The sequence below is a fragment of the Kribbella caucasensis genome (assembly GCF_004361855.1).
Classification (GTDB): domain Bacteria; phylum Actinomycetota; class Actinomycetes; order Propionibacteriales; family Kribbellaceae; genus Kribbella; species Kribbella caucasensis.
The window spans coordinates 113,405-170,489 of sequence record NZ_SNWQ01000003.1; the positions used below are offsets into that span (position 1 = coordinate 113,405).

A 57,085-nucleotide genomic window follows, 5' to 3' on the forward strand; every position below is an offset into this window, starting at 1 on the left:
TGCTGCCCATCACCCTCCCCGGCCTCCTACCTGCCGGCGCCCAGCAACTCGCCGCAACCGCATCCGGCGCGGACGTGCGAGTGGATGCGCTGCTGCTGATCCCCCTCATCAGCAGCCTCCGCCTAGGCGACACCACCCTGCTGGTCAACCTCGACTCCCACCCCCGCCACTCCCACGGAACCGTGATCCCACCCGGCGGCTTCACCGTCCTCCGCGACTGAGATCAGGCGAGCAGGATTCGGGGCGGTACGCCGGTGAGGGCTTTGATGTCTCGGGTGAAGTGGGCCTGGTCCGCGTACCCGGTGCGCGCGGCGACCTCGGCGAGCGGGAGACCCGCCCGGGCCCGGTCGAGTGCGAGGTTCATCCGGAGCACCCGATCGAGCATCTTCGGGCCGTATCCGAACGCGTCCAGGCATCGCCGATACAACTGCCGCTCACTCAACCCCACACTCCCCGCCAGCGCCGGTACGCCGATCCCACGCCGCACTCCGCGGACGACATGCCGAACCACGCCGTCGGGCGGCACGTCGTACAACGTCGCGACGGCTTCGTCCAACGCAAGGGCCGGATCGCCCGCCCTACTCACCCGATCGGCCAGCCGTCGAGCCTTCCCGGCCGACCACAGCTCCTGCAAATCCACCCGGCTGTCGACCAGTTCCTTCGCCGGAACACCGAGAAACCCCGGCGCGGTCCCCGGCGCAAACCGCACCGCGACGTACCGAGTGCCCGCCTCAGACGTCCCGTCATACGCCTTGGTATCCGGCCCGGCAACGATCAACTCACCTTCGACCCAGATCAGGTCCATACACCCGTCCGGCAAGATCCGCGCCGACTCCCCATCAGCCGTACGCGTCCACACGACGGCCCCAGGCACCCGTGCAACCCGCTCGCGATACGGCACACCACCACTCATACCCCCATCCTGCCCCTCACCATCGACAGTCTCCGCTGCCGTGGGTACCCAACCCCCTGATCTGGCCACCCCATGCGCCAACTCCCACCCCCGTAATCCAATAGACCCACTGGAGAGCGCCCGGGGGGCGGTCGCTCCTCAGCCCCCGAGTGGCCCCGGCCCACCCGCGCCGTGCACCCGCCTCGCACCCACCTGGACCACTCACCCCACCCGCGCCGCGGGTTCCCCGTGTCCTTGGCGGGACCTTGAACAACTTCGCGGGACTGTGAACTAGGTATGTCTTGTTCAAGCCCCCCGCTTCTTGACCGAGGTCCCCGCCTCCGCCGCCAATCCGCGCTCGGCGCCGGTGTGCGGGGCCGGGTCGATACCCGTGGACCCGCGCCCCGTTTGGCATGGGTTCACGGAGGAACGGGGGCGATCGGTGCCGCGTGCCGTCGTGTGGTGGGAGTGGGTGCGGGGTTTGGTGGGTGGGTGAGCGCGGAGGTGGTGGGTGGCGGTTAGGGGTTAGCCGAGTTCGAGGGCGGTGCAGATCCAGCGGCCTCGGTGGACTTCCAGGCGTAGGGCCATGGCACGTGAGCGGTTGCCGTATCGGACGTGTGCCGCGATCTCGGCGACTCGTTCAGCCGGCTGGGAGACGCGTACCGAGCGGATCGCGCTCCGCTCCTTCGCGCCCCGGTGTGTGGCGGTGGTCGTCAGTCCGAGGACTCGGACCCGGCGGTTCAGGTCCATGTAGACCACTGCGTCGGTCCACCGAACCAACTGGCTGAGCGGTCGATCCCCGGCCAGTACCTCCGCCACCGCCTGCGCCAACCGGCTACCCCAGGCCCGCGCATCCGGCAACCCCGCCGCACGACGGACCACACCCACACCTGATCGCCCGGACGATTCCGCCTCCGCACCGGTCGTCTGCAGGCCGGCGGTCTGCGCGGCGGGTTCGGCGGTGGCGGGGTTGGCGCTGGTGGGTTGGGGTGGCGGGTCTAGGAGGCGGACGGTTACCTCGATTGAGGTCACGTGGTCGGCGAGGCCGAGGGGTGGTGTGTCTGCCGGGGATGGTTCGGCTGGGGGTTGCGCGGGGTCGGTGGGGTCTTCGTGGACTTCCGGCAGTAGGCGCAGTGCGGGGCGCGTGGGTGGTTGTGATTCGTCCTGTTCCTCCGCTCCTTCGAGGGGTGGGGCCAGTTGGTTGCTGAGGGCAAGGGTGCCCTGGGTCAGGGTGGTTCGGGGGAGCTGATGCTTCGCCTGTTCCAGGAACGACTGGCTGATCGGGGTGCGGTGGGAGGTGGGTTCGGGCGGTTGTTGGGGAGACGCGTCCGTGGGCGCGAGGGACAGGTCGGGATGAGGGGCGTGCTCGGGGGCCCGGTCCGGGGTGTTGACAGCGGCCTGGTTCGGGTGGTTGGGCATGTCACTTCTCCTGGTGGGTCGGCGGCACGGGGTGGACGGCGGGCGCCGGGGTACGGAGCACCTGGCCGGGGCGGATCAGGTTGGGGTCTGGGCCGATGAGGGTGCGGTTGGCCGCGTACCAGTCGGGCCAGCGGGTGGCGATCTGGGTGTCGGTTGCGTTCGGGCCGAGTTCGGTGGCGGCTATGGACCAGAGCGATTCGCCGGGGCCGACTACCCGCGTGGTGGGTCGGATCGCCTGGCCGCTTCGGAGGTCCGTGTACCGCGTTGGCGCGCCGATGGTCGGGCGGTCTGGCACACCGACGCGACCCGGCGGACGCTCGTCCTCGTTGGTGCCTCGCTCACTGAGCCGAGTCGGGCGGGGTGGGGTTGGTACGGCGACCCGGGTGGTGCCGGCGGTCGGCGTACGGGGTGGGGTCTCGGTGAGGCGGAGGGTGGAGGCCCGCTCGGGGGATCGCCAGTCGGCGGGGGAATCGGGGTGCGGGGTGCCGAGGGAGACGGTTGAGGCGGGTTCGGTGGTTGGCCAGGGGTGGTGGGGGGCTTCGGGGGTTGCGTGGGCTACGCCGATGGTGAGGGGGGCGACGGCGGCTACGCCCAGGGCTGAGCGCAGGAGGGTGCGGGAGGTCTGGGAGGTGATACGGGTGGTGACGGCTGCGGCTGCGCGGCCGAGGGCGCCAGGGAGTTGCTCGAGGGCGGTGGCGAGGACGGCCAGGACCAGCCAGGTGTAGGCGACCCAGGCGACGGCGCCGACTGTGAGCGACGCCATCGAGGTGAGGTCGTGGGTCGACGCGGCCGCGATCGAGCCGGCGGTCACCCAGCGGAGTCCGAGGCCCAGCGCGACGAGTGCGCAGAGGGCCAGGAGTGCTTTCAGTGCCCGGATCATCGCGATCACCTGGTTTCGACTCTGATCTATGAGTTTGCTTTAGTTTGCGTTGGCTTGATTAATATAGACCTGCTTGGACTGAGGTTGGCAAGTCGAAATTGTCAGCGAGTCGCTACGGAGGGTTGAAGATGACCACGGGGAGTACAGGTGGACGGGACGCGGAGTATGTTCGCGGGCATGCGTCTGGAAGCTCTGTTCGAGGACCTGGAGTCGCAGTTCGCGGCGCTGCGGGACGGCGATCTGTACGGCGAGGTCGCGGAGCGGATCCGTGCCGAGGTCGGGAAGTTGACGCTGCTCGACCGGTTGCGCGGGGCGGTCGGGACGGTGATCCGGGTCGAGCTGACGCACGTCGAACCGGTCCAGGGCGAACTCACCCGGGTCGGCAAAGACTGCCTGCTACTGGAGGCCGAGCGGTTCGAGGAGTGGTTGATCCCGGCGGCTGCGGTGACCGCGGTGCATGGGCTCGGGCCGTGGGCCGAACCGGCCGAGGGGGCGGTCGCCGCCAAGCTCGGTCTCGCGCATCTGCTCCGGGGGATCGCTCGGGATCGCTCGCCGGTGACGCTGTTCTGCGCCGGTCCTGGTGGTCATCCGGTCACCGGGACCATCGATCGGGTGGGGGCCGACTTCATCGAGGTCGCCGAGCACGCGCTCGACGCGCCGCGCCGGCGGAGCGAGGTCCACAACGTCCGGCTGGTCCCCACCCAGGCTCTGTCTGCCCTCCGCCGCCGCTGACCCCGTACTGCGAACGCAGGCCGCGCGCCCGCCGACGAGGGGGCCTAGTGCTGGGCGTCTTCGGTCTGGTCGGCTTCCTCGCCGAAGGGGTGGGTGTCGATGAACTGCCGCGTCTCGGTGTAGAGCCGCTCGATGTATTTCTCCAGCTCCGTCGCCTCGACCCGCCACTGACCGCGACCGCCGATCTTGACCGCGGGGATGTCGCCGCGGCGGACGAGTGCGTAGACCTGGTTCGCGGAGATGTTCAGCACCTCGGCGACGTCCGAGAGCTGGAGGAAGCGCGGTGCCGGCATACCTTCTGACGCCTTTCATTCGTCCTGCGGGGTTGCTTCAGTTTGCCACGGTTGGCGTCCGGACGATTGAGTTTGTCCCCAAAGCGCGGGCCTGTGGACAACCGGCCCGCCGCGACCGCCCGAGCTGACACAATCGGAGCGCGATCAGTTCGTCACAGGGAGACAATGCACGTGGTGGAGAGTCCAGTCCGAAGCGGGTTCGCGGCGCCCTCGACGCCGACCAGGCGCAACAGCCGTGCGCGCTGGAAGGACGGGCGGCTGCTGCTCGGCGTGCTGCTGGTCGCGATCACCGCGCTGGCCGGCGCCAAGCTGCTCTCCTCCGCCGACGACACCACCGCGATCTGGGCCGCCGACCGCGACCTCCCGGCCGGCACGAAGCTGATCGCCGACGACCTGACCACCGTCCGGGTCCGCTTCACCAGCAGCGACGAGGCGAACCAGTACGTCGCCGCTGACGCGGACCTCAACGGCCTGGTGATGGTCCGGGCGGTCAAAGCCGGCGAGTTCGTCCCGCGCCAGGCGGCCGTGCCCCAGGCGGACAACGACCGCACCGAGCTCCCGCTGTCGATCGCGACCGGCCGCCTCCCCGCGGACACGGCGGCCGGTGATCAGGTCGACGTCTGGGTGATCCCCAAGACACCCGAGCAGCCGGCGAAGAAGTTGTGGGACACGGTCCGCGTAGTACAGGTCGACACGGTCAAAGGTGTGGCCGGTGGATCGGCGCGTCGGCAGGTGCTGATCGGCCTCGATCCCGCCGATCTGCCCCAGCTCCCGGCCGCGCTGGCCTCGATGAGCACGGGTGAGCCGGTGCTCGTCCGGCGGGGCCGCTGATGGCAGTACCAGTCCTGCTCGCGGTGACCGGCGCGCCGTGGGAGGCAGATGTCGTACGCCGCGCCGAGCGGGCGCCCGGGATCCGGATCGTCCGCAGATGCGTGGACATCGCCGACGTGATGGCCGCTTCGGCGACCGGTCAGGCGCGGGCGGTCCTGCTCGCCGAAGACCTGCCCAGACTCACCGCCGACGCCGTCGCGGCCCTGCACGCGCGAAGGATCGTCGTGCTCGCTCTCGTCGACCCGTCCGACAATGGTGAGCCCAGCGGTGGCGAGGATCGCCTGAGCCGGATGGGGATCGAGCGGATCCTCCCGGCCGACGTGAGCGGTGAGGATCTCGGCCGCGCGATCACCGACGCGGTGGATTCCGGCCCACCGGCCACGATCTCGCACTTCGCCGGCGGATTCGTGCCGCAACCCAGCGGATCCACGGCGCCACCGATCCGCCATTACGACCCATCAGGTGCCGGCCGAATCGTCGCGGTCTGGGGTCCCACGGGCGCACCGGGCCGCAGTACGGTCGCAGTAGGCCTGGCCAGCGAGCTCGCCGCGCGCGGCGTCTCCACGTTGCTTGCCGACGCAGACGTGTACGGCGGGTCGGTGGCTCAACTGCTCGGCATCCTCGACGAGACCTCGGGGCTGGCCGCGGCGGCGCGATCGGCGGGCGGTGGTTCGCTCGACGTGGAAGTGCTCGCCCGGCAGGCCCGGCAAGTCGTCCCGCACCTCCTCGTCCTCACCGGACTCAGCCGCGCGGATCGATGGACCGAGCTCCGCCCAACCGCGGTCGAGTCGGTCTGGGCCACGGCCAGGCTGCTCGCTCCGCTCACGGTCGTCGACGTCAGCTTCTGCATCGAGAGCGACGAGGAGATCTCCTTCGACACCCTCGCCCCGCGACGCAACGGCGCCACCCTGGCCACGCTTGAAGAGGCCGACGAGGTGCTCGTGGTCGGGACGGCCGACCCGGTCGGCCTCACCCGCCTGATCCGGGCGCTGCACGAGCTCCGCGCGATGGTCCCCTCGGCAACCACCCGCGTTGTCGTCAACCGAGTCCGCTCAGGGGCGCTCGGAAGTTCACCGGCCGATGCCGTGACCGAGGCACTGAGCCGGTACGCCGGGGTCGCGGACGCGGTGCTGCTCCCGTTCGACCAGGCGGCCTGTGATGCCGTGTTGACGCACGGCCGGAGTCTCACCGAGGTGGCCCGGTCGAGCAAGCTCCGGAAGGCGATGCAGCAGCTCGCGGCCGGGGTAATCAGGGATCTCCTCAGTTGATCTCCAGGGGAATACCCCACCGACAGCCACCCGGGGATGTGCCAGGGTTGACCCAACGTCACCCGTAGGAGCGCATCATGTCCGAGGTCCAGCGTCGGCCGGCCAGTTCGATCAGCCCCGAGCGGCGGTACGGCATCGCCATCTCAGTCGCGCTGATCCTGGGCGGCGGGTACTGGGCTCTGACCAGCCTGACCGAGGAGGCCAAGGCAACGCAGGGGACGTACCCGGTCCAGGGCACCAGCTTCACCATCGAATCCAGCTCGGCCGACCTCGAGGTGCGCTCGGGGGACGTCCGGGAGGTCACCGTCGATCGCAAGTTCGAGCGCAACGTGTTCGGCTCCGATCCGAAGGAGACGTACCAGGACGGCAGGCTGCAGGTCCAGGACACCAGCTGTGGGTTCCTGTCGTTCGGTTGTGACACCAGCTACGTGGTCACCGTGCCCAGGAATGTCAAGGTGACCGTCGAGAGCACCAGCGGCGACCTCAAGGCGTCGGACCTGCCGGCCGGCGCGAGCCTGAAGACCACCTCCGGGAACATCGACGCGTCGAACGTCGGCGGCCAGCTGTCCCTCGACTCGACCTCGGGTGATGTCGAAGCACGCGACCTGACCGCGTCGGAGGTGAGCGCGAACGCCACCTCGGGCGGGATCGAGCTGACCTTCCAGGATGCGCCCACCACCGTGTCCGCGGAGGCGAGCTCGGGTGACGTCACCGTGCTGCTGCCGGGCGGCACCCAGGCCTACAAGGTCGACGCCGACACCTCCTCGGGCGACGAGTCAATCAACGTCAAGATGGACCCGGCCGCTACCAATACGATCAAGGCCAACACCTCGTCGGGTGACGTCACCATCGAATACAGCAGCTGAACCCCGTCGCCCGAGCGCCGACCAGGTGCTGAGTAGGCTTGCGCGCATGTCGGACGACGAGCCCGTACTGCGCGGCCTGCTGGTGGACTGGGGCGGTGTGCTCACCTCCGGTCTCGAAGACGCCCTCGGGCGCTGGGCCGAACTGGACGGGATCGACTTCGAGACCTACTACACCGCGATCGTCGACTGGCTCGCCGCGACCCCGGCCGAGGTCGAGCTGAACCCGATCCACGCCCTCGAACGCGGCCAGATCGCGGTCCCCGACTTCGAGCGCAAGCTGGCCGCGATCCTGGTCCGCCGCGACGGTACGCCGGTCCCGGCCGAGGGCCTGATCGAGCGGATGTTCGCGCACTTCGAGCACCAGCCGCAGATGTCGGCCCTGATCCGCCGGGCCAAGTCGCACGGGATCAGGACCGCGCTGCTGTCCAACTCCTGGGGCAACGCCTACCCGCGCGACACCTGGGACGGCATGTTCGACGACCTGGTCATCTCCGGTGAGGTCGGGCTGCGCAAGCCGGAGCCGGAGATCTTCCTGCTCGCCGCCGAACGGCTGGACCTCAAACCGGTCGAGTGCGTCTTCGTCGACGACCTGGAGCTGAACGTGGAAGGCGCCCGCGCACTCGGGATGACGGCGATCCACCACGCCTCGTACGACGAGACCCGGCGCGAGCTGGAAACCCTGTTCGGGATCGATCTGACGTGAAAGCTGATCATCGCCGGCTCGTCCTCGTGATCGTCGGCTGTGCCGCCTTCGTCGCGCTCGGCGCCTGGGCGTACGGCCTGTTCGGCGGCATGATCGACCTGCGCGTCTACCGAATGGGCGGCTCGGTCCTGCTCGACCGCGCCGACCTGTACGACGCGCAGCTGCCGGGCTCGGGTCTGCCGTTCACCTACCCGCCGTTCGCCGCGATCGCGATGGTGCCGTTGGCCGCGGTGCCGTGGGGTGTCGCGCTGGTGGTGTGGACGACGATCTCGGTGCTCAGCATCGGCGCGATCTGGCGGAGCAGTCTCCCGGCGTCCGCGTGGAACCTGCTCCCGGTCGATTGGCGTGAGCGGCGGCTCGTCGTACTGGCTGCCCTTTCGCTGGCGTCGTTGCTGCTGGAACCGGTTTGGCAGACGATCCAGTTCGGCCAGATCAACCTGTTGCTGACAGCAATGATCCTGCTGGATCTGGTCCGGTCGAAGGATGCGCGGCTGCGGGGGTTCTGGCTGGGCGTCACGATCGGGGTGAAGCTGACGCCGTTGCCGTTCCTGGCGTTCCTGCTGATCACCAAGCAGTGGAAGGCGTTCCGCAACGCCGTACTCGGGTTGCTCACGACGATGGCGGTCGGGTTCGCCGTCGTTCCGAACCAGTCCTGGGAGTACTGGACGGTCGTGATCCGCAACGCCAACCGGGTCGGCGGGCTGGCGTACACCGCGAACCAGTCGTTCACGGGGTTCCTCCACCGGCTCGGCGACGAGGCGTCCTGGGTGCAGCCGGCGTGGTTCGTCCTGTCGGCGGTCTTCGGCATGCTGGTGCTCTGGCTGGCCCGCCGGTACTGGCTGGCCGACGAACGTGTCGCCGGGTTGTCCGTGATGGCGCTGGCCGTGCTCTACGCGTCGCCGGTGTCCTGGAGCCACCACTGGGTCTGGATCATCCCGCTCGGCGTCAGCCTGATCCGCGCGGTCGACCGCGAATGGGGCCGCCGCGCGGCCGCGATCACCGGCGCCGCCTGGTACTTCCTGTTCGTCCTCCGCTCGATCTGGTGGGTCCCGTACCGCGACGACCGCGAGCTGACCTGGACCTTCTGGCAGTCCATCCCCGGCAACTCCCACCTCATCCTCGGCCTACTGGCGTTCGCGATCCTCGCCTACACCTCCCGCTCCCTCCCCAAACCCCAGTCAGCTCCGAAGGAGTATGTGCGGGAAGGTTGATCGGGGGATCAGTTGAGACTGCGGAGTACGAGGTTCAGCAGATCGTTCGGTCGGTTGGTCGATCCCTGGGCGCCACGGCGGAATGCCTCCTGCCGATGTGCCTCGCTGTTCGATCCGGCATAGATGAAGAACGGTGTTGGGTTACCGGTCTCCCGCAAGGCCTTCAACAGCACGTACCCCTCGGTCGGTCCTTCCTTCCGTCCCATGTCGGAAATGATGGCACCGTACGTTTGGGTTGCATGCCGCGCCAGCGCCTCCTGCGTGCTCAGGGCGATTTCGACGTGGAAACCGAGGTTCTCAAAGGCTTCGCGGAGGTCGGTGTTGTTCTCCGGCCGATCATCTACCCACAGAATGCGTCGGTGGGCGGGCGATGTTCTCGGTATGACTTCCTGCGCCGCCCTGACCGTGGAAGCGGCGTCTTCGACACTGAACGTGCTCGACGGGTCGTTCTGCTCCGACGTTTGCTGAACCTTGAGCAGGGGCGACAGTGCGGAGAGAAAGCTCTTGTCGTCACGGTAGTCGCTCGGACCGTAGAGATGAGTCGGATGTTTGGCGACGAGCCAGGAGAACATCAGCAGAATCAGAACCGGAAAGCCGACGATGAAGATCACCAGAATCCGTCGGTCGCCGGGGCCGAGCCTCGTACCGACTGCCAGGGTCACCGAGGCCAGACAATCGACCAGGAGAACGAACAGGGCGATCAGCCCGAGTGGAGTGCGCGCCAAGCGGATAGCCGACGAATTGATACCTAATGTTCCGGACATGAGGTTCCCCCCTCAATTGAGTTGATTATGGAGGGGAGCCGGTGGTTAGTCCAGATCCGGTTGGTAGCCGCCCTGCCATCCGCCCGAGCCGCGGCAATCAACGCGTCCCGCAGCCGCCCCGCTGCTCAACCGTGAACATCCGCCCACCCTAGAGCCCCGACGTCCGAAGAACCGTGCGCTATAGGCCAGGCTTCTTCGGACGCAAGCGTCAGGTGGAGAAGAGGAGGACGAGGCCGCCGATTGTGTAGCCGACCATTACTACCAGGAGGGGGATCTGGCCTAGTAGGGCCTTGTTGCGGGGGAATAGGGCCACTGCGCGGTCGTGGGCGGAGACAACGCCCATCAGGTGACCCGAGACCACCGCGAGCACCTGGAGGACGGCGATTGTGGTGCTGTGGTTGGTGATGCCGGTGTTCACGGCGAGTAGGCCGGTGCCGAAGACGTTCGCGCCGTTGCTCAGTGGGTCGCTCAGGTAGATCAGCGTCCGCTGGCCTTCCAGGATGAGCAGCGTCAGGTAGTGCGCGACGACATAGCCGAACGCGATCGGGATGACCGAGTGTGCGAACAACCCGGGCAGCTTCGTCCGGGAGCTGTCCGACATCCGCCCCGCGAGCACCGTTGCGGCCGAGTACGTGACGAGCACGAAGACCACGAACGTGATCAGCGCACCCGTGCCGAGGAGGGTCATCGAGTAGTCCGTGTTCTGCGCCCAGCCGATCCAGGCCGACGAGTTGGAGAACCCGTCGTACGCCGTACTGCCGAGCAGGGCGGCCACCATCCCGACCAGGCCGGGTTGTGCCTTCAGACCGTCCAGGTTCTCCAGCGGCCGCCGGAGTACGAGTGATCCGTCGGTCCGCCGGCCCCACGGGGAGAGGCGGGCCATCAGCGTGGCGTAGACCTCGAACGGATCGGCGGTGGAGAACCACTTGTCGCCGAAGAGGATCGCCCCGAACATCGTGATCACGACGTACAGGGCCAGGTAAGCCTGCAGCACCGGAAGGGTGGCCCGGTCCGGGGCGACTAGTTCCAGCCAGGTGAACGCGAAGATGCCGAGCGCGGCCGGCCATAGACCCAGCCAGGACGGCAACTCCAGCACGCCCCTCGACGGCGGCTGACGCAGGAGCTTGCAGAGCAGCAGGTGGATCGTGCGCAGCGGGTTGAGGGTGCGCCAGACCGGGCCCAGGAGCAGCGAGATCGGCACCAGGCCGACCCAGACCAGGATGTAGATGAAGCCGAAGATCGGGTTCGTCAGCCGGTCCACGCCGAACAGCAGCGCGACCATGGCGTACAGGAAGATCGCCAGCCCGATCAGCCGGACCAGCCAGCGGAACCAGCCCGCGTCGACGGTCCGGGTGATTGCGGCCGGCAACGGCTTGCCGGAAGAGTCACCCTTGTACTTCGGGTTCCGCCAGGCCAGCCCCAGGACGACGAAGGACAACGCGATCGCGACCGCGGCGCCGCCGACGGCCAGGCCGAACGGGACGGGCAGGTCCTGCCGGCCGCCGATCCCGTGCAGCGGTAGGAGAAGAGCCGTCATGAGAGGTCAGGAAACGACGAGCTTGGCGACCAGCTTGCCGCTCTCGTGCGTCTCGATCTCGAAGGTGCCCTTCATGTTCGCGGTGAACTTCACCTGGGCCGTCTTGCCCGGCTGCAGCTCCAGCTCCTTGTCGTACCCGTGGATGTGCAGTTGGTCCGCCTCGTCGCTGATCGCGGTGATCAGCACGGTCTGACCGGCCTGCACCTTGATGCTGGTGCCGCTCGGGTTCACCTTGCCGTTGGCAACGGTGACGTTGATGGTCACGTCGGCCTGCTCGCCGGACGGGTCCGCGGTGTTCGACGGCGTGTTGGTCTTCGGCCCGGTCGGCGTCACCGTCGGGGTGGTCGGCAGGTCGGTGGGGGTGGCGGTCGGTACGTTCGACGGGGTCGTGCTGGGACTCGCGCCGCTGCCGGAATCACCGCCGCAGCCGGCCAGAACCAGCATGCCGAGAGTGGGCAGGATCGCGAGCGCGGTACCGCGCCTGAGCGTCGAACGCATGATCTTCGAGGGGCCTTTCACTGTGTCGAGGTACACCAGGGCGTAGGACCTGCCCACTTGCCCATACGAACGCCGGGCTCGCCGGGTTCCCGCGATGTGCCATCGGGCGTGTCAAGATCGCCTTGTGCCGCTGACAAGTGTCGCAGCTCACTGTCGGCGGTGACCGCTAGGGTGACCGGACAGGGAAATCACGGGGCCGAGGGAGGTCGGATGCGGGACCGGTTGTCGTCGTTGGACCTCACCTTCCTCAAGGTGGAGAGCCCGGCCACGCCGATGCACGTCGGCACCGTGGACATCTTCGAGCCGCCGGTGCACGGCGACGACGAGTTCGACTACGAGAGCCTGGTCGCGCTGATCCGGGACCGGATCGCCTTCGTGCCGCGGTACCGGCAGCGGGTCCAGCAGGTCCCGGGCCGGTTCGCCGGACCGGTCTGGGTGGACGACGAGGAATTCGACATCACCTTCCACGTACGCCGCTCGGCGCTGCCCCGGCCGGGGACGCACGCCCAGTTGCTGGAGCTGGTCGCCCGGATCATGTCGCGCCGGCTGGACCGGGCCCGGCCGCTGTGGGAGATGTACCTGGTCGAGGGGTTGCAGGGGGACCGGTTCGCGATCATCTCCAAGTCCCACCAGGCGCTGGTCGACGGCAGCGGCACGGTCGACATCGGCCAGGTGGTGCTCGACGCCACCGCGCATCCGCGGCCGACCCCGACCGACACCTGGCATCCCGCGCATCCGCCGTCCGCGCTGGAGTTGCTCGCCGGGGTGTTCACCGACGCAACCCGGCACCCGACCGCGGTGCTGGAGCTGGCCCGCGCGGAGATGGCCAGCCTGACCGGATCCACCTCGGTCCGGGAGGTGATCGGGGACGTGGTCGGCTCCCTGGTCGCGCAGCGGCACCAGGAGAGCTCGCTGCATGTGAAGACGTCCGGGCAGCGCCGGTTCACCACTGTGCAGACCGATCTGGAGGACTACAGGGCCGTTCGCGCGATGCACGGCGGCACGGTCAACGACGTGGTCCTGGCCGTCGTCGCCGGGGCGTTCCGGGCCTGGATGATGACCCGGGGTGAGGGGGTCGGGCCGACCCGGAGCGTGCGGGCGGTGGTTCCGGTGAGCATCCGCGACGACGAGGACGAGGAGCCCACGTCGCTCGGCAGCCGGGTGATCGCGTCGACCGTGAACCTGCCGGTCGGGGAGAACTCGCCGGTGATGCGGCTGCACCAGATCTCGTACCAGACCAAGGTGCACAAGGACACCGGGCGGGCGGTGAGCGCCCGGTCGCTGGTCGGGATCGCCGGGTTCGCGCCGACCACGCTGCACGCGCTGGCGGCCCGGGTGGCGACCGCGACCGTGCGGCCGATCGACGACGTGGTGATCACCAACGTGCCCGGTCCCCAGTTCCCGCTCTACGCTCAGGGTGCGCCGATGCTGGCGTCGTACCCGGTCGTCCCGTTGATGCCCGGACAGGGCCTCTCCGTCGGCGTCACGTCGTACGACGGGAAGGTGTCGTTCGGGCTGAACGCGGACCGGACGGCGATGCCGGACCTGGCCGTCTTCGCCCAATGCCTGACGGACGCGCTGGACGAGTTGCTGGACACCACCAAAGGCAGCCGGAACCGGGCCTCGCGCGGCCGGCGGAAGCCGCGGAGTACGAAGAAGGCGGGCTCATGAGGGTCTACATACCGTCCACGCTCCCGCTGCTCGACGCGGCCTGCCACACCGGTGAGTTCAGCCCGGCCCCGCTGACGGCGTATGCTGTGACCCCGGCGCTGCGGGAGTGGTACGCCGAGGGTGACGACGAAGAGCTCGAGTACGCCGCGATGTCGCAGGCGGCCCGTGCCTCGGTCGGGCTGCTCGCTGCCAATCCGGATGCCCCGCGCCGCCGGATCGTCGTAGCCTGCGAGGTGAGCGCGGTTCCGCCGCCCGACGGCACGGTCGAGCTCGGTGACGCCCGGCTGGAGTTGCGGGTGGTGGTCCCGTGGTCGGCGGTCGCCTCGGTCCACCTGGACGCGGCCGGCGCCGCCGAGGTGGTCGGCAAGGCGGCGGCGGCGTGGGACGCGGCGCTCGGCGGTGACGAGGACGCTGTTTTCGCGCTCGACTCGTGCGAGGGTGAAGATCTGCTGTGGTACGCGACCCAGGAGATCCCCGATCTGCTGGCCGCGGAGGGACCCCGTGGCGGGCTGAAGAGCTGACAGGGAGCTGATTGGCGATGCAGGCAATCTGGAAGGGCGCCATCTCGTTCGGGATGGTCACGATCCCGATCAAGGTGTACTCCGCGACCGAGGAGAAGGACATCTCCTTCCGGCAGGTGCACGTCGCCGACGGCGGCCGGATCAAGTACAAGCGGATCTGCTCGATCGACGGCGAGGAAGTGCCGTACTCGGACATCGGCAAGGGCTACGAGATGGCCGACGGGCGGATGGTGGTGCTGGAGCCGGACGACTTCGCCGACCTGCCGCTGTCCAGCAAGAAGGTCATCGACGTGTTGGAGTTCGTGCCGGCCGACACGGTCGACCCGCTCTACCTGGGCAAGTCCTACTACCTGGCCGCCGACGGCGGACCCGGCGGGAAGCCGTACGTGCTGCTCCGGGACGCGCTCGAAGGATCCGACCTGTACGCCCTGGTGAAGGTCGCGCTCCGGTCGCGGGAGAGTCTAGGGCTGCTCCGGACGTTCGACAACGTGCTGGTGCTGCAGGTGATGCTGTGGCCGGACGAGGTCCGGGACTCCTCGTTCGCGGCGCCGGCCGAGGACATCGAGATCCGCAAGCAGGAGAAGGCGATGGCGGAGTCGTACATCGACACCCTGCGTGGCGAGTTCGATCCGGACCAGTACCACGACGAGTACCGGCACGCGCTCGAACAGCTCGTCGAGGCGAAGGCGGCCGGGGTGCCGCTGCCCGAGTCGGACGAGGAAGAGACCGAGACCGCCGAGGTGGTCGACCTGGTCGCCGCGCTGAGAGCGTCGGTCGAGGCAGCGAAGGCCCGCCGGGCCGGTGGCGACTCGGCACCCGCCAAGAAGGCCGCGGCCAAGAAGGCAGCCCCCGCGAAGAAGGCGACCGCGGCCAAGAAGGCACCCGCCAAGAAGACAGCCAAGAAGGCCGCGAAGAAGTCGGCCTGACCAGAGCAGTCTGACCGGACCAGTCGGGTTCGTGGTCTGGGGTGGGGGCGTGGCAGCATGAAGGGCGCGCCAGTAAAACCAGAGTCGATGGAGGAGCAGCCCGAACATGGATGCCGTCACCGCCGTACCCACGCCTGCCAACGAGACGGTTCGCGGTTACGCGCCTGGCTCACCCGAGCGGGGCAGCCTGGAAGCCAAGCTCAAGGACTTCACCGCGGCCGGGGCGATCGACCTGACCTGCACGATCGGCGGCGAGCAGCGGATGGGTGGCGGCGCGCCGATCAAGGTGGTCCAGCCGCACAAGCACGCGCACGTGCTCGGCACCCTCGGCAACGCGACCGAGGCGGACGGCAAGGCGGCCGTGGACGCGGCCCTCGCGGCGGCCCCGGCCTGGCGCGCGCTGTCCTTCGACGACCGCGCGGCGATCTTCCTCAAGGCGGCCGACCTGCTGGCCGGCCCGTGGCGCGACACCCTGAACGCGGCCACCATGCTCGGCCAGTCGAAGACGGTCCAGCAGGCCGAGATCGACGCAGCGTGTGAGTTGATCGACTTCCTCCGGTTCAACGTGGCCTTCGCCCGCGGCATCGTCAGCGACCAGCCGATCTCGTCGCCGGGGATCTGGAACCGGGTCGACTACCGGCCGCTGGAGGGGTTCGTCTACGCGATCACCCCGTTCAACTTCACCGCGATCGCCGGCAACCTGCCGACCGCGCCCGCGCTGATGGGCAACACCGTGGTCTGGAAGCCGTCGCCGACGCAGCAATTCGCGGCGCACTGGACGATGCGGCTGTTCGAGGCCGCCGGACTGCCGGCCGGCGTGATCAACCTGGTCACCGGTGACGGCATCGACGTGAGCAAGGCCGCCCTGACCCACCCGGACCTGGCCGGTATCCACTTCACCGGTTCGACGAAGACGTTCCAGAGCCTGTGGTCGACGGTCGGCGCCAACATCGCGGCGTACAAGACCTACCCGCGGCTCGTCGGCGAGACTGGCGGCAAGGACTTCATCCTGGCTCACCCGTCGGCCGATCCCGCGGTGCTGAAGACGGCGATGGTGCGCGGCGCGTTCGAGTACCAGGGGCAGAAGTGTTCCGCCGCCAGCCGCTCGTACGTCGCTCGCTCGGTCTGGGACAAGATCCGTGACGACATCGCGGCCGAGACCGACTCGCTGACGATGGGCGACGTGACCGACCTGTCGAACTTCATCGGCGCGGTGATCGACGACCGTGCGTTCGGCAAGCACAAGGCCGCGCTCGACCGGGCCCGGCAGACCGACTCGATCGAGGTGCTTGCCGGCGGCACCTATGACGACAGCGAGGGGTACTTCGTCCGCCCGACCCTGCTGGTGTCCGCCGACCCGGCCGACGAGATCTTCACCACCGAGTACTTCGGCCCGATCCTCGGCGTCCACGTGTACGACGACGCGGACTATGACCAGGTGCTGCGGCAGATGGAGAGCGCCGCGCCGTACGGGCTGACCGGTGCGGTGATCGCGCAGGACCGGCACGCGATCGCGGCGGCGAGTGACTACCTGCGGTTCGCGGCGGGCAACTTCTACGTCAACGACAAGCCGACCGGTGCGGTGGTCGGCCAGCAGCCGTTCGGCGGTTCCCGGGCCAGCGGCACCAACGACAAGGCCGGCTCGATGTGGAACCTGATCCGCTGGGCCAGCCCGCGTTCGATGAAGGAGACCTTCGCCCCGCCGACCGACTACCGCTACCCGCACCAGGGCTGATCAGGACTTCGTGACCAGGCCGCGCCGGACGGTGATGTAGAAGCTGGTCAGATCGTCGATCAGGTTCTCCACCTGTCCGGCGTCGCCGAGGTCCGCGTCGAGCAGCCAGTCGGCCACCAGGTCGAACAGTCCGCCGACCAGTCCGATCGCCACCGCGCGCCGGGCCGGGTCGTCGGTCGTCTCGTCGAAGCGGTCCCAGAGGGATTCCAGGAAGGTCGCCGTCCAGCGCCGATTGGTCCGGCGCTGGCGCTCGATGACCTGCGAGATGCCGGATGCCTGACCGAAGGTGACCTTGACGACGCGCGGATCGTCGAGCAGCGCGTGAACAAAGGCCGCCAGCAGTTCCGGGGCGACCTGTCGTTCGCTGCCGGTCGCCTGCGTGGCCAGCTCGACCATCCGCGCCTCGAGCCGCTCGGAGACCCGTTGCAGCAGCCCGAGGTAGCAGGCCTCCCTGCTGTCGAAGATCTCGTAGAAACTCTTGGTCCCGACGTACGCCGTACTGCAGATCTGCTCGATCGACGTGGCCAGGTAGCCCTGCTTGGCGAAGAGGTCGAGAGCGGCGTCGAGGAGCTGTTCGCGGCGCTCGGCCCGTCGCTGGTCGGCGTCGAGCCCCCGGATCCGTCGTCCCATGGAACCGACACTACCCACGTCGACGGGTTGGTAACCAGAACCTCGGTCAGGAACACGAGGGCTTGTTCCTAACCCGAAGACGTGCTCAACTGACAGTCACCCGGTCGTCACCCCAAGTCCACGGGAGCCGTCATGCACACCTTAGCCCGGCGAGCCGCCGCAGCCCTCGCGGCCATTTTGCTGCTCACAACGACGGCCACAACAGCATCGGCCGCAACCTCGTCGGGCTTCGACGACTGGTCATGCAAGCCGTCGGCCGCCCACCCCAACCCGCTGGTCCTGCTGCACGGTCTGGGCGGGAACGGCCCCGGCAACTACTCGTACCTCGGCCCGTATCTGGCCGCGAAGGGCTACTGCGCCTTCACCCTCACCTACGGCCAGGCGAGCCCGGCCATCCCGGTCGGCGGGACGGTCTCGATCGCCCGGTCCGCCGCCGAGATCGAGGCTTTCGTCGACCGCGTCCGGACTGCGACCGGCGCCGCGAAGGTGGACCTCGTCGGCCACTCCGAGGGCGGGTTCCAGAGCATCTACGGCCCGAAGGTCCGCGGGTACGCCGCGAAAGTGGGCAAGGTGGTCGCGCTGGCGCCGCCGACGCACGGGACGACGTTCGGCGGGCTCGTGAGCGTCGGCGCCTTCCTGGGACTGGGGCCCTTGGTAGACCAGGTACTGCGCGAGTTCGGCTGCCCCGCGTGCGAGGAGATCATCGTCGGCGGCGCGGCTGTGGATCAGTTGACGGACGGGCCGATCGCCCAGGCCGGCGTGATGTACACGGTGATCGCCTCGAGGTTCGACGCCCTGGTGACACCGCACGAGACCTCGTTCATCCGCGAGCCCGGAGTACGGAACGAGTTCGTCCAGGACAGCTGCCCGATCGACCCGGTCGGTCATGTCGGGCTGGCCTTCGACCCCACGGTCGCGCAGCTGGTCGCGAACGCGCTCGACCCGGCCCACGCGACCCGGGTGAGCTGTGGCTTCGGCCCGCCGCTCTAAGCGGTTTCGAGGTGCTGGAGTGGTGGCCCGATCAGCAGGGCGGATCCGCAGGTGACGCAGATCCACTCGCCGGCCGGGTCGTCCACCGGGTGGTCCCCGGCTTCGACCCGTTCGAACACAGCCACGGTTTCACACACCACGCAGTACTGCGTGTCCTCGCCGCTCGCCAACACGATGTCCCGACGCTTGTTCCGCACGACAGACTCACCTCCGGGTGACTCGCCTGATTCAGCCTGCCATTGGAACGACCGACCCCGACGCAACGACACGGGTTTGCTCAGGGACGCTCGGGGTCTTCCCGGGAATCGGCGGTCACCGGGAGTAGAACCGCGCGTCCGGCCGTTACCCCGGTATGCACGAGACCGATCTCCACCTTGAGCCCAACGAAGCCTCCGATCTCTGCCGTGTGTTCGAACCCGACGTGCTCGCCCGCCACGGGTGGGACCGCGCGTTCATCACGGTGCTGGACGAGGCGGTGGCCGAGGACGCGCTCGCGATACTCGTCCATGCCGCCGGCGAACCGCTCGACGAGGCATGGGAGGCGATGCGGGTGCCCGCGGACGCCGGTGCGAGTGCGGGCAAGACGGAGGACGCCGAGGCCTGCGCCTCCCGCAACGGTTTCGTGTACGTCGTCGGCTCCCAGTTCGGGAAGAAGGCGGGTCCGCTCAACGCCAAGCGATCCTGGATCGCGCGGGTCAGTGAGGCGTCGATCGAGAGCGCACTGGCCGGTGGCCGGGCGGACCTGGAGGTCGTACGGTTCCGCTTCGTGCTGCACCGCGCCATCAACGATGCACTGGCCGACGTCGGCGTCCTGGCCCTGGGTCCGCTCGGACGTCAGGCTTACGTCGAGGCCACGATCGCGAAGGGCGCGCGTGACGCCAAGCGCTGGGCCGGCCGGATCCAGCCGACCGATCACCCGATCAACATCGAGGCGGCCGAGTTCCGTCCGGACGGCCGGTTGCTGCTCGGCCTGCGGTATCCGGTGACCGCCGACGGTCACCCGATCCTGGTCGAGCTCGAGAACGTCGACGAGTTGTTCGCCGACCCGAACGCCGTACCGAGGTGCGGCAACGTGTGGGTGTTAGGCGATGTGGGCAGCGTCGAGGCGCCGGCCGGGTTCCGGGCTCTCGACACCACGGGCGGCGACTCGTTCGACGCCGTGATCGGTGACCTCGATGCCTCCGGAAAGTCGGCCACCGTGCTGGCGGATCACCCGGAAGGCGCCCTGGCCGCCTCCGAACATGTGCGCTTCGAGCTACCGCAAGACAGCAACGGCGGCGTGGTCGGCAGCAAGGTCGTCCACCACTTCGGCGACATCCGCCGGGTAGAGGGCGTGTCCGTCGATCACGAGGGACACGCACACTACGTCATCGACGAGGAAGGCCACGTGGCTCTGCGCACCCTGGTCTCCGACTAGTTGGTGCCGTCGTGCCAGTCGCGGCCGAGTTCGTGCTCCTTGGTGAGCCCGGACCTGATCGCGTCGACCACGAACGGCTCGATCTTCTTGCCGATCAGCGGGACGCTGACCTTGACGTCGAGCTCGATCGCCTGAACGGTCTGCTTGCCGTCGGACTCGATCCTGGCGGTGCCCTTGAGCGTGACCGGCGTACCGGTGATCTCACCCTTCACATCCGCGTGCCGGGTGCCGTCCGCCCCGGCCGGGTGCCAGGTCTCGGTCTGCACCACGGTCAACGTCTGCCCGACGAACTTCCGCGCGATGTCGGGTACGTCGTTCGACGGCATCTCCCGCTGTACCCGGACGACGGTGTCGCCACCGGACTCGGTGACCTTGACGTCGTACGACAGCGCCTTGGTCTTCTCGCAGGCCTGCTCGCGGAAGGTGGCGTCGGTGACGATGGCGAAGACTTCCTCAGGGGTGGCGTCGTACGACGCCGACAGCTTCAGCTCCATGCCGCACATCATGGCAGTACTCGCCGGTCACCGGGATCCGAGGCGATCAACGCGACCTGTTCGAACCTGAACGGATCCGATCGTCCCCTGGCTACCGACCCGTGGATCGAGCAGAGTAGGCCGGTGTCACTCCTCCAGCGTTGGCAGGCGCTCGATCCGGCAACCCGTACTGCGGCGATCGGGGCGGCCCGCGACCGGGCGGGCATCCCCGATCTGCGGGACCGGGCCTGCTGGGAATCGCGGGATCGGGTCGCGACCGACTCGATCCTGGCCGAGGCGTCGGCCGATCTGGAGCGGCCCTGGCCGCACACGTTGCTGTCCGATTTTGCCCGCTATTGGCGGGACGGCGTGCGGACGGCGTACGAGGACGAGGCCCGCAAGCTCACCCGGCGTACCAGCGCGGCGGTCCTCGCGGCAGCGCTGACCGGCGACGAGATCTACGTCGATGCGGCCGCGGACGGACTGCTGCTGTTGTGTGAGCAGACAACTTGGTGTTGGGCGGCCCACGAGTCCTTCGCGACGGCCAAGGGTGAGGTCCTCGCGGATCCGGCTCAGCCGTATCTCGATCTAGGTGCGGCCGAGACGGTCGCGGTTCTGGCCTGGGCCGACCTCGTCCTTGCGCCGGCACTGGACGAACGCGTGCCCGGCCTGCGCCGCCGGCTGCGCGAGGAGACCCGCCGCCGCGTACTCCGTCCGTTCCTGACCGACCGCCGGTGGCACTGGCTCGGCCTCGACGGTCACCTGCACAACTGGAATCCGTGGATCCACGGCCATGTCCTCGCCGCGTCGTTGTTCCTGGAGACCGATCCCGAGATCCAGACCGAGGCGGTCGACCTGGTCGTCGAGGGTCTCGATCGCTACCTCGGCGCGCTCCCGGCCGACGGCGGCTGCGACGAGGGCTACTCCTACTGGTGGAACGGCCCGGCCCGGCTCGCCTCCGCGCTCGAACTGCTCGATCGGGTGACCGACCACGAGTTCGCCCCCTGGACCTGTATGCCGCTGGCCGAGTTGGCCCGGTATCCGCAACGAATGACCCTCGGCGGCGGGTGGTACGTCAATGTCGGCGACGGCCCCGCCCACCACGACCCGAAGCAGCCTTGGCAGATCCTGCACACCTGGGGACGCCGGATCGGTGATGCCGAGGTGGTCGCCCAGGCTGCTGCCCATCGGCACGAACCCTTGTCGCCCGACGCCGGTCTCGGTCGTGCGCTGGTCGCGTTGCTCGATGACGAGTGGTGGTCTGCAGTCCCCGCTTCGTCGCCGTTGCCGAGGTCCACCTGGCTCTCGAACGTTCAGCTCCTGGTCGCTCGCGAACAGGCTGCTGGGGTCGACGGCCTGACGCTGGCGGTCAAGGGCGGCCACAACGATGAGAACCACAACCACAACGACGTCGGGTCGTTCATCGCCGCGCTCGACGCGACACCGGTGCTGATCGATCTCGGTCAGCCGACCTACACGGCGATCTCGTTCTCCGACCGGCGGTACGAGCAGTGGGTGGTCCGCAGCGAATGGCACAACCTCCCGGTCGTGGCTGGGCAGGAACAGCCACCTGGCGCGCGATGGCGAGCCACCGACGTCGCAGTACGGCGGGAAGAGGCTTTCGATTCACTCGAGTTGAGCCTTGCCGAGGCTTATCCATCGGGCGGGCTGAAGCGGTCGGCGACGCTGGACCGTTCGGCGCAGGAGATCCGGATCGTAGACGAGTGGGACGAAGGTGTGCGGGTCGAGGAGCACTTCGTGATCGGTGGCGAGCCGACGGCGCATGCGCCCGGTGAGCTACTGGTCAAGACGTTGAGCGGCGGCCTGGCCCGGTTGAGCTGGGATCCCGCACTCGGCACTGGTCGGCTGGAACGACGCCCGGTGAACGACGACCTGCTGGAAGGCGTCTGGGGCCCGTACGTACACCGGCTGATCATCGACACCGATGGGACAACCTTCGAACTGAAGTTCACCCGGGGGAGCACGCATGACTGAGGCGCGCGAGTCCTGGGCCTCGACCGCGGACGGACTGTTGCTGTCCTTGCGACCGTGGGCCTCACCGGATCACGCGCGCATCGACCTGCCCGGACGATCGAGCGCGTACGGCCGGGATAGTGATTCGCTGGAGGCGTTCGCGCGATCGTTCCTGCTTGCGGCGATCCGGTTGCGCGGCGAGGACGGCAACGATCCGCACGATCTGGCCGGCTGGTACGCCGAGGGTTTGCGGGCGGGCACGGATCCGGGTTCGCCGCACGCCTGGCCGCGGCCGGACCAGCTCGGCCAGGCCAAGGTGGAGGCCTGCTCGATCGCCCTCGGGCTTCACTTCAGCAGGCCGTGGCTCTGGGACCGGCTGGCCGACACCGATCGCGAGCGAGTGGTCGCGTGGTTGTCGACCGTGGTCGGCGAGGAGTATCCGCCGATCAACTGGGTCTGGTTTCAGATCGTTGTCGAGACCTTCCTCAAGTCAGTCGGCGGCCCCTGGTTGCTCGCGGACATCGAGAGCGGGCTCGCCGTCCACGAGTCCCTGTACCGCGACCACGGCTGGTACGCCGATGGGCCCGAACGCGCCTTCGACCACTACAACGGCTGGGCGTTGCACGTCTATCCGTTGCTCTGGGCATCGATGGACGGGAGCTTGTGCGAACCTCGGCTCGAGGCAGCCTGGCGCGACCGGCTCTCGGCGTACCTGGACACGGCTGTACAACTGATCGGCGGCAACGGATCCCCTTTGATCCAAGGCCGCAGCCTCACCTACCGCTTCGCTGCGGCGGCACCACTCTGGATGGGCGCGATCACCGGCGCGACGGACCTGCCGATGGGTCTCCTACGCCGTGCGGCCTCTGGCATGCTCGGGCACTTCCTCGACCGCGGCGTCCCCGACGAGCGCGGTCTGCTGAACCTCGGTTGGTACGGCGAATGGCCGGCGATCGCCCAGTCGTACTCCGGCCCGGGTTCGCCGTATTGGGCGGTGAAGGGGATGCTCGGCCTGCTGCTGCCGCCAGACCACCCGGTCTGGGTCGAACCGGAGCAACCGCTGCCGGTCGAGTCGGGCGACTTCACCTTGGAATTGCCGGAACCCGGTTGGCTCGTCAGCGGCACGCAGTCCGACGGCATCGTCCGCATCGCGAACCACGGCACGGACCACTCGAACCCCGGCGACCGGCGTACTGACTCCCCGCTCTACGCGAGGCTCGGCTACTCCACCCACACCATGCCGCCGCTGGGTCAGCGCGCGTGGTCGGAAGCTGTCGAGAACTCCATCGCGCTGGTCCACCCAGACCTCGGCCCGAGTCACCGCAATGGCTTCACCACCATTGGTCCCGGTGTCTCTGTGGCCTCGACGCATTGGGTCCGCACTGCGGAGGACACCGGCCCGGAGCACGGCTCAGGTCGCTCGGGAACCGTGGTGGACGGTCCGCGGATCGTGATGGGCTCGGCGTTGCGCGGCAACCAAGAGGTACGAGCCGTGCTGATCCCGCCGGACGCCTCGCTCGATCGGTCCTGGTCTCTGGAGATCAGCGGCTGGCCCCTCTCCGCTGACGAACCGCCGACTGAGGTGATCGACGGACCCAGTGCCCGTGTGGAGACGAAGACAGGCCTGGCGTCGATCATTGCCGGGGGCATCGGTTTCGCAGACGCCGAGATCCGCCGTCTGGATGCTAGCAGCCCGGTTGGTGAACACACCGCGATCCCGTTGCTACGAACCAATCCCGTCGCAGGCCGTATCTATGCAGCCGTGGTGACGCTCGTGGGCTCCACAACCTCCCAGCAACCTCTCCCGACAGTCAGGCTGACCGGCACGACGGTCGTCGTCGAGTGGGGAGATGGCGACCCCAGCTCGGTCGACCTGGCGCCTCCCGACCGATTCAATTAGTCGGTTCCGGCGAGGTGGGCCAGGTCGGGTGGGTGCCTCGGTGGTCTACCCGGAAGGTGAACCGGTGTGGGCTGGTCCACTCCAGTGCACCGTCGTCGAGTCGGCGGACCTGCCAGCGTCCGTGCGTCTTCAGCCGGTGGGTGAACCGGCGCAACGGCGCGAGGTTGGTGGTGGAGGTCTGCTCGGTTGGTCCGAGGGGATCGTAGGGCTGGATGTGGTCGAGGTCGGTGGTGTTGGTGGTGTGCGCGGTGCCGTACGGGAACTGCTCGACCGGGTAGGTGAGCTTGATCCGTTCCCGGATCCGGGCCGGGATTTCGTAGGCGTCGACGCTGATGTTGTGGTTGAGGTCGATCACCGGTTTCACGATGTAGGGGCGGTGGCCGATGAGTTCGGCGAGCTGGTCGGCGAGGAGTGGGCCGAGGTTCTCCACCCGCAGGACGCCGGTGCCGGTGGCGAGGGTCTGGTGGGTCAGGTGCACGTACACCACGGTCCCGCCCGTGCCCGCGGCCGCACGCCCACTCCTAGCACGCCCACCCGCACCCCCGAGGCTGGTGCCGGGGGCGATGCCGTCGAGCCGGTTGAGGGTGGCGTTGAGGGCGCGGCGTGCGGCGGTGTCCATCGGTTCGGCGTCGTCGTCGTCGATGGTGGTGGGGGTGGGGTTGCCGGGGTCGGGTGGTGGTCGGCGGGGTGGGGTGTCGAGGGGGTCGGGCAGGTCGCTGGTGCTGGGGTGTGGTGCGTCGCGGTCGGTCTCGTCGTCGGGTTCCCGCATCCACCATTCGCCCAGGTCGGTGTCGTCGACGGGGTCGGTCGAGTGCGCGGATTCAGCGGGACCGACCGGGTCGACCGGGGCCGCGGGATCGGCCGGGTCGTTGGTGGCGGCGGGGCCGGCATGGACCGGGGCGGTCGCCAGGTCGTCGGCGGGGCGGGTGGGGCGTGCGGGGTTCGCAGAAGTTGAGGGATCGGTGGCGTCGACCGGGTCAGCCGGGTCGGCGGTGTCGGCAGGATCCGCGGAATCGACCGCGGCCGCGGGGCGCGCGGCCGCACTGGGGCGGTTGGCGGAGGTGGCCGGGTCGGCCGACGCGGCTGGGTTGGCGGGGGCGGTGGCTGCGGTGCGGGCTTCTTGGGCGGCGGTGAGGAGGGCGAGGGTGTAGTCGGGGTCGGCGAGGATGCCGATCGCGCGGGCGCGGCGCAGGCGCAGCGGGTCGGTGTCGCCGAGGGTCTTCAGGGCGTCGGCGATCGAGTTGATGGTGGCGTCGAAGCGGATCACGTCACCGGAGGCGGCCAGCACGTACATGGCCTTGGTGCCGTTGTCGTCGGATTGGGCGACGTAGACGCCGCGTTCGCGTTGCTTCTGCTTCGCGGCGGCCGCGGCGGCCTCGGGGTCGGCCTTCCAGAGGGCGGCCTTGACGATGGTGGTGAGCCGGGCCGGGGTGACCGAGTCGATGATGCCGGCGACTTCGTGGTCGACGAGCGCGGCCGCCTCCAGGGACAGGTGGAGGCAGGCGGTGGCGATCTTGCGGGCCTTCCACGGGGTTGCCTCGTAGGCCTGGACCATGGCCCAGCAGCGGGGGAGGCGGTGCAGCAGGGCCAGGGCCTGGCCGACGAACTCGGCGGCGACGCCGGCGGAGACGCCGAGGACGACGGCGCCGAACTCGGCCGGTGCGAACTCGGCGATCTCGGGGCAGCCCGCACCGCCCAGCACCACACCCCGCTCCCGGCCACGCTGACCACCGCGGTCGCGGCGCGGCAGCGTGTCGACGCTGTGGAGGGCGGCGAACTGCTGGGCATGGACAAGGACACTCACCTCATGCTCGCGGGCCGTGGCGTGGTGCTCGGCGGCCGAGGCGAGCACCTCGGCCGCGGTCAGCCCTGACAAGTCTCCTTCGAACATGCTCTAATTCTATCGAACAAATGTTCGAATCACCAAATCGTCCGACCTTGATATCCCTTGTTTTCAAGGGAAGTTCGGTCGGGTGGGTAGCTCGCTGGGTTCTGATGGGTGGCGGTGCGCCGTTGCTCCTGGAGTTCGCGACGACCGCCGAAACTGCGGCGCCATTCGGTCTTCTTCGGGCTGCTCCCGCTGGATGATCGCTGCTGGTGGCGCCCTCCGGCTGCTAGCGCCGAGCTGCTAGCGCCGAGGTCGATGTTCCAGGTCAGGGCCGACTTATGGAGTGGCGTTCAGGAGGTCTAGGTTTGCAGTCGGGCTGCGTCGAGTTTGTCGATGGGGCCGTACGACGGGGGCCGTACTGGTCCATTCAGGCCGCCCCGGAACCCCTGCCACAGCTCGAGCTCGACGGCAGTACCGTGCGAATCGGGTGGCACGACGGTGAGACGGGCGAGCTCGAGCTCGGCTCAGACTGAGCGGACCGGGACAGGCAGCGGCATCGACGAGTCGCGGATGATCAGCTCCGGAGTGATCAGCACGCGCTGGATCGGACGCCGGCGGCCTTCGTTGAGACGGGCGACCATGAGTTCCACGGCGGTGCGGCCGACCATCGCCTTGGGCGGGCGGACCGCGGTCATCGCCGGCTCGGCCAGCTGGGCCACTTCGTCGTCATAGGCAACGATCGCGAGATCGGCCGGGATCGCCATGCCGAGCTCGATGCAGTACTGCGCGACGGACATGGCGTCCGGATCGGAGTGGATGACCAGCGCCGTCGTACCGGTGGAACGGCAACGGTTCAGCAGGTGCGCGATGGTCTCGCGATGGCCGGGCTCGTTCATCCGGACCGATTCGCGGATCACCAGGTCCGCGTCGATGCCGAGATCGCCGCAGACCAGGTCCCAGCCGCGGGCCAGGTGGGCGGACGTCGGGCTGCCCTTGGACAGCAGGAGTCCGATCCGGCGATGACCTTGATCGTGGAGATGGCGGACGGCGAGTTCGACGCCGAGCGCGTGATCGCTGCGAACCCACTCGAGCTGGGACTTCGTCGGGGTCCAGCGCGGCGGTTGGCGCTCGACCAGGACGACCGGGACCGGCAGGTCGCCGATCCACTGGATCATCTCGCCGACGTCTTCGCCGTCCAGGTTCGGCGCGAGCAGCAGACCTTGCACCTGCTGGGACTCGATCAGCCGGGTGATCTGGCGGCGGTCCTCGGCCCAGTCGTACGTCGAGCCGCGCAGCTGGATCGCGACCCCCTGGGCGGCCGCCGCCGAACGCGCGCCGCCGACGATCGGCGGCCAGTAGTAGTCCAGTGAAGGGACCACCATGCCGATGGTGAAGCGTGGGGCCGCGGCAGTGCGCCGGCGGACCTGGGTGGCGGGAGCGAGCTCGGTCGGGAGGGTCGCGCCGCCGTGGACCTTGGTGAGCAGGTTCTGCGTGGCCAGGGTGGCGATGTCGCGGCGGATGGTCAGTTCGCTGACGCCGAGCAGTTCGGCCAGCTCCTTCACCCGGACGGCGCCGTGCCGGCGAAGTTCGTCCATCACGCGCTCGTGCCGCTGGAGCCCGAACAGACGGTCGTCCGACACTCGGCACACCTCCCAGATTGGTCTGTACGAATCTGAACGTTTTCATTCGATTGTGAATGACCTGTAGATGTCCTGAACAGAGAAGACATCTTATGTTCACATGAGTGCAACGGTAACCGCTTGCCGGACCCGCGGATGACGAGACGACGGCCGAACGCGCTGGTGGTGATGAACCGCGACGCGTTCCGCGCCCACTTCGACCAGTCCCGGCTGGACCGGCTCGGCGCCCTGGTCAGCCTGCCCGAGCCGATCTGGCTGGACGAGCTCGACTCATCCTCGGCCCGGTCCCAGCTGGCCGCGGCGGACCTCCTCTTCACTTCTTGGGGAGTGCCCCGGCTGACGGGCGACCGGCTGGCGGCGGCGCCCAACCTGCGAGCCGTGTTCCACGCCGCCGGCAGCGTTCGCTCGTTCGCCGACGACGCGCTCTGGGCCCGCGATCTGGTCGTCACCAGCGCCGCCGACGCCAACGCCGTCCCGGTCGCGGAGTACACCCTGGCCGCGATCATCTTCGCCGGGAAGAAGGCGCCGTTCCTCGCCGCCGACGCGGATACGGCGTACCGGGGCTGGAGCCACCTGCAGGGCTTCGGCGACCTCTCCAATTTCCAGCGCACGATCGGCGTCGTCGGCTTCTCCCGGATCGGCCGCCGCGTGGTCGAGCTGCTCCGCACCCTGGACGGCCCGACCGTGCTGGTGGCAGACCCGTACGCCGACGCGGGCGCGGTCGCCGAAGCCGGCGGGAAGCTCGTGGAGCTGGCCGACCTCCTGCCGCGAGTCGACGTCCTCTCGTTGCACGCACCCGCGTTGCCCAGCACGTATCGCCTGATCGGCGCCGCCGAGCTGGCCCAGCTGCCGGATCACGCGACGGTCGTGAACACGGCCCGCGGCAGCCTGATCGACTCGGTCGCGCTGGCGGCGGAGTGCCGATCCGGCCGGCTGTTCGCGATTCTCGACGTCACCGACCCCGAGCCGTTGCCGCCGGACTCCCCACTGCGGTCGGCGCGGAACGTCATGGTCACCCCGCACATCGCCGGTTCACTCGGCACCGAGATCCACCGTCTCACCGACCACACCCTCGACGAACTCAGCCGCTGGCTGACCGGCGAACCGCTCCGCACCCGCATCACCGCCGAGGCGTTCCCCCTGACCGCCTGAACCACTCGCACCCTTCCGTCCGCAGTACCACCTCAAGGAGATCGTCGTGAAGCGACACCTCACCACCACCCTCGCCGCCACTGCGGCGCTGGCCCTCCTCACCGCCTGCGGAGGCGGTGGGGACAGCGGCAGCGGGCAGACCGCCGACGGCAAGCAGATCCTCAAGGTCGCGCTCTGGAACTACGCCACCACGCCGGAGTTCAAGGCGATCATCGAGGGCTTTGAGAACGCCAACCCGGACATCGACGTCGAACCGGTCGACATCCTCGCCGACGACTACTCCGAGAAGGTCACCACGATGCTGGCCGGCGGCGACAGCACCGACGTGCTGACGATGAAGAACGTCATCGACTACTCCCGCTTCGGCACCCGCGGCCAGCTGGTCCCGCTGACCGACGAGGCGAAGAAGCTGGATCCGGCCAAGCAGTCCGGACTGGACGCTTACGACCTGGACGGCAAGTACTACGCGTTGCCCTACCGCCAGGACTTCTGGGTGCTCTACTACAACAAGACCCTGCTCAAGCAGGCCGGTGTCGCCGAGTCCAAGCTGCAGAACCTCAGCTGGGACGGCTACGCCACCCTCGCCAAGAGCCTGACCAAGGGCGACGGCGCCAACAAGGTGTACGGCGCGCACCAGCACACCTGGCGATCCGTCGTCCAGGCGACCGCGGCGGCTCAGGCCGGCGGCGACCTGCTCGGCGGCGACTACGGCTTCTTCAAGGACCAGTACCGGATGACGCTCGATCTCCAGCAGGGCGGCACTCTGATGCCCTGGGCAACGGCTTCGAGCCAGAAGATCACCTACGACACGATGTTCGCCACCGGCAAGGCGGCGCTGATGCCGATGGGCACCTGGTACGCCTCGAGGCTGCTGGCCGACACCAAGTCGGGCAAGACCAAGGTGGAGTGGGGGATGGCGCCGTTGCCGCAGCGGGCCACCGACGGCAAGGTGACCACGTTCGGTTCGCCGACTGCGTTCGCGGTGAACAAGAACTCCAAGCACACCGACGCGGCGAAGAAGTTCGTCGAGTGGGCCGCGAGCGAGGCCGGCGCGACCGCGGTCGCCAAGGCCGGTGTCACCCCGTCGCTGCAGACCCAAGCGATCCTCGACACGTACTTCGCCCTGCCGGGTGTGCCGAACGACGCGGTCGCCAAGTCGGCGTTCAAGCCCGGCGAGGTCGTGCTGGAGATGCCGGTCGGCGACAAGTCCTCGGACGTGGACCAGATCCTGGTCGAGGAGCACGAGCTGATCATGACCGGTGAGAAGTCCCTGGACGACGGCCTGGCCGAGATGTCCAAGCGGGTCAAGAACGAGGTCGGCTGACACCATGACGGTCACGCTGCCCGCCTCTCCACGGACCCAGGTGGGTCGGCGCCGGAGCAACACCTGGGTCGGCTGGAGCTTCATCCTGCCGAACTTCCTCGGCTTCGCCGTGCTGACCCTGGTGCCGGTGATCGCCTCGCTCGCCTTGGCCTTCCTCGACTGGGATTCGTACAGCACGCCACGCTGGGTCGGGCTGGCCAACTTCGAGCGGATGATCCACAACGACACGTTCTGGACGGCGCTGCGCAACACCGCCTACTACGCGGTCGGGCACGTCCCGCTGACGTTGTGCGCCGCGCTCGGATTCGCAGTACTGCTGAACCAGAGACTGAGGGGTGTGCGGTTCTTCCGGACCGCGCTGTTCTTCCCGTACATCACGTCGCTGGTCGCGGTGGCCGTGGTGTGGAACATGCTGCTCAGCCCGGAACTCGGGCCGGTGAACCAGTTTCTGCGGGCGATCGGGATCGATCACCCGCCGGGCTGGACCACCTCGACGACGTGGGCGATGCCGGCGGTGATCCTGGCCAGCGTGTGGCGTGACCTCGGGTACTACATGATCCTCTACCTGGCCGGGTTGCAGACCATCCCGGGGGAGCTGTACGAGGCGGCTCAGGTGGACGGGGCGAGCGGTTGGCAGCGGTTCTGGAACATCACCGTGCCGTCGTTGCGGCCGACCACGTTCTTCGTGCTGATCATGCTGACGATCTCCAGTTTCAAGGTGTTCGACCTGGTCCAGGTGATGACCGAGGGCGGCCCGGGCCGGTCGACGCTGGTGCTGTCCCAGGTGATCTTCCGGGAGGGCATCACCCAAGGCCGGTTCGGCTACTCGTCCGCAGTGTCGATGGTGCTGTTCGTCATCGTGCTGACCATCACGGTGGTGCAGTTCCAGTGGCAGCGAAGGAGTGAGCGATGACCCTGACCATCTCCCCGCCGGCGCCGGTCGAGGCCCCGCCGGCTGAGGTGCCGCGACCGCGCCGGCGACCGAGTGTGCGGAGAGCGTTCGCGTATCTGCTGCTGGTGGTGCTCTCGGTCGCGGTGCTGGTGCCGTTCGCCTGGATGGTGTCGTCGTCGCTGAAGCTGGATGCCGAAGTGTTCAGCGTGCCGATCCGGTGGATCCCGGCCGAGTTTCACTGGGACAACTTCACCCGGATCTGGGAGCGCATCCCGCTGGTCACCTATCTGCGCAACTCGGTCTTCCTCAGCCTCGTCATCACTGCGTTGCAGGTGCTGACCGGCAGCTTCGCGGCGTACGGGTTTGCCAAGGTCCGCTTCCCCGGCCGGGACGCGTTGTTCCTGGCCTATCTCGCGACGATCGCGGTGCCCTGGCAGGCATACATGGTGCCGCAGTACATCATCATGCAGAAGGCGGGCCTGGTGAACACGCACCTCTCGCTGATCCTGCTGCAGGCGTTCGGCGCTTTCGGTGTGTTCCTGATGCGGCAGTACTACCTGACCATCCCGGACGAACTGAGCGAGGCGGCCCGGCTGGACGGGCTGTCGGAGTACGGCATCTGGGCCCGGATCATCCTTCCGCTGTCGAAGCCGGCGTTGGCCAGTCTGGCGTTGCTGACGTTCGTGAACACCTGGAACGACTACATGGGTCCGTTCATCTACCTCACCGACAACAAACTGTGGACCATCCAGCTCGGCCTGCGCTCGTTCGTCGGCCTGTACGACGCGGAGTACGCGATGATCATGACCGGGTCGGTGCTGTCCGTGCTGCCGATCCTGGTGATCTTCCTGCTCGGCCAGAAGTACTTCGTGCAGGGCATCGCGACCAGCGGGATGAAGTGATGACCCCGCCACTGACCGGGCCGTTGGCACGGGTCAACGTCCGCGCCGACGCCTGGGACCTGATCTGGTCGTTCGTCCACCGCACACTGGTCATCAACCTCGGCCTGGCGATCGGCGGCGTGCCGCTGTTCTTCGCGCTCGCGACGGTCGCCCAGCCGTGGCGTTACCCGGTCTTCTTCGCCGTCCTCGCAGTCCCACTCGGGCCTTCGGTCGCAGCCGCGTTCGCGTACCTTGCGGGTGAGGACCCGTCGCTGCCGGTCCTCTTCCGCGCCTACCGTGTTCTCGCTGTCCGCGCCGTTCTCCTCTGGGCGGCAGTCGTCGGCCTGATCGGCATCCTCGTCGCCGACATCAGGCTCCTGTACGACGCGATGCCGGGCGCGGCCGTCGTCCCGCTGCTGGCCGTGCTCGTGGTCCTCACGCTCGCCACCGGCCTCGCCCTCTTGGTGCTGTCGGCAACAAAACCCGAGCTGCCGCTCCGGGCGGCGCTGCGACTGGCCGTCTACGCCGCCGTCCGTACCTGGGCCCTCAGCGTGCTCTCCCTGGTTGTGCTCGTGGCCGCCGTGGTGATCGTCAGCCAGGTCCCGCCGGCCGGCCTCGCCACTGTGCCCGGATGCGCCCTGTGGGTCGTCTTCACCAATACCAAACTCCAGTTGTCCCGAGTCCTCCCCGAGGAGTCCCAGTGAAACCTGCCCTGCCACGAAGGACGCGTCGCAGCGTTCTGGCGATCGCGGCGACCACCGCGATCGTCGCCGCGGCGCTGCCGACCACAGCGATCTCGGCACCCCTCACCGACGATGCCGCACCGAAGCGCGGCTCATCGCACCTGCGGTTCGGCGACGACTCCTCACCCTGGAGCACCATCGTCGTCGACGGCGACGACGTCGAGCGGGACGCCGCGGGTAACCCGTTCAACGAGTTCGGCGGCTTCGGCTCTGTCTCGTGCAACAACACCTCGCGCCTGTTGCTGGACTACCGCGAGGAGCACCCGGATGTCTACTGGAAGCTCCTCAACCTCATGTTCAACCAGCGAACGGGCGCCGGGCTGAGTCACCTCAAGGTCGAGCTGGGTGCGGACGTGAACACCTCGTCCGGGGCCGAACCCGCCTCGAAGCGGTCGGCAGACGAGCCGGCGAACGTACTGCGGGGCGCGGGCTTCCGCATGATCGCGGATGCGAAGAAGATCAACCCGCACCTCAGCGTCGAGGCGCTCCGCTGGGCCGAGCCGTCCTGGACCGGCAACCGCTGGGAGGACCGCTACCGCTGGTACAAGGAGACGATCGACGCGGCGTACGACACGTACGGCGTCAAGTTCGACTACCTCAGCCCCTCGCAGAACGAGGTCCACAGCAACTACATGAGCTCCGAGCTCGCCTGGACGGTCTACGTCGCGAAGCGCCTCGAGCAGGACGCCAAGGCCGGCGACGCCCGCTACGACTACGCCAAGATCAAGATCGTCGCGCTCGACTCCTACCGCAACGGCGAACGGGTCTCGGACCACATCCTGAACAGCCCCGAGGCACTGGAGCAGGTCGACGCGATCGGGATCCACTACACCATCGGCGGCGGGCCCAACCTGACCCGGCTCAACAAGGACCACGGCATGGAGGTCATCTACTCCGAGGGCGTCGCCCCGATGATCGACCCGCAGTACCGCATCACGGCCGAACCTGCCAGGGGTGGCGTCGGCGGAGCCGTCTCCGCCGTCGACATCGCCGACCGGTTCATCAACTCCTACCGCTGGTCCGGCTCCGGCGAGAACCCCGCGCACATGACCTCGTTCCTCTTCCAGCCGGCCGTCAGCGCGCTGTACGAGGGGTCGTCCTACTCGCCGAAGCACCTCATCCGAGCCTCCGACCCCTGGTCCGGGTACTACGAGGGCGGCGTGGGCATCGTGCTGGTCCGGCACTTCATGCAATTCATCGGCAAGGGTTGGGAGTACATCGAGGGCGCCAGCTACGGCGACGGGCCGTTCGCCGACGGCGGCACAGCGGTCGATGCCAGTACCCGCACCTACCTGACCTTGCGTGAGCCGGCCCTCCCGGCGAGGGCATCGGTCCCCGAGGCATCGGCCGGGCGTCCCACCGACTTCGCCCAGGTGCACGCCAACAACACCGCGGCCCCCCGCTACTTCGAGGTGAAGGTGGCCGATCTCGGTACCGACTCCGACACCCCGCTCCACCTGTGGCGGACCAAGGGCCCGGACTCGGCCGGGCAGCCGGTGGACGCGAACTGGTTCCAGCACCTTGGCTACATCACGCCCGACCGGACCGAGCGAGGAGCGGACGGCACCCGGTACTCCGTCTACCGGGTCGAAGTACAGCCCTACTCCATCCTCAGCCTGACCACCCGAGAGCGCGGCGTACACCAGTCGGCCGCGCCGTACGCTCCTGGTGACTACGCCGCGACCGCCGAGGACGCGCCGCTCGAACTGCCCTACAGCGACGACTTCGAGTACGCCGGATATCCCACCGAGGACGTCAACGGCGTGAAGATGTCCTACCTGGAGCGCCGCGGCCGCACACCTCGCTACACGGCCGACCAGAACGGCGCCTTCGAGGTCATCGGGACCGATGACACCGCCCACCGCAACGTCCTGCAGCAGAAGATCCACGCCGGCAACCGCGGCTACACCTGGAACGTCTGGGGCAACGGCTCGCAGAACCAGTTGCCGACCGGCGGGACGTCGACGATCCTCGGCGACCACACCTGGGCGAACTACCGCGCGTCGATCGACGTCCGGTTCGACCAGCAGGTACGCGACGCAACGCTCCCCAACTACGCCGGCCTCGGCGTCCGGCAGATCGTCTCGCAGGGCGCGGACCTGGCCGCCTACGCCCTTCGCGTTGTGCCAACCGGTGCATGGGAGCTACGTAAGCTCGACAGTGTGGTCGCCGCCGGCACGATCGACGGCTTCGATCCCGCGGCCTGGCACCGCCTGTCGCTGGAGGCCGTCGACAATGTGCTGACCCCATCGGTGGACGGGCGCCGGCTCACCACCTGGACCGACAGCAGCGCCAACCCGGTGATGAGCGGACGGATCTCCCTCCTCTCCGGGCACTACCAGAACCAGTGGGACAACCTGGACATCGACCCGATCGGCGGCCATGCCTGGCGCTCGGACAAGCTCGACGACACGTCGCCCCGTCTCGGCTACCAGGGCGCGGTCCAGTTCCAGCAGGTCGGCTTCGCCAACCACAACCGGACCCTCCACGTACTACGCAGCGGCGGAGCGGCAGCCTTCTCCTTCAACGGAACCGGCCTCAACCTCTTCGGCGCCACCGGCACGGCCACTCTGAACGTCTCCGTCGACGGCGCACCGCCCACCCGGGTCGCTGTCGGCCCCACCGGCGTCCGCCAAACCTCGTACTGGCTGCGCGGCCTGGACGCCACCAACGAACACACCGTGGAGATCTCAGTGGTCGACGGCTCCTTCACCCTCGACGGCATCGACCTCCTCGGCCCCGTCCGGTGAGTTCATGCCCGGCCTCGTCCCGGACGCAGGGACGAGGCCGGGCCTCGGTCACCCACTTCATGGCGTCGCGTTCAGGAGGTCCAGGGCGCTTTGCTGGCGGGCTGCGTCTAGTTTGTCGACGGGGCCATACCAGCGGAGGCCGTATTGGTCCATCGGTGTGCGGTCGGTTGCGTAGGCGCGGTCGGCCTGGCGTTGGAGGTAGGCCGTGTAGGGGTGGTCGGCGAGGGCGGCGTTGAGTTTGCCGAGGCCGCGGGCGTAGGCACCCTTGAACGACGGGCCGTCGCCGCCGCAGTCGCCGGATTCGCAGGGCTCGCGGAGGATTCCGTCGGACGTGTGCAGGGAGCCGGCACTCGTCGCGGCGTCGGCGAGTTGCCGGGCGCTGGTTAGATACGAGCTGTTGTTGGTTGCCTTAGACAGCTCAGTGAGCGCGCCGATCAGCACCCCCTGGTTGTAGGTCCAGGCCGTATCGCCGTTGTTCCGGCAGGTGGCCAGATCGATGCCGTCGTTGACCAGGTTCGAGCTGTTGATCATCCCGGTCTGCTGGAACCAGGTCCAGCCGCTCTGCGCCCGCTGCAGGTAAACGGTGTCGCCGGCGACCCGGCTGTGCAGGGCGGCGTTCAGCTGGATGTAGAGCGAGTTGGTGATCGCGTTCTTGTAGGTCTTCGCCTGGCTCCACCAGACCCCGCCGCCGCACGTGCTGTCCCAGTACGCCGCCATGTGGTCGGCGTCGACTCGCGCGGTCTGGAGATAGCGCGCGTCTCCGGTCAGGTCGTACGCCGCGACCCAGGCGAGTCCCCACCAGCCAGTGTCGTCGATGTAGTCGTTGCGGAACTGGCCTTGCTGGGCGTTGAGGTTCAGGTCGTAGGTCCGGGCGATCGCGTACTGGTAGCTGCCCATCCCGGTGACCCGGATGTTGTCGATGACCGCGGTCAGGGCGTTCGCGGAGTTCCACCAGCCGGTGGTGTCGAACACTCCCGTCGAGTGGTTGTAGTACTGCATCTGCGCGGTGGCCGCCGCCGTACGGCGCTCGCCCGCGTTCCACGTGGTTCGCGCCCAGGGCGTGCAGGCGATGTCCGGTCGGTCGCCGGCCTTGCCGCAGGCCCGGAGTGCGCCGACGCCGTGGTTGTTCCAGTCGTCCACGTTGTACATCAGCGTCCGCCAGCCGCTCTGGCCGGCCGGGATCGCGGTGTTGCCGAGTCGGCTGCCCGACGCCCAGGTCCGGCCGCCGTCGAACGAGCGGTCCAGCCAGACCTCGTCACCCGGGTTGCCGTTCTCGATCGAGGCCCAGCCCATCGCGTCCGCGTCGTCGAAGTGCAGCCGCAGCGTCCGGCCGAAGATGGTCGCCGACACCGGGGACCGGTCGCCGGGCGACAATGCGGGGTCGCGTGCGTCGCAGTACTTGTTGCAGATGGTCGCCTGCGTGGACATGCTCACCGCCGGAGTACTCGGAGGAGGAGAAGGAGCTGGCGGCGCTCCCAGGGGCAACGTTGTCAGAAGTGCAGCGGACACGACGGCAGCAATCATCGTGGATCTCCCTCGGGGCGGTAGGGAAGAGAGCGCTTCCACGCAAGCTAGGCCGCGATTCGTGACCTCGTCAACACGTCGAGTGACCGGGCCGTGAGGGAAACGTGGGACAGGTGCAACTCTTGACCCTTCGTGTGCATCGACCTAGCGTGCGGCCGGGCGGATCCGGCCGGCCGCGGATTGCGAGGAGAGTGGTGACCGTGCGGCCGATCGCGCAACTCCTCGCGCTGGTGCTGATGTGCGGCGCGGCCGGGTTGATCTCGGGGGTGGTGCCTTCGGAAGGCGGATCGCGCGACGTGTACGCGTACCTGGAGGACCCCCAGCGGGTCGCCGAGGGACAGGTCGCGCCGCACACCAGGCTCTGGCCGTACGCCGATGACGCGGCCGCCGTCCGCTTCGGCGGTGGCACGCCATCGAGTGGCTCGCCGTACGTGCGCTCGCTGGACGGGTCGTGGAAGTTCAACCTGTCCGCCAAGCCGTCCGCGGTGCCGGCCGGGTTCGAGAAGTCCGGGTACGACGCGTCGGGGTGGTCGACCGTGCAGGTGCCGCACACGTGGCAGAGCGACTTCCTCGATCACCCGATGTTCCGGAACGTCCCGGAGGAGCTCTGGCCGGACACCCCGCCGAAGGTGCCGCGCGACGTGAACCCGACCGGCGCCTACCTGCGGACCTTCGACATCCCCGCCTCCGAAAAGGGCCGTCGGCAACTGATCAGGTTCGAGGGGGTGACCAGCGGGTACTTCGTCTGGGTCAACGGGAAGTACGTCGGCTACGACCAGGGCGGTTACAGCCCGGCCGAGTTCGACATCACGGACAAGGTGTCGGCCGGGCGGAACACCCTCGCGGTCCAGGTTCATCGGTGGAGTGCCGGATCCTATTTGGAGGACTACGACCAGTGGCGGTACGCGGGGATCTTCCGTGACGTCTACAACTACTCGGTGCCGAAGGCGCGGATCCAGGACGTCTACATCACCACCGACCTCGACTCGTCGTACCGGAACGCCTTGCTCACGGTCGATGCCGAGCTGATCGATGCCGGGGGCTACAAGTTGTCGGCGACCCTGCTTGATCCGCGGGGAGCGGTCGTCACCACGTTGACTGGTTTGAGTACGACGCTGACCGCGCTGGTGCCGAATCCCGCGAAGTGGTCCGACGAGACGCCGACGCTGTACACGTTGGTTCTTTCGTTGACCGCTCCCGACGGCGAGGTAGTCCACCGGACCAGTCAACGGGTCGGATTCCGTGAGATCGAGGTGCGCGACAAACAGGTCCTACTCAACGGCAAACGCATCCTCTTCAAGGGTGTGAACCGCGCCGAGACCGACCCGCAGACCGGACGGCATGTCACCCGGGCCGCGATGGAGAAGGACGTCCGGTTGATGAAGCGGTTGCACATCAACGCGGTTCGGACGTCGCACTACGAGAGCGACCCGTACTGGTACGAGCTGGCCGATCGTTACGGCCTGCTGATCGCCGACGAGGTCGACATCGAGACGCACGCGCACGAGGCCTGCCCGGCGGTCTGCCTGGCGAGCAAACCGGAATGGCAGGCGGCGTATCACGATCGGTTCGTCGCGATGGTCGAGCGGGACAAGAACCACCCCAGCGTCGTGTTCTGGGACACCGGCAACGAGGCCGGCCTCGGTACGGCACATTTCGCGCTGGCCGAGTGGGCCGACGCGCACGAGCCGACCCGGTTGCTCTACCACCAGTCGAACCATCCGGACGGCGATGCGCCGTACGCCGATGTCGCGGGTCCTCGTTATCCGACCCCTGCCAGGCTGGAGCGGATGGCGCCGGGGAAGCCGATCGTGATGGGCGAGTACGCGCATGCCATGGGCAACGGTCTGGGCAACTTCGACCAGTTCTGGGCGCTGGCGCGGAAGAACCCGTCGATCCAGGGCGGCTTCATCTGGGACTGGGCCGAACAGAACCTCTCCCAACCGCTAGTCACCACGCCTGACACCTCGCAGAAGGGTTTGCAGGCCTTCTTCGTCGGCAAGCCGTCGTTGGCCGAGGGGCGCTTCGGCCGTGGCGTCGAACTCTCCAGCCTCGATGACTACGTGGACGTGTTCCGTGATCCGGTGCTCGACATCGCCGGGCCGCTCACTCTCGACGCGTGGCTGAAACCGGGTTCGTGGACTGGGTCGCTGCCGATCCTGACCAAGGGCAAGCAGTACGCCCTGCAGCAGACCAATGCGTCGACGATCGAGTTCCGCGTCACCCTCAACGGTCGCGAGCAGGCTGTTGCCGCTACTGTCCCGCCGGATTGGCGAACCACCTGGCATCGCGTCACCGGCACGTACGACGGGTCCGCGCTGACCTTGTACGTCGATGGTCGGCGCGCGGCGCAAACCAGAGCGAGTGGCACGATCGAGCCCGGGCTGTGGGAGGTGAACGTCGGGCGGAACGCGCAGACCCAGCAGGACCAGACCAAATCCCGGCTCGCCCATGGCACCTTCGACCGGATCCGGATCGTGCCGCGCGCGCTGACCGCCGACGAGATCGCGTCAGGTGCCGACGCCGATGATGCCGTGCTGGCCCTCGACTTCGAGCGGGCTGTCGATGCCGGGCGGTTCCAGAGTCTGGCGGTAAGCCTGTCCGGGACCGATGGTTTGGTCAGCACAGACCGTCGACTTCAGCCGGAGACCGCGGAACTGGCCTGGGCCCAGTCGCCGCTGCGGTTCTCGTCTGCAGCGCCGGGGCTGGTCACGGTCCGGAACGAGCAGCAGTTCGCGCCGCTCACCTTCGAACTGCGCTGGACGGTCCGGCAGGCCGACGCGGTGGTCAGCCGCGGGAGCATGCCGTTGACTTTGCCGCCGGACAGCTCGCGCACGGTGCGTCTTCCGGTCGCGGCGTCGGCGGTCGAGCGGTTCCTCGACCTGGACGCGGTCTCTCGTGACGGCCTGCTCCAGCGCGACCAGTTCCCACTCGGCGGCAAAGTCGTCGTCAACACGCCAGCCGCCGGAAAGCCCACAGTGACTACATCCGGCCGCCGGATCATCGTCTCCGGCACCGGCTTCCGCTACGCCTTCGACCGCGGCGCGCTCGTCTCGATGGTTGCTCGCGGCAAGGAGTTGCTGAAACGTGGGCCGGAGCTGGACGTCTGGCGCCCGCCGACCTCCAACGAGACCTACTCCTGGGGCACCGCCGACCGCGAACTCTGGAACACTCTCGGCCTCGATCGCCTCCGCACAACTGTCGGAACCCCGCAGCTGAAACCCCTCCCCGACGGACGAATCCAGCTGATCGTCCCCAGCGCCGTGGCCGCCCCGGGCCATGCTGATCAGCTGTCGTTCGCCCAGACCATGACCTACACGATCGACGCCGCCGGCACGATCACCCTGGCCCACCAGGTCACCCCACGCGGCACCAAGCTGACCACGTTGCCCTACCTGCCACGCATCGGCTTCTCCCTGCAGGTCCCCGAATCCCTGAGCAGCTTCACGTATTACGGCCGCGGGCCCGAGGAGTCGTACAGCGACCGGGCATCCGGGACCCGGGTCGGTGTCTATCGGAGCAGCGTGGAACAGCAGTACGTCCGGTACTCGCGCCCGCAGGCCCACGGGAACCACACGGGCACCCGCTGGGCGAGCTTGTCGGACTCCCGCAACGGCGTACTCGTTGCAGCTGCTCCGGGGGACACGGTCGACGTCAGCGTCACGCAGTACGACCGGCTGGATCGGGCGGAGTACGACTTCCAGCTCCCGCTGGTCCGCAACCGTGGCTGGGTGACGCTGCACGTGGAGGACGCAGAGACCGGGATGGGCGAGACCCCGAACGGCGTGCTCCCGCCGTTCCGCGTGGACCCGACCCAACCACGCTCGTACTCCGTGACCCTCCGCCCTCTACTTGTTGAGCGGGGTGATGGTGGTGCCGTCGGTCAGGTGGGCGGTCACGCGGAACGTGGTGCGGCCAGGTAGCGCAACCAGGCGGCCCTCAACGGTGTCGGTGCCGACGGTGATGCGGTCAACGTGCCGGCTGCCGGCGGCGAGTAGATAGGTGGTGCCGTTGGGAGCTCGCCAGGCCGCGGTGGCCAGGACGTTCTGGTCGAATCGGCTGCAGATCGCGGTGTTGGTCGCCTGCCCAGCCGACAACCCGGCCGGGAACAGCCGGACGGTGGCGAGCCCATTGCCGTCCCACGCGTCCGATCGGGTGCAGATCCAGCTGGCAGCGGTCTTGTCCGGAAGGATCTGCTCCGCGAAGAGCCAGTTGTTGGCGGCCTTGATCCCCTTGTTCTGCAAGGTTTGCAGGCCACAGACCGTCCGTGCCCAGCTCGTCAGCGCCGCGCCGCTGGTCGCCTCCCGCGGTGATCCGGCCGGTCCTTCCGGTGGTGGCGGCAGGTAGGTGAGGTGAGTCGGACTCAACCCACCAAGGTCCGTCACGAGGACCGAGTGCTTGTCGGCGATCGCTGCGGACGTCCGAAGCTCGATGCCGGGCCAGGACGAGCAGTCGTTCGCAGGTGGCCGCACCGGCGCGGTGACACCGTCATCCTCGGCCAACAGCTGTCCCGGAGCATCCGGCTTTCGCAGATCGCGCACCACTGCCGTCGCGACCCACGGTGCGGTGAGGAAACGAACCCCTCGCGCCGATCGGCTGAGAACCACTGCGCCGGACGTCGTGATGTCCGCGTTGTCGGTGCGCGCGACGACGAGTCCGCCCTCTGCGTACCGGGCGAGCCGGCGTCCGTCGTACAGGAGGACCACGGCCGTGCCGTCCACGTCACCGGCGTACAGGAGCCGGGGTGGTTCGGTGGGCGCGGCCGTGGGTGTCCCGGCGATCCCGGTGACACCTGTCCCGGTGGACCAGGTGGTGAGGGCTTGGGTGAGGAGGGCTCTGTCGTTGATACGGCTGCCGCGGGCCGGCCAGGCGGTGAAGTCCACCCGGGCCGTGTCCTGCCAGCGGTCGGCTCCGGTACGCCACAGCTTGTCCGGGTTGAGCTGGTTCTGCTGTTGCGGCGCGGCCTGCGGTGCCTGGTCGCGGCCGGCGGAGGCGATCAGCGAGATGAGGATCGCCACCGCGAGTACGGCGGTCACTGTGATCGCGACCGCACGGCCACGGGCCTTCCGGCGCATCAGGTCGCTCGGGGCCAGCCGCACCGAACACGGGTCGAACACGGCGTCATCCAGCGGACCGTGGACCCCTGCCATCGCGTCATCGTCCAGCTCCGAGGCCTCGGTGATGGCGGCCTGCGGGTGCTGGACTCCCATCGCGCGCAGCTCGTGCTCGACCTCGTCGATGGGCACCGACTCGGCCCGGACCAGTGCCCAGGCGGCCCGTGCCTCCGGTGAACGAGTCGCGAGCGCCTGATCGAGGGCCAGGTCGTCGGCTGCCCCCGATCGCGGGAACAACCGCAGCCCCCAGACCTGCGGCAGCAACCGCAGCGGCGTACGGCTGTGGGCCTGACGCACCGCGTCCCGGATCACGCGACGGCGGAGGAAGCCGGCGGCACTCAGCTCGCCGGCCAGCTGGCGCTCGAGTCTTCGCCGGTCCGGCAGGGCCCGCTGGACCACCCCATGCGCGGCGAGGATCCGCCGATGCCGCCCGAGCGCGGGCGGCAGCACCAGGTACGCCAGCCGCACCAGCGCGGCGTAGTTCTCCAGCAGGGCGGTCTCGACCTCGGCCGGCCCGACCGTCCTTCGATCCAACGTTAAAACGTCCGCCATAGCGACCCCGTCACATCCTCGCTTTGACCCGCCTACCCCTGTCCCAACGAGCAACTTCCTGCGCGGTCACACATCTCCCGGACTTTCTCCGGCGGGCGTGGCGGTTATCCTCGGCCTCGTGAGCACCACGAGCGACACCAACGGGGTCGAGCCGAACGCCGACGCGGTGACCGGGCGGTGGGACGGCGTCGACGTGCATTTCGGCGAGGAAGGCGGCCGGCTGACATACGGCAGCTACCTGCGGCTGGGGGCCCTGCTCGACCAACAGCGGCTGGAATCCGATCCGCCGGCCCACGACGAGCTGCTGTTCATCACCATCCACCAGGTGTACGAGCTGTGGTTCAAGCAGGTCCTGCACGAGTTGACCGCGTCCCGCGACGCGATGCTGGCCGACGAGCTCTGGCTGGCCGAGCACCTGCTCCGCCGGGTGCACACGATCGAGCGCATCCTCACCCAGCAGGTCGACATCCTGGAGACGATGACCCCGCAGGACTTCGGGGAGTTCCGGCACCGGTTGTCGCCGGCCAGCGGGTTCCAGTCGGTGCAGTTCCGCGAGATCGAGTTCCTGTCCGGCGCGAAGGACCCGTCGTTCGTGAAGCGCTTCCGCGGCCTCACCGACGCCGAACGCACCCGCCTCGAACAGCGCCTGGAAGAACCGACCCTCTGGGACGCCTACCTCGCCGTGCTCCGCGCCGCCGGCTTCCCCACCGATTCGGAGGACGAGATCCGCACCGCGCTGCAGACCGTCGCCGCCGACCGCAGCAAGTACGCCGCGATCTGGGAGCTCGCCGAAGCCCTCCTCCAGCACGACGAGCTGGCTGCCGCCTGGCGAGCCCGCCACGTCGTCATGGTCGAACGCATGATCGGCGCCAAACCCGGTACCGGCGGCTCCTCCGGCGCCGGCTACCTCCGTTCCCGCCTGGACCTCCGGTACTACCCCCTCCTCTGGCGCCTCCGCACAACGCTGTAGCTCGTCAGGCGTCGATCGGGCGGCGCAAGGTGTCGAGGAGTTGGCTGATCACGGTGTCGGGGGATCGGGTCCAGTCGGTGGTGAGGACGTGGTGGACCCGCCAGCCGGTCGTGGTCAGGGCGCGGGGGTGAGTGGTCAACCGCTCCAGCAGTGAGTCGGCCGCCAGCCGTTCAGGGGAGTCGACCAGTACAGCCAGCCGGTGACCGGTGTCGCCTGGCAACTTCAGCGCGAGGTCGCATCGGAAGACGGACTCGCCCACAGCGGTCTCGACCTCGACCCCGCGGGCCTCCAACGCCTGCCGCACCTGCTCGACCACAGCACCCGTCACCCGCGCGGCCGATCTCTCAGCTGACCTGCGGCCCTGGCCCAGCGCATACGGCATCAGGGCGGCCTTGGCAGCGGGGATGTCGCCGCGGGAGACGGCCGCAGCGTAGGAGAGGAACCGGCGCAGGGTGTTCGCGCCGTCGTTGTAGCTGTTGGTGATCGCGTCCGGCTCGATGCTGCTGACCACGACCATGTGCTGCCGGGCCCGGCTGAAGATCACGTTCAGGCGCTTCTCGCCGCCGGCGGTGTTGATCGGGCCGAAGTTCATCAGCATCCGGCCGTCCGGTCCGGCGGCGTAGCAGACGCTCATCAGGACGATGTCGCGCTCGTCGCCCTGGACGTTCTCCAGGTTCTTCACGAACAACCCGACGTCCTGCTCGCCGTGCGTCCTGACCTGTTCGGCCTCGTAACGCGTGCCGAACGCCGGATCGGCCTCGGCCAGCTCGTCCAGGGCCCGTTCGATCTCGCCCTGCTGGGCCTCGGAGAAGGCGACGATGCCGAGGCTCTTGCCGGTCTCCCGGTCGAGCAGCTCCCGCACGAGCGCGGCGATCCACCGAGCCTCGGCAGGATTGGTACGCCGTACGTAGGTGCCGTCGACGAGCTGGACCGACGTGATACTGCCGGCCAGCACGCTGTCACAGACCTGCGGCAGAACGGGGGAGTCGGACCGCAGCGTCCATGGTGGTGCGGCGGGCGCGGGCAGCCGGTCCGGAATGGTTGCCAGCCGGCCCTGGTAGAACGCCGCGTTGCTGAACGAGATGAGGGCCTCCGACCGGCTGCGGTAGTGCCAGGTCAGCATCGTCGAAGCCAGCCGCAACGCGCTGATCGAGAGGAAACTGTCCTCGGTCAACGCGATCCCGACCTGCTCGGCACCGTCGTCCTCCTCCTCCGGTTCGGCCCCGGCCACCAGCTGAGCACGGACCCGGAAGTACTGCGTCGGCGGCAGCTGCATCTGGTCGCCGACGACGATCACCTGTGGCGCCCGGTGCAGCGCCGGAATCGCTTCCTCGACCGGGATCTGACTGGCCTCGTCGTACACGACGACGTCGAAATCGGTGGTCAGCGGCAAGGTGTCCGACACCGACGGCGGGCTCATCAGCCACACCGGCCGGAGCAGCGACGTCACCGCGCCGGTTTCGCCGGACGCGAGATCGCGGATCGACCGGTACCGCATCACCTTGCCGAACTCGTGCTCCAGTTCGCGCCGGCCGGTGGCGAACGTCCCCTTCCGGATGCGGTCCTCCGGCGACATCCCGGTCACGCTCAGCTCGGAGTGCGCCACCTCGGCGAGGAACCGGCGCCGCACCCGGGCGACGACCACCTCGGCGTTGAGCGTCGTCAGCTCGTCGTAGACCAGGCTCAGCTCACCGACGATCGAGTCGACCCGCGCCGACGAGACCTGCAACGGCGCGGCTGCTCGCGACCGCTCCCACTCCGCCGCGCAGACGGCGTACTCGAGCTGCTCTGTCGAGGCATCCAACCGCCGCACCGCCGTCTGTACGGCTTCCGATGCCGAGCCCAGCTCCCGCAGCGCCGGACCAACAGCCCGTACGACGGGTTCCGCCGTCGCCAACGCCTCCGTCACCTCCCGGACACCGGCCACGGTCAGGTCGGTGTACTCCGCCGCGAGCAGGTGCCGGGTGGACTCCTCGGCCTTCGTGAGTGCCTCGGCGATCCGGGCCAGTCGCGCGGGAACCCCGTCCTGCAAGGCGATCCGCCAGTCCGCGAGGTGCGGGTGCTTCCGCAACGCTGCGAGCCGGTTGGCGAGCTCGCGCGGATCGTCCGTGCCCCAATCGCGTTGGGTCCGCTCTGAGTGCTCCGTCACCGCGGCGGTTGCCTCGTGCGCCGCGACCAGGTCGGTGAGGATCTCTGCCACCGATGGCCGCACCGCCCGCGTCGTACCGTCGAAGCGATCCTTCACCAACGATTTCACCCGGCGCCAATCGCCGCTGAGGAAGGAGAGCAGGCCGCCTTCCTTGCTCTGGGCAACCTTCAGTGCGGTCCTGGCGTCCGCCGGCGCCAGCGGGTCACTCCAGCCGGAGGCCGCGTCCCAGCCGGATCGCTCCGCAGCCACCAGTCGCTCTCGTTCGGCACCGGCCGCCGCCAGCCGCTGAGCGGCCGCGGAGTCCGGTGTGATGACGTCGGCCTGGTCGCGGTCGACGAGCGGACCGAGGGTCAGCCCCAGCTCGCCGAGCGCCCTTGCGTGCTTGACCGTCCACCCGCTCTCGGGCTCTGTGGCGCCGGACTCCGCCAATGCACTGGCGACTGCGGCCCAGTCGTCGCGGATCTCTCGCGCCCGATGAGGCACGTCGGTGTCACCCCACCGCGCCGGTGCGAGCAACGCGAGTGCGCTGCGCGCGAGCACCGCACCCGAAGACGGTTCGGCGGCGGCCAGCTCCTGTGCCAGCTGGTGGACGATGGGTCGCGCGGTCCACCATTCACCCAGCGGAGGGATCAATCGCTTCTCGTCCGGTGACAGGTCCTCGCCCCAGCGGTGATCCCGCAGCTCGGCGAGGCGGTCGACCACGTCGCGCAGCCGCGGCGTACCAGCGGCGAGCTTCGCCTCGAACTCAGCGACGGTCGCCAGCAGCCGATCCACCCGCGCGACCAGCTCGGCCCGGCGGGCGGTCAGCGCGTCCAGGTCGTCCTCGGCGGCGAGCCAGCTCTCGTAGGTGTCGCGCAGCTCGTGCACGAACGCCTTCTTGTCGGTCTGCGAGTCGTGGATCAGCGTGCACAGCCCGTCCAGCCGGCGGCTCGCCAGCCGGGCGTGCACGACGTCGAGGGCGGCCCGCTTCTGGCAGACGAACAGCACCCGCTGCCCGCGGGCGACGAAGTCCGCGATCATGTTCGTGATCGTCTGCGACTTGCCGGTACCGGGCGGGCCCTGGATCACGAAGCTCTCGCCCCGCTGCGCCCGCGCGATCGCCGCCACCTGTGAACCGTCCGCCGAGACCACCAGGTGCCGGTCAGCGATCGGCAGCTCCGGCGGCACACTGCTGAGCGGCCGTGGCCGGTCGGAGAACAACTGGTCGAACGAGGGACACGACTGCCCGTTCCCTAGCAACTCGTCGTAGTCCCGAACCAGGCCGAGGGTGCGGTAGTTGAAGTTCGCCAGCGAGACCGCGCAGAGGTCGACGTCCCAGGAGTACGGACCGCCGCCTTCGGTGTCCAGCGTGTAGGTGTCGGTCTCGATCATTCCCGGCAGGCGCGGCGTACCACCGAGGGCGACGCCCAGCGGAAGATCCGGCACCGCCAACTGGGTGCGGAAGATCTGCACTCCCAGTGGGTTGTAGTCGGTCCGCCGGTAGGAGTACGCGTAGTGGCGGCCGCCGAACTCGTTCGCGGTGTTGCCGTGCTGCCTGCGGCGGTAGTTGCGCAGCCGCACCATCGCGCGCTGCCGGACCAGGTCGATCCGCGGCTTCTCCCGCAGCTGCAGCCGCAACCCGGGCTCGGTCGCCTGGATCTCCTTGGCCAGTCGCTCGTGCAAAGCCGCGATCGCCCCCGGCTGGGCCAGGTCCACGGTCTCGGGCAGGTTGATCCCGTACAGCTGGTGCAGGTGGTGACGCAGTGTCGGGTTCACCTCGGCGACCGGATCGGTGACGCGCAACGTGTACGAGTCGCGCACGCCGCGCTTCTTGGTCAGCTCCACCTTCGCCAGCACCAGGGGCGAGGCGAGCCGGGTGTTCGGGTCGTTCTTCAGGTCGTGCCAGCGTAGGAACGCCGGGACCAGGCGGAGCTGATCCTGCCCGTACTCCCTGCGGTCCCGGCGGGCAGTGGCGATCAACTTGTCCAGCGAGTTCGCGGCGTACGGTGCCTCGTCGTACCGGATCCACTTGCCGAGCGGCTGTGCCTTGCCGAGCAACTGTGCGCCGAGTTCGTCGCGCCAGGTGAACAGTTGCTCGGCGCGGATCGTCCGCACGTCGAGCATCAGCGGGACCGACACCTCGGTCAGGTTCACTGTCTGGGCGGTGGGCCGGAAGTTGACCAGCCGGTTGCGCCGGGACAGGTCGAACAACCGGTCCCGCAGCGCCCGGAGCACCGCCGTACGCCGGTCGGCCGCGCCCCGGGTGATCGCCTCGACATCGAAGTCCAGCGGCTGGTCCCGGTAGTTCTCCAGTTGCTCGATCAGGGAACGGAGATCCTGGGCCCGGTGGTGCCGGTCCGGCTCGGCCATCTGGGCGGCCACCGAGACGATCACCGGGTGCAGGCCGGGATCGAGGCCGTAGAGGTTGCCCCGGGCATCGATCAGCCGGGCGACGTCCTCGGTCCGGGACAGGTCGAGCCCGCAGCCGAGCCCGATCAGCAACTGGCCCAGGCTGAAGATGTCGGTCAGCGGGTCGTGGTGGCCGACGACGTGTTCCCAGCTCTGCCAGCCGGCCACGTGCACGGGCGCGGTGATCGCGTCGGGGATGGCGTCGACGACGGTGGTCCGTGGGGTGCCGCCGCTCTCACCCAGATCCTGATCCGTCTGCCGGTGCGCGACGACGTCGACCGCGGTCGCCCGGTGTCCCTCGCGCGTGTCGATCTCATGCTGGGCAAGCTGTGGCCGAGTGGCCAGCTCGGGGGCGAACCCGAGCCGGGTCCGCTCGTCGACGGTGAGCCGGTCGAGGCCCTGCAACGGCGCGACCAGTCCGCGCTCGTGCACGTCGGCGGTCGCGTGGAGCAAGGGCAACACCGCTGCCAGCAGGGCGTCGTTGCCGAGCCCGCCTTGCGAGACGGCGAGTGCGACCAGGTCTTCGGCGCTCACGCGACCACCTCGTCCGCGGACTGGGCGAGCTTCGCGCGGCGCTTGTCGCTCCACCCGAGCTCGTCGTCCGCAAGGTCGTCGTACGTCGTCAGACCCACCCGCCTCGCGATCGCCATCGACGCGACCAGGCCGGCGTCACCGGTGTCCGGGTCGGCGGTGGCGAGGTCCAGCAGCAGATAGCAGAGGTACCGTTTCGTTGCCTCGGTCAACGGTCTTGGCCGTGGCATCGGCGCCCCGTCGATCGGCCGCACCGCCAGCGGCTCGTCGAACCGCCGCACCGCACCACCTGGTACGCCGAGCGGCCCGGGTGGATCCGCGAAGCCGGCCGAGGTGGTCGCGACCGCGTCCGTGCGGAGGCCGTCGGTCTGCGCGATCCGGGCGGCGAAGTCGGTGCTCAGTTCACGCAGCAGCGCCGCGTCCAGCAGGTCCGGCGCATCGACGTCGAGCGGGCCGGTGACGAGGGACTCCACATCCTCGCCGGCCAGCCAGTTCTTCAACGCCCAGGCTCGGGCCACTCCTTCTGGGTGACTTGTGCCCCGGCTGCCCGTGCTCAGGTCCAGTTCGTCCGCCTGCCGCAAATACGCCTCGGGGTCCGCCGAACTCAGTCCCGTCTGGAGTTTGAGCAGTGCGCGCACCGTCGTACTCAGCTCGCCGCAGGCCGTCAGCGCGCCGCGGTCGGCGTACAACTCCGTCGCGAGACGCCAGCGCCGGTAGGTCTCCAGATACTGCTGTGGTGTCCGCGCGTCCCCGGCGGCCGCGTCCAGCAACCGGTCCACCACGAGATAGGCACCGTCCTCCGCCTCCCACAGCAGCCGGTGCGCCAACTCGTGCCCGACGACGGCCGTGAGCTCGTCGGAGTCAAGCCGCTCCAGCAGCGGTCCCTCGAAGACGATGACTGCCGGACCGTCCTGGTGAACGTAGACCGCGTTGGCGTCGCCACCGCCGTGCACCTGAAAGAACTCGACCGCGGCGTCCACGCCCAACGCCTCGGCCGCCCGCCGCCCCGCCTGATGCACACAAGGATGCGCAGCCTCCGCCAACCGATAGGCATTACGCAGCAACACGTCGCCCACCCCACCCACCGGGCCACCCTGCAAAGCCGCCCAGGCATGCTCATCCACCCGGTGCACATAACCCAGCACACCGCGGTGATACCCCAGCGCCGACAACATTCCGCCACCCTAGCTATGCCATCCGACGAAATCCGCCGGGCGAACCCGCTAATGTCGCCCGGGCCGGGTGCCGGTCGGGTGTGAAGGGGATGGTGGGCGTGAAGGTCTACTCCGATGTGGGGGCGCAGCGGTTCGGGCAGGTGCTGGGGGATCTGTTGCTGTTGGGGTGGATCGGGTTCTGTACGGCGCTGGGGCTGGTGGTGTTCCGGATCACCAACGCGTTGGGGTATCCGGGGCGGAAGGCGGCCGAGGCGGGGGACGGGCTGGCGGAGGATCTGCGCCGGATGTCGGAGCCGATCGGCAAGGTTCCGGCGGTCGGGGATCAGTTGCGGGCACCGGTCGACGGGGCCGCGGGGGCGGCTGCGCGGTTGGCCGAGGCGGGGCGGGATCAGGCGCATGCGGTCGAGCAGTTGGCGTATCTGCTGGCCGGGGTGACGATCGGGTTGCCGGTGTTGTTCGCGGTACTGATCTGGTTGCCGCGGCGGATCCGGTTCTCCCGGCGTGCGACGGCGGCGCAGAAGTTCGTCGACAACGAGGCCGACCTGGATCTGTTCGCGCTCCGGGCGATGGCGAACCAGCCGATGCACCGGCTCGCCAAGATCTCCGACGACCCGGTCACCGCCTGGCGCGAGGGCGACACGGCAGTGATCGCCCGGCTCGCCGACCTCGAGCTCCGCAGCACCGGGATCAAGGCACCCCGGCCGCTACCCTCGACGAATGGCGAGGGTGTTGCTGGTTGAGGATGACGACGCGATCCGGACGTCGCTGAGCAAGTCGCTCACGGCGGCCGGGCATGTCGTCACGGCGCTGGCCACCGGTGCCGAAGCGGTCGCGAAGGCCGCCCGCGACCGGCCCGAGGTGGTGCTGCTCGATCTCGGCCTGCCCGATCTCGACGGGCGCGACGTGCTGGCGATGGTCCGCTCGGTCAGCGACGTCCCGGTGATCGTGGCGACCGCGCGGGACGACGACGCGAGCGTGGTCAAGCTGCTGGACGCGGGCGCGGACGACTACGTGATCAAGCCGTTCAGCTCGGCCCAGATCGACGCCCGGATTCGTGCCGTACTGCGCCGGCTCGGCAACGACCAGCAGAACGAGGTGGTCAACCTCGGCAGCCTGGAGATCGATCCACGCAGCCGCGAGGTGACTGTCGACGGCAAGTCGGTGGACCTGACGCGCAAGGAGTTCGACCTGTTGCTGGCGTTGTCGCGTCGCCCCGGAGCGGTGGTCAGCAAACGGGAGTTACTGGCCGAGGTGTGGGGGCTACCGTGGGGCGGCGGCGATCGGACGGTCGACGTGCACCTGTCCTGGTTGCGCCGCAAGCTCGGTGAGACCGCGGCCGAACCGAGGTTCCTGCACAGCGTCCGTGGGGTCGGCGTGAAGCTCGCGGCCCCGGAGAGCAGCTGACCGTGCGGCACCGGATCCTGTTGCTCTCTGTCGGCATGACCACGTTGGTCGTGCTGGCGTTCGCCGTACCGCTGACCCTGCTGATGCGCAACGCGGCGCTCGACGACTCGCTGGAGAAGGCCCGCGTCCGCATTCAGGGCATCGCGTACTACGTGGGCGACAAGAAGAACACCACCGAGGACATCGAGGCCTATATCGAAGGCGTCGCCGGCGACGGGCCCGGCCGGATCGCGGTCCGGCTGGCCGACGGGACGACGCTGGGCGATGCGCCGCCGGGTGGGGTCACGGCGCCCAAGGTCGACCCCAGCAGCTACGGCGACGGCGACGGTGACGACTCGAAGGGCCCGCCGAAGACCTCGGCGGTCTCGTTCCGGTCCGTCGACGGTGGGAAGGCGACCGAGGTCGACGTCGGAACGCCCGACGGACCCGCTTCTGTCTGCCTGTTCCTGACCAACGACGAGCTGTACGACGGGCTCGCGTCGCGCCTGGCGATCCTGATCGCGGGCAGCCTGCTCGTTCTGCTGCTCAGCATCCTCGGCGCTGAACTGGTCTCCCGCCGCCTCGCCCGTCCGTTGGAGGAAACCGCCGGTACCGCGGAACGCCTGGCCCGCGGCGATCTCGACGCGCGAGCCCCGACGACTGGTCCGGCCGAGGTCGCCAAGGTTGGTGCCGCGCTCAACGGTCTGGCAGACCGTATCGACGAGGTGATCGCGGTCGAACGTGAAGCGGTCGCCGATCTCTCCCACCGGTTGCGGACCCCGTTGACCGCGCTCCGCCTCCAGGTCGAGGCGCTCCCGGACCGCGAACGGGCCGAGGAGCTCAACACCCAGGTCACCACCCTCGAACGAACTCTGACCGCGATCATCAAGGCAGCCCGTCGGCCGCAACGCGAGGGCCGGGTCCCGCATTGCGACGCGGTCGAGGTGGTCCGCCAGCGGGCCGCGTTCTGGGAGCCTCTGTTCGAGGACCAGGGGCGCGAACTCACCCTCGATCTGCCCACCCCGCCGGCCGAGGTCCGCGCCTCAGCCGAAGACCTGGCCGCCGCCCTCGACGCCTTGGTCGAGAACGTCGTCGCCCACACGCCCGATGGCACCCCGGCCCGCATCGCCCTCACCCGCGAACAAATCGGTACTACGACCGGCGTCCGCATCACCGTCGCCGACGAGGGCCCCGGCATCCCGCTGGGCGCCGGTGAACGCGGCCGCAGCGACCGCGGCTCGACCGGCCTCGGCCTGGACATCGCCCGCCGCGCCACCGAAGCCGCCGGCGGCCGAATGACCATCCACCCCAACCGGCCCACCGGCGCCCTGATCAACCTGACCTTCGCAGCACCCTAGGAGACTGTGATCCGCTGCTTGTTGTCCTTCAGCCAGTCGGCGAAGGACTTCAGCTCCGGGTTGAGCTCGCGAACCAGGTCGAGGTCGCGATCGCCGGTGAAGCGGTCCGAGTCCTCGGCGTAGAACTGGAACATGTTCGCCATCTCCACCGCCGAGGGGAAACCGAACTGCCGGAACTCGTCCCAGGTGTACGGCTTGTAGACCACCTTCTCGCCCAGCGCCTCGCTCAGCGCCGCCGCGTACTCCTTGCCGGTCAGGTGATCCCCGGCGATGCTGACCGTCCGCCCGACGAACTCCGTGCCTCGCTTGAAGATCCCGAGCGCCGTCTTCCCGATGTCCTCGGCCGCGATCCCGGAAAGCGGCTCGGAATCCATCGGCAGGGTCAGCACCAGTTCACCCTCGGCATCCCGGGCCGGCCAGGTGCCCAGCGTGAACGCGTCGTAGTAGAAGGTCGTCTGCAGGAACGTCGTCGGTACGCCGTACTGGGTGAACAGTTCGTTCGCCTCACCCTTCGCGTCGAAGTGCGGCACCTTGTACCGCCCGTCGTCCAGGCTCGGCACCCGATCGCCCTCGCCGAAGTGCGGCCGGGTGTCCTCCAGCGTCGACCAGATCACGTGCTCGACGCCCGCGTCCTTCGCGGCCCGTGCCGCGTTCGCCGCCTGCTCCAGCTCCATCTCGGCCCGCGTCCGCGCCGCCTCTTCGGCCGGCGTCCGCTGCACCCAGTAGTTGGTCACCACGAAAGCGCCGTACGCGCCGTCGAACGCCTTCCGCACACTCGCCTCGTCGTCGAGGTCGGCCGCGACCACCTCGGCTCCGGCGGCCGCGAGCTCCTTCGCTCCGGCCGACTCCGGGTTACGGGTCAACGCACGTACGGCGAACTCCTGGCCGGCATCGGCGAGGATCGCCCGGACCAGCCCGCCACCCTGCGATCCGGTGGCTCCCACAACGGCGATCAACTTCTTGTCACTCATCAGGTCTCCTCGGAAGTCTTTGAGTTGATGTGTCAACCCGCGACCGAGCATAGCGCGTTTGGTTGATGCGTCAACCCGACCTAGTACGATGGGTGCCGTGGCGAAGGGACCGTGGCTCGACGAGGACGAGCAGCAGGCGTGGCGGAGCTATCTGTTGATGTGGAAGACGCTGGAGGCGCATCTGTCCCGGCACCTGCAACGTGAGTTCGGCCTGTCCTCGTCCGACTTCGAGATCCTGGTCAACCTGTCCGAGTCCGAGACCGGCCGGATGCGCGCGTACGAGCTGGGTGCGGCGACGCAGTGGGAGAAGAGCCGGATGTCGCACCACCTGAGCCGGATGGAGAAGCGCGGTCTGATCAGCAAGGTCGCCTGTGACGCCCGGTATCCGGAGATCGTCATCACCGAGCAGGGGCTGGAGGCGATCCGGGCCTGTGCGCCCGCCCACGCCGCCCTGGTCCGCGAGTTGGTCGTCGACGTCCTCGGCGACGACCGGATGATCGGCATCGGCGAGGCCGCCGACGAGGTGGTCACCGCGGTCCGCAAACACCAGGAGACCTGCTGCCCGCCGGAGGTCCGCGGCGACTGCTGAGCCGCTCCGTTGACTGAGAGCGGCACTCAGCAGACTCTCAGCAGAACTTGATCGGGGCTTGACGTTCCCTTGGCGTGCGCCTGAATCGCCTCCCGCGAGGCTTCAGGCATGGTCACCAACGAAGCCCTCGAACCCCTCAACAAGCGCACCCGCTGGCTGCGGCGAGCCTCGGCGGCCGCGATCGCGACCGCCGTACTCGGTGTCGGCGGCACCGGTCTCGCCGTCGCCGTCCTCACCAACCAGTCCGACTCGGGCGGCACCACGGCCAGTTCCGACGAGGGCACCAGCTCGAGCTCAACCTCCAGCTCAAGCAGTTCGAGCTCGAGCAGCAGTTCAAGTGGACTGGGCTCGACCGACTCGAGCAGCAGCTCGTCGCAGGGCGGGAGCAACGGCTCATGACCCGCAAGACCGCCTCCCGCACCTGGACCGCCTGGAGCTGCAAGGTCCGGCTCACCGTCGACGACCCGGCCGTCCTGGGCGCGGCCTGCGGTGCCCTGAAGGCACTGATGGACCGAGTCGACAAGGCGGCCAGCCGGTTCCGCACCGACTCCGAGCTGTCCGTCGTCAACGAGCGCGCCGGCGCGATGGTCCCGGTCTCGCGGCTGCTGACCGACCTGGTCGACGTCAGCCTGGTCGCGGCCTCGATCAGTGGCGGCGCGGTCGATCCGACCGTCGGCTCCGCCGTGATCGCGGCCGGCTACGACCACGACATCGAGACCGTACGCCGGCGCGCGCCGTTGCCTGGGGATCCGTTCGCGATGCGCCCGATCGTCCCCGGTTGGCAGCAGGTGCAGCTCAACCGCAAACTCGCGATGGTCGGTGTCCCGAAGGGATCCGCTCTCGACCTCGGCGCGACCGCCAAGGCCTGGACCGCCGACCGCGCGGCGCTGATCCTCAGCAAGCGTCATGGGTGCGCTGTGCTGGTTGAGATCGGCGGTGACCTCCGCGCGGCCGGCGAACCCGACAAGCCCTGGGTGATCGAGGTGGCCGAACGGGCGGGCGACCCGGCGGTCCTGGTCACCCTGGCTCACGGCGGCCTCACCACGTCCACCCGGACCGTCCGCCGCTGGCAGACCGCCGAGGGATCGGCCCACCACGTCATCGACCCGCGCACCGGTCTCCCGGCGGACGGCCCGTACCGGACCGCGTCCGTCTGGGCGCCGAGCGCAGTACGGGCGAACACCTTCAGCACGGCGATCATCGCCACCGGCGAGGCCGCTCTCGGCCGGCTCACCCTGGCCGGGCATCCGGCCCGGCTGGTCGCCGAGGACGGCGAAGTCACCGAGCTGGCGGGCTGGCCCACGGCAAGCAGGGTCGCCTCATGACCCTGTGGTACCTGGCCCGGGCCGCCGGGGTGATGTCGCTCGTCCTCTTCACTGTCGCCGCCTCACTCGGCCTGCTCGCAGCCGGCGGACGGCAACCAGGGCGACGGTTCTGGTTCCAGTACGTCCACCGCTCGGCATCCGCCACCGGCCTGGCCCTCCTGGCCGCACATGTGATCGCGGTGATCGCCGACAGCTACGTAGCCATCAACGCGTCCGTGCTGATCCTCCCGTTCACGTCCGGCTATCGCCCGTTCGCCATGGTCGTCGGAGTACTGGCCCTGTACGGCCTGGTGCTCGCGGCCGTTGTCGGAGCGGCCAGAGGACGCCTGGCCAAGTCCGAGCGCTTCACCAAGAGCTGGCGCTCGATCCACATCGCCGCATCGGTCGGCTGGTTGCTGTCGATCGGACACGCACTCCTGGCCGGCACCGACCGAGGTACGCCGTGGATGCTCGCGATCACGATCTCCTGCCTGGCCGCTGTCGGCGCGGCAGCCGCAGTACGCATCAAGAGCCGCACTGTCCGAACGGGTACGCAGCTCAACCTCGCCAGAGCAGCAGGAGCAGGGAGAACCCGATGACGATCCTCCAGGAGACCCCGGTAGTGACTCGGATCATCGGAGAGCCCCGGCTGTTGTCCGGACTCGACACCGGCCGCGCAGACCTGCAGCGACACCTCTGGACCCACGGAGCACAACCACAGCTGACCCGCGAGGCCTACACGGAGCTGGCCGAGGCGGTCGGGCTCCGAGGTCGCGGGGGAGCCGCGTTCCCGGTCTCGCTGAAGCTGGCGGACCTCCCGGCCAACGGGACCGAGGCTGTGGTTGTGAACGGCTCCGAGAGCGAACCGGTGAGCCGTAAGGACAGACTGCTCCTCACCCTGGCGCCGCACCTCGTCCTCGACGGTGCTGTCGGTATCGCGCATGGAGTGGGTGCGAGCACCGTCATCGTCGCCGTTCACGACGCTGCGGCGGCCGCATCGGTCCGGGCTGCCATCAGCGAACGCCCGGACATTATCGACATACAGGTGAGCGACACCCCGGGCCGGTTCGTCGCCGGTGAGGCCCGGGCGGTGCTGAGTGTGCTCGAAGGTGGTCCCGCGGTTCCGCCTGGGCGGAGGGTGTTGCCGACCAGGAAGGGGTACCGACGGCGCCCGACCTTCCTGTCGAACGTGGAGACCTTCGCCCAGCTCGCATTACTGGCCAGGCTCGGCTCCCGTCAGTTCGGCACCACCGGCCTGTCCAGCGAACCGGGGACGCAGTTGCTGACGGTCGACGGTGCCGTCCAGCGTCCCGGCGTCATCGAGACCCCGACCGGGATCCCGCTCGACACCGTCCTGCAGTTCACCGGTGCGGACGCTGGCCCGGTGCTCCTCGGTGGGTACCACGGCCGCTGGCTGCCGCAGACCGAAGGCGTCAACCTCAGCCGGCCGGACGCGTCGGCCGGGATCGTCCTCGCGCTCGGTTCGGACACGTGCCCACTCGGCGAGGTGCACCAGGTCGCCAAATGGCTGGCGAGCCAGTCGGCCGGGCAGTGCGGTCCGTGCGTGTTCGGGCTGGCCGGATTGGTCGACGACTTCGGCCGGATTCTCCGTGGTGATCCCACCGGCTGGGAGGACGCCCACCGCCATCTCGGGCTGGTCCCCGGGCGAGGCGCCTGCGCCCATCCTGACGGGTCGGCCCGGTTCCTGGCGTCGGCGCTCGAGGTGTTCGGTGACG

The 57,085-nt window shown here is 68.8% G+C and carries 48 protein-coding genes (2 of these 48 cut by a window edge); 31 read left to right on the top strand and 17 right to left on the bottom strand.

The annotated features are described in order from the left end of the window. Positions 1-221, top strand: partial view of a hypothetical protein gene (locus EV643_RS07895; RefSeq protein ID WP_238165433.1) — the final stretch only. The gene continues 1,690 nt to the left of window position 1, outside the view; only the last 221 of its 1,911 coding nucleotides appear in the window; its start codon lies beyond the left edge, outside the window; the stop codon is at positions 219-221. Positions 222-223: 2 nt separating this feature from the next. Here EV643_RS07895 and EV643_RS07900 read toward each other — a convergent pair whose 3' ends face one another. From EV643_RS07900 to EV643_RS07910, 3 genes are all read right to left on the bottom strand, one after another. Then, complete coding sequence (locus EV643_RS07900; RefSeq protein WP_238165434.1) at positions 224-913, bottom strand: helix-turn-helix transcriptional regulator; 690 nt, start codon at positions 911-913, stop codon at positions 224-226. A 504-nt stretch (positions 914-1,417) separates the two neighbouring features. After that, positions 1,418-2,311, bottom strand: a complete 894-nt coding sequence (locus EV643_RS07905; protein ID WP_133799332.1) for an Rv3235 family protein — start codon at positions 2,309-2,311, stop codon at positions 1,418-1,420. A 1-nt stretch (position 2,312) separates the two neighbouring features. Beyond that, positions 2,313-3,191, bottom strand: a complete 879-nt coding sequence (locus EV643_RS07910) for a LysM peptidoglycan-binding domain-containing protein (RefSeq protein WP_133799333.1) — start codon at positions 3,189-3,191, stop codon at positions 2,313-2,315. A 177-nt stretch (positions 3,192-3,368) separates the two neighbouring features. Between EV643_RS07910 and EV643_RS07915 the strand changes: the two genes are divergently transcribed. Further along, positions 3,369-3,923 carry a hypothetical protein gene (locus tag EV643_RS07915; protein ID WP_133799334.1) on the top strand — a complete coding sequence of 185 codons (555 nt, stop codon included), beginning with the start codon at positions 3,369-3,371 and terminating at the stop codon, positions 3,921-3,923. A gap of 44 nt (positions 3,924-3,967) precedes the next feature. Here EV643_RS07915 and EV643_RS07920 read toward each other — a convergent pair whose 3' ends face one another. Beyond that, a complete protein-coding gene (locus tag EV643_RS07920; RefSeq protein WP_133799335.1) occupies positions 3,968-4,216 on the bottom strand; it encodes a helix-turn-helix domain-containing protein in 249 nt (82 codons plus the stop codon). A gap of 165 nt (positions 4,217-4,381) precedes the next feature. Here EV643_RS07920 and EV643_RS07925 point away from each other — a divergent pair, with 165 nt between their 5' ends. The 5 genes from EV643_RS07925 (at position 4,382) to EV643_RS07945 (ending at position 9,095) form a co-directional block, all read left to right on the top strand. Then, positions 4,382-5,047 carry an SAF domain-containing protein gene (locus tag EV643_RS07925; protein WP_238165435.1) on the top strand — a complete coding sequence of 222 codons (666 nt, stop codon included), beginning with the start codon at positions 4,382-4,384 and terminating at the stop codon, positions 5,045-5,047. Next, positions 5,047-6,315 (top strand): CpaE/TadZ family protein, encoded by a 1,269-nt coding sequence (locus EV643_RS07930; protein WP_133799337.1) that lies wholly within the window; start codon positions 5,047-5,049, stop codon positions 6,313-6,315. Before EV643_RS07925 ends, EV643_RS07930 begins: the two co-directional genes overlap by 1 nt. 77 nt (positions 6,316-6,392) lie before the next feature. Further along, positions 6,393-7,181 carry a DUF4097 family beta strand repeat-containing protein gene (locus EV643_RS07935; protein ID WP_133799338.1) on the top strand — a complete coding sequence of 263 codons (789 nt, stop codon included), beginning with the start codon at positions 6,393-6,395 and terminating at the stop codon, positions 7,179-7,181. Positions 7,182-7,227: 46 nt separating this feature from the next. Further along, positions 7,228-7,884 (top strand): HAD family hydrolase, encoded by a 657-nt coding sequence (locus tag EV643_RS07940; RefSeq protein ID WP_133799339.1) that lies wholly within the window; start codon positions 7,228-7,230, stop codon positions 7,882-7,884. Beyond that, positions 7,881-9,095, top strand: a complete 1,215-nt coding sequence (locus EV643_RS07945; RefSeq protein WP_166665350.1) for a glycosyltransferase 87 family protein — start codon at positions 7,881-7,883, stop codon at positions 9,093-9,095. The genes EV643_RS07940 and EV643_RS07945 overlap by 4 nt, the downstream gene beginning before the upstream one ends. A gap of 8 nt (positions 9,096-9,103) precedes the next feature. Here EV643_RS07945 and EV643_RS07950 read toward each other — a convergent pair whose 3' ends face one another. The 3 genes from EV643_RS07950 to EV643_RS07960 form a co-directional block, all read right to left on the bottom strand. Next, entirely contained in the window at positions 9,104-9,859 is a 756-nt protein-coding gene (locus EV643_RS07950; RefSeq protein ID WP_133799340.1) for a response regulator, read from the bottom strand. Positions 9,860-10,067: 208 nt separating this feature from the next. Further along, positions 10,068-11,396: a hypothetical protein gene (locus EV643_RS07955; RefSeq protein ID WP_133799341.1), complete on the bottom strand. Its 1,329-nt coding sequence runs from the start codon at positions 11,394-11,396 to the stop codon at positions 10,068-10,070. Positions 11,397-11,402: 6 nt separating this feature from the next. Then, on the bottom strand, positions 11,403-11,951 hold the full coding sequence (locus EV643_RS07960) for a cupredoxin domain-containing protein (protein WP_238165436.1): 549 nt from the start codon (positions 11,949-11,951) through the stop codon (positions 11,403-11,405). A 153-nt stretch (positions 11,952-12,104) separates the two neighbouring features. On the opposite strand from EV643_RS07960, the gene EV643_RS07965 reads away from it, so the two are divergent. From EV643_RS07965 to pruA, 4 genes are all read left to right on the top strand, one after another. Further along, entirely contained in the window at positions 12,105-13,565 is a 1,461-nt protein-coding gene (locus EV643_RS07965) for a WS/DGAT/MGAT family O-acyltransferase (RefSeq protein WP_133799342.1), read from the top strand. Then, positions 13,562-14,086: a DUF6912 family protein gene (locus EV643_RS07970; RefSeq protein WP_133799343.1), complete on the top strand. Its 525-nt coding sequence runs from the start codon at positions 13,562-13,564 to the stop codon at positions 14,084-14,086. Before EV643_RS07965 ends, EV643_RS07970 begins: the two co-directional genes overlap by 4 nt. A 17-nt stretch (positions 14,087-14,103) precedes the next feature. Further along, positions 14,104-15,012 carry a non-homologous end joining protein Ku gene (ku, locus tag EV643_RS07975; protein ID WP_133799344.1) on the top strand — a complete coding sequence of 303 codons (909 nt, stop codon included), beginning with the start codon at positions 14,104-14,106 and terminating at the stop codon, positions 15,010-15,012. Positions 15,013-15,118: 106 nt separating this feature from the next. Continuing rightward, positions 15,119-16,747: an L-glutamate gamma-semialdehyde dehydrogenase gene (pruA, locus tag EV643_RS07980; RefSeq protein WP_133799345.1), complete on the top strand. Its 1,629-nt coding sequence runs from the start codon at positions 15,119-15,121 to the stop codon at positions 16,745-16,747. Here the strand turns inward: pruA and EV643_RS07985 are convergent, their stop codons facing one another. Next, the gene (locus tag EV643_RS07985; protein WP_133799346.1) at positions 16,748-17,377 is read right to left on the bottom strand and encodes a TetR/AcrR family transcriptional regulator; all 630 of its coding nucleotides are present in this window, start codon (positions 17,375-17,377) and stop codon (positions 16,748-16,750) included. 132 nt (positions 17,378-17,509) lie between these two features. Here EV643_RS07985 and EV643_RS07990 point away from each other — a divergent pair, with 132 nt between their 5' ends. Beyond that, positions 17,510-18,367, top strand: a complete 858-nt coding sequence (locus EV643_RS07990; protein WP_133799347.1) for an esterase/lipase family protein — start codon at positions 17,510-17,512, stop codon at positions 18,365-18,367. Here the strand turns inward: EV643_RS07990 and EV643_RS07995 are convergent. After that, complete coding sequence (locus EV643_RS07995) at positions 18,364-18,564, bottom strand: hypothetical protein (RefSeq protein ID WP_238165437.1); 201 nt, start codon at positions 18,562-18,564, stop codon at positions 18,364-18,366. The genes EV643_RS07990 and EV643_RS07995 overlap by 4 nt on opposite strands. Before the next feature lie 209 nt (positions 18,565-18,773). On the opposite strand from EV643_RS07995, the gene EV643_RS08000 reads away from it, so the two are divergent. Then, positions 18,774-19,784 (top strand): hypothetical protein, encoded by a 1,011-nt coding sequence (locus EV643_RS08000; protein WP_133799348.1) that lies wholly within the window; start codon positions 18,774-18,776, stop codon positions 19,782-19,784. Here EV643_RS08000 and EV643_RS08005 read toward each other — a convergent pair. Further along, positions 19,781-20,278: a DUF2505 domain-containing protein gene (locus tag EV643_RS08005; protein WP_133799349.1), complete on the bottom strand. Its 498-nt coding sequence runs from the start codon at positions 20,276-20,278 to the stop codon at positions 19,781-19,783. The genes EV643_RS08000 and EV643_RS08005 overlap by 4 nt on opposite strands. A 123-nt stretch (positions 20,279-20,401) precedes the next feature. On the opposite strand from EV643_RS08005, the gene EV643_RS08010 reads away from it, so the two are divergent. After that, positions 20,402-22,252, top strand: a complete 1,851-nt coding sequence (locus EV643_RS08010; protein ID WP_133799350.1) for a heparinase II/III family protein — start codon at positions 20,402-20,404, stop codon at positions 22,250-22,252. Further along, complete coding sequence (locus tag EV643_RS08015; RefSeq protein ID WP_133799351.1) at positions 22,245-24,131, top strand: DUF2264 domain-containing protein; 1,887 nt, start codon at positions 22,245-22,247, stop codon at positions 24,129-24,131. Before EV643_RS08010 ends, EV643_RS08015 begins: the two co-directional genes overlap by 8 nt. On the opposite strand, the gene EV643_RS08020 is transcribed toward EV643_RS08015, so the two are convergent. Together EV643_RS08020 and EV643_RS08025 are read right to left on the bottom strand one after the other, a co-directional pair. After that, the gene (locus tag EV643_RS08020; protein ID WP_133799352.1) at positions 24,124-26,022 is read right to left on the bottom strand and encodes a hypothetical protein; all 1,899 of its coding nucleotides are present in this window, start codon (positions 26,020-26,022) and stop codon (positions 24,124-24,126) included. The two genes, EV643_RS08015 and EV643_RS08020, sit on opposite strands and share 8 nt — an antisense overlap. Positions 26,023-26,483: 461 nt before the next feature. Next, the gene (locus EV643_RS08025) at positions 26,484-27,599 is read right to left on the bottom strand and encodes a substrate-binding domain-containing protein (protein ID WP_202869443.1); all 1,116 of its coding nucleotides are present in this window, start codon (positions 27,597-27,599) and stop codon (positions 26,484-26,486) included. Between the two features lie 135 nt (positions 27,600-27,734). Here EV643_RS08025 and EV643_RS08030 point away from each other — a divergent pair, with 135 nt between their 5' ends. From EV643_RS08030 to EV643_RS08055, 6 genes are read left to right on the top strand one after another with little or no spacing between them, the layout of a single operon-like run. After that, positions 27,735-28,751, top strand: coding sequence for a hydroxyacid dehydrogenase (locus EV643_RS08030; protein WP_133799353.1), 1,017 nt, complete (start codon positions 27,735-27,737; stop codon positions 28,749-28,751). Positions 28,752-28,797: 46 nt separating this feature from the next. Next, the gene (locus EV643_RS08035; protein ID WP_133799354.1) at positions 28,798-30,075 is read left to right on the top strand and encodes an ABC transporter substrate-binding protein; all 1,278 of its coding nucleotides are present in this window, start codon (positions 28,798-28,800) and stop codon (positions 30,073-30,075) included. A 4-nt stretch (positions 30,076-30,079) separates the two neighbouring features. After that, on the top strand, positions 30,080-30,988 hold the full coding sequence (locus EV643_RS08040; RefSeq protein WP_133799355.1) for a carbohydrate ABC transporter permease: 909 nt from the start codon (positions 30,080-30,082) through the stop codon (positions 30,986-30,988). After that, positions 30,985-31,869 (top strand): carbohydrate ABC transporter permease, encoded by an 885-nt coding sequence (locus EV643_RS08045; RefSeq protein ID WP_133799356.1) that lies wholly within the window; start codon positions 30,985-30,987, stop codon positions 31,867-31,869. The genes EV643_RS08040 and EV643_RS08045 overlap by 4 nt, the downstream gene beginning before the upstream one ends. After that, positions 31,869-32,552, top strand: a complete 684-nt coding sequence (locus EV643_RS08050) for a hypothetical protein (RefSeq protein WP_133799357.1) — start codon at positions 31,869-31,871, stop codon at positions 32,550-32,552. The genes EV643_RS08045 and EV643_RS08050 overlap by 1 nt, the downstream gene beginning before the upstream one ends. Beyond that, positions 32,549-35,341, top strand: a complete 2,793-nt coding sequence (locus tag EV643_RS08055) for a hypothetical protein (RefSeq protein WP_238165438.1) — start codon at positions 32,549-32,551, stop codon at positions 35,339-35,341. Before EV643_RS08050 ends, EV643_RS08055 begins: the two co-directional genes overlap by 4 nt. Positions 35,342-35,398: 57 nt before the next feature. Here the strand turns inward: EV643_RS08055 and EV643_RS08060 are convergent, their stop codons facing one another. Next, entirely contained in the window at positions 35,399-36,769 is a 1,371-nt protein-coding gene (locus tag EV643_RS08060) for a glycoside hydrolase family 76 protein (protein WP_238165476.1), read from the bottom strand. Between the two features lie 290 nt (positions 36,770-37,059). On the opposite strand from EV643_RS08060, the gene EV643_RS08065 reads away from it, so the two are divergent. Then, on the top strand, positions 37,060-40,788 hold the full coding sequence (locus tag EV643_RS08065; RefSeq protein ID WP_202869444.1) for a glycoside hydrolase family 2 TIM barrel-domain containing protein: 3,729 nt from the start codon (positions 37,060-37,062) through the stop codon (positions 40,786-40,788). Here EV643_RS08065 and EV643_RS08070 read toward each other — a convergent pair. Next, positions 40,714-42,531, bottom strand: a complete 1,818-nt coding sequence (locus EV643_RS08070) for a hypothetical protein (RefSeq protein WP_133799361.1) — start codon at positions 42,529-42,531, stop codon at positions 40,714-40,716. The two genes, EV643_RS08065 and EV643_RS08070, sit on opposite strands and share 75 nt — an antisense overlap. A 118-nt stretch (positions 42,532-42,649) precedes the next feature. Between EV643_RS08070 and EV643_RS08075 the strand changes: the two genes are divergently transcribed. Further along, entirely contained in the window at positions 42,650-43,501 is an 852-nt protein-coding gene (locus tag EV643_RS08075) for a tryptophan 2,3-dioxygenase (protein WP_238165439.1), read from the top strand. A gap of 4 nt (positions 43,502-43,505) precedes the next feature. On the opposite strand, the gene EV643_RS08080 is transcribed toward EV643_RS08075, so the two are convergent. After that, a complete protein-coding gene (locus tag EV643_RS08080) occupies positions 43,506-48,572 on the bottom strand; it encodes an AAA domain-containing protein (protein WP_133799362.1) in 5,067 nt (1,688 codons plus the stop codon). Next, positions 48,569-49,744, bottom strand: a complete 1,176-nt coding sequence (locus EV643_RS08085) for a M48 family metalloprotease (RefSeq protein WP_133799363.1) — start codon at positions 49,742-49,744, stop codon at positions 48,569-48,571. The genes EV643_RS08080 and EV643_RS08085 overlap by 4 nt, the downstream gene beginning before the upstream one ends. Before the next feature lie 98 nt (positions 49,745-49,842). Between EV643_RS08085 and EV643_RS08090 the strand changes: the two genes are divergently transcribed. Genes EV643_RS08090 through EV643_RS08100 form a run of 3 tightly spaced genes read left to right on the top strand, consistent with a single transcriptional unit; the run spans position 49,843 to position 52,485 of the window. Next, positions 49,843-50,484, top strand: coding sequence for a hypothetical protein (locus EV643_RS08090; protein WP_202869445.1), 642 nt, complete (start codon positions 49,843-49,845; stop codon positions 50,482-50,484). Then, complete coding sequence (locus EV643_RS08095) at positions 50,462-51,148, top strand: response regulator transcription factor (RefSeq protein ID WP_133799364.1); 687 nt, start codon at positions 50,462-50,464, stop codon at positions 51,146-51,148. The genes EV643_RS08090 and EV643_RS08095 overlap by 23 nt, the downstream gene beginning before the upstream one ends. A gap of 35 nt (positions 51,149-51,183) precedes the next feature. Beyond that, entirely contained in the window at positions 51,184-52,485 is a 1,302-nt protein-coding gene (locus EV643_RS08100; protein WP_133799365.1) for a sensor histidine kinase, read from the top strand. Here EV643_RS08100 and EV643_RS08105 read toward each other — a convergent pair. Further along, positions 52,482-53,456, bottom strand: coding sequence for an NmrA/HSCARG family protein (locus EV643_RS08105; protein WP_133799366.1), 975 nt, complete (start codon positions 53,454-53,456; stop codon positions 52,482-52,484). The two genes, EV643_RS08100 and EV643_RS08105, sit on opposite strands and share 4 nt — an antisense overlap. 88 nt (positions 53,457-53,544) lie before the next feature. On the opposite strand from EV643_RS08105, the gene EV643_RS08110 reads away from it, so the two are divergent. From EV643_RS08110 to EV643_RS08130, 5 genes are all read left to right on the top strand, one after another. Further along, positions 53,545-54,045, top strand: a complete 501-nt coding sequence (locus EV643_RS08110; RefSeq protein ID WP_370452234.1) for a MarR family winged helix-turn-helix transcriptional regulator — start codon at positions 53,545-53,547, stop codon at positions 54,043-54,045. A gap of 108 nt (positions 54,046-54,153) precedes the next feature. Further along, on the top strand, positions 54,154-54,444 hold the full coding sequence (locus EV643_RS44710) for a hypothetical protein (protein ID WP_202869446.1): 291 nt from the start codon (positions 54,154-54,156) through the stop codon (positions 54,442-54,444). Further along, entirely contained in the window at positions 54,441-55,370 is a 930-nt protein-coding gene (locus EV643_RS08120; protein WP_133799368.1) for an FAD:protein FMN transferase, read from the top strand. Before EV643_RS44710 ends, EV643_RS08120 begins: the two co-directional genes overlap by 4 nt. After that, positions 55,367-55,948 carry a ferric reductase-like transmembrane domain-containing protein gene (locus tag EV643_RS08125; RefSeq protein ID WP_133799369.1) on the top strand — a complete coding sequence of 194 codons (582 nt, stop codon included), beginning with the start codon at positions 55,367-55,369 and terminating at the stop codon, positions 55,946-55,948. Before EV643_RS08120 ends, EV643_RS08125 begins: the two co-directional genes overlap by 4 nt. Then, positions 55,945-57,085, top strand: the 5' portion of a protein-coding gene (locus EV643_RS08130) for an NADH-ubiquinone oxidoreductase-F iron-sulfur binding region domain-containing protein (protein WP_133799370.1). Its footprint extends 80 nt past the window's final position; only the first 1,141 of its 1,221 coding nucleotides appear in the window; the start codon lies at positions 55,945-55,947; its stop codon lies beyond the right edge, outside the window. The genes EV643_RS08125 and EV643_RS08130 overlap by 4 nt, the downstream gene beginning before the upstream one ends.

Excerpts from the sequence above, each read along its gene's own strand:
- EV643_RS08085 (WP_133799363.1), bottom strand. The coding sequence starts at position 49,744 with ATGTTGTCGGCGCTGGGGTATCACCGCGGTGTGCTGGGTTATGTGCAC.
- EV643_RS08005 (WP_133799349.1), bottom strand. The coding sequence starts at position 20,278 with ATGGAGCTGAAGCTGTCGGCGTCGTACGACGCCACCCCTGAGGAAGTC.
- EV643_RS08105 (WP_133799366.1), bottom strand. The coding sequence starts at position 53,456 with ATGAGTGACAAGAAGTTGATCGCCGTTGTGGGAGCCACCGGATCGCAG.
- ku (WP_133799344.1), top strand. The coding sequence starts at position 14,104 with ATGCAGGCAATCTGGAAGGGCGCCATCTCGTTCGGGATGGTCACGATC.
- EV643_RS08015 (WP_133799351.1), top strand. The coding sequence starts at position 22,245 with ATGACTGAGGCGCGCGAGTCCTGGGCCTCGACCGCGGACGGACTGTTG.
- EV643_RS07965 (WP_133799342.1), top strand. The coding sequence starts at position 12,105 with ATGCGGGACCGGTTGTCGTCGTTGGACCTCACCTTCCTCAAGGTGGAG.
- EV643_RS07905 (WP_133799332.1), bottom strand. The coding sequence starts at position 2,311 with ATGCCCAACCACCCGAACCAGGCCGCTGTCAACACCCCGGACCGGGCC.
- EV643_RS08030 (WP_133799353.1), top strand. The coding sequence starts at position 27,735 with ATGACGAGACGACGGCCGAACGCGCTGGTGGTGATGAACCGCGACGCG.
- EV643_RS07955 (WP_133799341.1), bottom strand. The coding sequence starts at position 11,396 with ATGACGGCTCTTCTCCTACCGCTGCACGGGATCGGCGGCCGGCAGGAC.
- EV643_RS07910 (WP_133799333.1), bottom strand. The coding sequence starts at position 3,191 with ATGATCCGGGCACTGAAAGCACTCCTGGCCCTCTGCGCACTCGTCGCG.
- EV643_RS08100 (WP_133799365.1), top strand. The coding sequence starts at position 51,184 with ATGACCACGTTGGTCGTGCTGGCGTTCGCCGTACCGCTGACCCTGCTG.
- EV643_RS07920 (WP_133799335.1), bottom strand. The coding sequence starts at position 4,216 with ATGCCGGCACCGCGCTTCCTCCAGCTCTCGGACGTCGCCGAGGTGCTG.
- EV643_RS07930 (WP_133799337.1), top strand. The coding sequence starts at position 5,047 with ATGGCAGTACCAGTCCTGCTCGCGGTGACCGGCGCGCCGTGGGAGGCA.
- EV643_RS08050 (WP_133799357.1), top strand. The coding sequence starts at position 31,869 with ATGACCCCGCCACTGACCGGGCCGTTGGCACGGGTCAACGTCCGCGCC.
- EV643_RS07990 (WP_133799347.1), top strand. The coding sequence starts at position 17,510 with ATGCACACCTTAGCCCGGCGAGCCGCCGCAGCCCTCGCGGCCATTTTG.
- pruA (WP_133799345.1), top strand. The coding sequence starts at position 15,119 with ATGGATGCCGTCACCGCCGTACCCACGCCTGCCAACGAGACGGTTCGC.
- EV643_RS08095 (WP_133799364.1), top strand. The coding sequence starts at position 50,462 with ATGGCGAGGGTGTTGCTGGTTGAGGATGACGACGCGATCCGGACGTCG.
- EV643_RS08070 (WP_133799361.1), bottom strand. The coding sequence starts at position 42,531 with ATGGCGGACGTTTTAACGTTGGATCGAAGGACGGTCGGGCCGGCCGAG.
- EV643_RS07970 (WP_133799343.1), top strand. The coding sequence starts at position 13,562 with ATGAGGGTCTACATACCGTCCACGCTCCCGCTGCTCGACGCGGCCTGC.
- EV643_RS07950 (WP_133799340.1), bottom strand. The coding sequence starts at position 9,859 with ATGTCCGGAACATTAGGTATCAATTCGTCGGCTATCCGCTTGGCGCGC.
- EV643_RS08060 (WP_238165476.1), bottom strand. The coding sequence starts at position 36,769 with ATGTCCACGCAGGCGACCATCTGCAACAAGTACTGCGACGCACGCGAC.
- EV643_RS07900 (WP_238165434.1), bottom strand. The coding sequence starts at position 913 with ATGAGTGGTGGTGTGCCGTATCGCGAGCGGGTTGCACGGGTGCCTGGG.
- EV643_RS08020 (WP_133799352.1), bottom strand. The coding sequence starts at position 26,022 with ATGTTCGAAGGAGACTTGTCAGGGCTGACCGCGGCCGAGGTGCTCGCC.
- EV643_RS08045 (WP_133799356.1), top strand. The coding sequence starts at position 30,985 with ATGACCCTGACCATCTCCCCGCCGGCGCCGGTCGAGGCCCCGCCGGCT.
- EV643_RS08125 (WP_133799369.1), top strand. The coding sequence starts at position 55,367 with ATGACCCTGTGGTACCTGGCCCGGGCCGCCGGGGTGATGTCGCTCGTC.
- EV643_RS07940 (WP_133799339.1), top strand. The coding sequence starts at position 7,228 with ATGTCGGACGACGAGCCCGTACTGCGCGGCCTGCTGGTGGACTGGGGC.
- EV643_RS07935 (WP_133799338.1), top strand. The coding sequence starts at position 6,393 with ATGTCCGAGGTCCAGCGTCGGCCGGCCAGTTCGATCAGCCCCGAGCGG.
- EV643_RS44710 (WP_202869446.1), top strand. The coding sequence starts at position 54,154 with ATGGTCACCAACGAAGCCCTCGAACCCCTCAACAAGCGCACCCGCTGG.
- EV643_RS07915 (WP_133799334.1), top strand. The coding sequence starts at position 3,369 with ATGCGTCTGGAAGCTCTGTTCGAGGACCTGGAGTCGCAGTTCGCGGCG.
- EV643_RS08040 (WP_133799355.1), top strand. The coding sequence starts at position 30,080 with ATGACGGTCACGCTGCCCGCCTCTCCACGGACCCAGGTGGGTCGGCGC.
- EV643_RS08120 (WP_133799368.1), top strand. The coding sequence starts at position 54,441 with ATGACCCGCAAGACCGCCTCCCGCACCTGGACCGCCTGGAGCTGCAAG.
- EV643_RS07925 (WP_238165435.1), top strand. The coding sequence starts at position 4,382 with ATGCACGTGGTGGAGAGTCCAGTCCGAAGCGGGTTCGCGGCGCCCTCG.
- EV643_RS08110 (WP_370452234.1), top strand. The coding sequence starts at position 53,545 with ATGGGTGCCGTGGCGAAGGGACCGTGGCTCGACGAGGACGAGCAGCAG.
- EV643_RS07985 (WP_133799346.1), bottom strand. The coding sequence starts at position 17,377 with ATGGGACGACGGATCCGGGGGCTCGACGCCGACCAGCGACGGGCCGAG.